Raw genomic sequence first — 57,671 nt, 5'->3', positions numbered from 1 at the left:
ACCATTGGCCCCAACAAGCCTCAGGTTTTGAACGCCAAAGAATACCTGGCAACTGAAGATCTTGCGTACGCTAACATGGCGAAATTTGACCCCGCTGGCTGGGCTGCTGGTAAGTGGACTTATCTGGACCCAGTAGTTCGTCGGAAAGCATTTAGTGCGCAGCATCCAGGTGTTTTTGATGCTAACCTGAACCCATTGTACGATACCGATTGGTTCAAAGAATCGTCGCAGAATTCACTTTCGCAAAACCACCAGTTGGGCTTTAGCGGTGGTAACGAGCGTACACAATATTCGCTTTCGCTCAACTACCGGGATGATCAAGGTCTTATCAAAACGTCGTACATGAAACGCTATTCTGGCCGTTTCTCGATTGACGATCAGGTAAAAAGCTGGTTAAAAATTGGTGGTACGCTGAGCTATAACAACCAGAATGAGAACCTGGTTGATATCAATGACGCGGTAGCCCGGCAAATTGTGGAAGACTTCCCATTCCTGCCAGTACGTTACCCCGACACAGGTATCTTCGCTGAAAACCGCGATTATCCGTACGCAGAGGGAACGATGAGCTCGGTACACCGTTTAATGGACCGGAAATATATTCAGGTTACCCAGACGCTCATTGGTAGCTTATATACCAATATCAATTTTGGTAAAGGGCTGGAAATGCGGACTGTATTAGGTAGCAACGTTCAGACCCAGGAAATTAACCAGTCGCAAACCCGTACCCTGAACATTGGTGGTAATGGTAACGCTGATGTTGCCAACAACCGTACCTCATTCTGGTCGTTGGAAAACTACCTGACCTATAACAAGCAGTTTGGCCAGGATCATTCATTCACTGGTTTATTGGGTATTTCGTGGCAGGAAACCAATCAGTTCGGTATTGGTGGTGCTGTTAGTGGATTCGCTACCGACTACTTTGGCTACAACAACTTAGGTGCTGGTGCAACCAATCCTTCTGTTAGATCAAGTGCTTCGCGGTTTGCCTTTAACTCGTACTTCGGTCGGATTAACTACGGTTATAAAAACAAGTATTTGTTCACGGCAACAGGCCGGGCCGATGGTTCGTCTAAATTCGGGGAAAACAACAAATTCGCGTTCTTCCCATCGGCAGCTTTAGCATGGCGTATTTCGGAAGAAGACTTCCTGAAAGGTAATGCTGTCATCTCTAACCTGAAACTGCGTTCTAGCTATGGTTTGACAGGTAACTCGGAGATCCCACCTTACCAGTCGCTTTCAACGTTAAACTCGACCTACGCTGCTGTTTACGGCAATACGAAGGTTAGTGGAACGGGTATCAACCGCTTGGCTAACCCTGACCTGAAATGGGAAAAAACCGCACAAACTGACGTAGGTCTGGAAATTGGTCTGTTCAAAGGACGGATCAATGTCGAAATGGATTACTACTATCGTTTGACGACAGACATGCTCCTTGATGCTCCTGTACCACAATCGAGTGGTTACGCAACCATCCGTCGTAACGTCGGTTCGATGGAGAACAAAGGGTTTGAGTTTGGGATCAATACGGTGAACTTCAACAAAGGAAATTTCTCCTGGAATACGTCGTTCAACATTTCGCTTAACCGCAACAAAGTATTGTCGCTGGCTACCCCATCTGATATCTTCGGTGTAGGTGGACCTAACTTTACCAACCAAACCAACATCATTCGGATTGGTGAGCCAGTAGGAGCATTCTGGGGCTTAACTCGTGCCGGTGTATGGAGCGAAGCTGAACGCGATCAGGCAGCTCAATTTACCAGCTACCGGAATGGTCTGACCATGTTGCCTGGTGACATCAAGTACTTAGACGTAAACGGAGACAAAGCGATTACCGATGCTGACCGTAGTATTATTGGTAACGGTAGCCCAAAAGGCTGGGGAGCGCTGACCAACAACTTCAAGATAGGCAACTTCGATGCTACGCTTGAACTGCAGTACATGTATGGTAACGACGTTATGCTCATGAACCTGCACCCAAGCGAAGACCGCCAGGCGCTGGCTAACAGCTACAAATCGGTACTAAACGCCTGGACCCCAACCAATCAGGGTTCCGTGATTGCTCAAGTCCGGGATACACGTGCTGGTTATGTAACGAACGTAGATAGCCACTGGATCAAGGATGGTTCATTCCTACGCGGTAAAAACTTACTGGTAGGCTATACTTTCCCAGCCGCAATGACCAACAAGATGAAACTGAACCGGCTACGTGTGTATGCTTCGGCTCAAAACTTCTTCCTGTTAGTATCTGACCCAATCATCGGCGATCCTGAAGTAACGCCAACCAACCAGGGTACTACCAGCAGTGCGTTCTCGCAAGGCGAAATCTGGCACAACTACCCAAAACCAACTACGTACCTGTTAGGCCTTCAGATTGGCCTGTAAAATGTCAGTCGTTTGCTTCGCGTTGTTGCTAGTTGTTAACGACGCGAAGTAAATGACCTGAATACACTCATTTCAAATTCTTTGATTCCTCATTCAATTATGAGACATACCCTCGTAAAAAATATAACTAAAGCCTTACTGTGTGGCGCGGTATTGGTAGGCCCTGTGGGTTGTAAGGACTTCCTGAAAGAACAGGCGCCTTCAAACCTGACTCCCGACAATTTTTATACCATCCCTGACCACGCCGAAGCAGCTATTGCTGCAACCTATGCTGGTCTGCGATTTATGGGTGATGGGGCAGGTATTTTCTCCAGCAACTGGCAGTTACTGGAAGCTCTAACGGGTACTTCTACTACGGAAACCGCTCAAAACTCTGACTTAAACAATCTTTACGGGTTGGTTCATGACGGAAATACGGCTCACATCGTTAACTACTGGAATGGTCTGTATAAAGTAATTGCGCAGGCTAACCAAACCATCGATAAAGTTCCAGGCATTACGCCAATGGATGCTGCTCAGAAAGCCAGAATCCTTGGTGAAGCGCGTTTCCTACGGGCTTCGGCGTACTTTACTACGGTTCAACTATGGGGTGACATCCCTCTGATTACTAAACCACAAACAGCCGCTTCGGCCGACTTCCTGCCAGCACGCACCAAAGTAGAGGATGTGTATAAGCTGATTGTTGATGATTTAGTAGCAGCCGAAGCAGCAGGACTGCCCTGGATGGATGCAACCAACGGACGGGTTACTCAATCGGCGATCAAAACGCAATTGGCAAAAGTTTATCTGACTATGGCAGGCGCTCCATTAAATAAAGGTGCCTCTTACTATAAACTGGCTGCTGATAAAGCCTTTGAAGTGATTACGTATGCCAATGCAAACCCTACTACGATTAATCTGTTTACGAACTATAATGACGTACACAGTGAAGGGAAGAAGAATCAGACTGAACACCTCTTTATGATTCAGTACAATACCGTAGTAGCAGGTAACCCGATGGATAACTTCTATCCCAACTTTAAACCCGTAACCTACAATGGTCCTGGAGGAACGGGAAGTTCGGTACCAACACCTACCTTCTACAATTCGTACGAACCAGGTGATTTACGGGCAAAAGACCAGGATGGCTATTTCTATACCACCTACTATACCAACGGTAATGGTGCATCGTTCGCACTGGGTGCTCCTTATGTGTTTAAGCATTTCAACCGGACAGCTAACGGTACTTCTGGCATAGCAGGCACTCGTCAGAATAACCTGAACGTGCCTCAGATTCGTTATGCCGAAACCCTGTTGATTTATGCAGAAGCGCAAAATGAAGTGGGCGGACCTACACAGGCGGCTTATGATGCGATGAAGCGTATTCGCGACCGGGCTACGCTAACCACCCCTGATATGGGCACCTTTACACAGACTACCTTCCGGGAAGCTGTTTGGCGGGAGCGTTGGCACGAACTCTGCTATGAGCAAATTACCTGGTTTGATATGGTTCGGTTACGGAAGGTCTACAACGAAAAAACCAATGGTTTCGACAACTTCGTTGGTCACATCAACCTGAGTTCGAATCAGGCTTTACAGGAAAAACACCTGTTACTACCTCTTCCAAAACAGGAAATGTTGAACAACCCAAATTTGAGACCACAGAATCCAAATTATCCAGGCGTTTAAATGAAATAGGTCATAAAAAAACTCCCCGACTAGTGTTAGTTGGGGAGTTTTTTTATGACCTAGTGGGTACCCTTACCCAACCAACTCTTTCCGATAAGCACTCGGTGTTTGCCCAGTTACCGACCGGAAGGTCTTGTTGAAGTGCGATAGGTTATTGAAGCCAACGGCAAAACCTACATCGGCCACCGTACGAGCCGAATGCAATAGCCGTCGGGCCTGATTGACACGGTATTCGTTCACAAAATCGGTAAACGTCAGGTGGGTCATGCGTTTGAAATAGCGGCAAAATGCCGGAACAGTCAGGCTGGCCAGATCAGCCACAACCTGAATATCCACTGGTTCGGCGTAGTGCTGCTCTACATACTGGCAAACCCGATTGATGCGTTCCTGTTCTTTCGGATTCAAATCAAATCGAACCCCGTTAGCGTGCAATGGTTCCACATCAGCTGCATCGGCTAAGTGTTGCAATACCCGCAGTAAAGTCAGGAAACGCTCAAATGGTGCCTGATTAGGCAACTGTTCCAGCAATGGACTCACCTGTTGTTTGGTACCAGCTCCAAATGTCAGACCCATATGCCCACGCTCAAATAGCCGTTTAACTGTAGCTAGTTCGGGTTTTTGCAAAAACGGCTCGCCCATAAAATCGTCGCGCATCTGCACCACAATTTCCTCATACTGCCCTTCTATTCCATAACTAAAATTGAGGTGCGGCAAATTCGGGCCGATAAATACTAGTTCACCCGCTTCATAACGAGACACATTCGTCCCAACCCGTCGCTGTCCGGTTCCAAATGGAATGTACACAATTTCATACTCCGGGTGATAGTGCCAGTATACCCGACAGGTTTCAGCCTCCGTATTATGAATCACCCGGAATGAACTACCAGCTTCGGGCTCTATTTTTTCGAATTGAAGTTTCATACAAGGGAGGGTTTTGCCACGGAGATTCACAGAGGCTAAAAGAGATACACGAAGGAATAATAAAAAGTCTCTGTGTATCTCTTTTTACCTCTGTGAATCTCTGTGGCAAAACTTCTTTATCACGAATGTATCACATTACACAATCAGGAAACCGCCAATGAGTTTTAATCGTTTATATAGCAACAGAATCCAATCGCGAAACAGCATGAAACGAATTCATTTATACGCGCTTAGCCTCCTCTTACTAGCAGGCTGCGCGCAAGGTCAGTCAAAAGACTATACGCCCGCTAAACTCCCGACCCTTAAACCAGGCGAAGCCGTCGCTACATTTGCCGGAGGTTGCTTCTGGGCCATGGAAGAAGGCATGAACCAACTTAAGGGTGTTCGGGAAGTAATTTCGGGCTACGCAGGTGGCAACGTCAAAGATCCAACGTATGAACAGGTTGGGACCGACCAAACCGGCCATGCTGAGTCAGTACAAGTGTATTACAATCCTAAAGTAATCAGCTATGCACAATTGCTTGATGCTTTTTTCGCTGGTCATGATCCCACGACACTCAACCGCCAGGGCCCTGATGTTGGCCGCGATTATCGGTCAGTGGCGTTTTATCGAACACCAGAAGAAAAAGTCGAAATTCTGGAGGCCATAAAACGCACAAACGACTCGAAACACTATGCAAATCGGGTTGTGACAGAAGTAACGCCAATTACGGTTTTCTATCCAGCAGAAAACTACCATCAGAACTATTTTGCGCTGCATCCAAATCAGCCTTACATTCAGAGTGTGTCGTTACCAAAGGTTGAGAAACTACGTAAAGCAATGGTCGGACACCTCAAAAATAATACAGCGTTAACAATGCTTGACTAGTTGTTGGCCCCAAAAAGTCAATACAGCATTAATAACGGATAATAGATTGCAAAAATAGCCGGCTAGTGCCGGCTATTTTTGCACTATGAATACAACTGCACCTTTGAATAGCCCCTCGCGTAATCTCTTCGTACAGAACCTGCTAACGTTTTTCTTAAATCGGCAGGCACTGGCCGTTGGATTAGTATTTGCATGTGATAGCATCTTGTTTGGGAGCTGGGTCGCTCACATTCCTCACGTTAAAGAAAAACTGCACCTGTCCGATGCCGAATTAGGGCTGACACTTTTTGCCATGCCCGTCGGTCTGCTCATTATGAATCCACTAACAGGGTGGATCATCGCCAAGCTTGGTGAAGCACGCGCCTGTTTATGGTCGGCAGTGGGCATATCGCTGGCCGTTTGCATTCCCATCAACGCGCCAAATACAGTTGTGATGGCCTTGGGCTTATTTTTGTTAGGTCTGTCCAGCGCACTGATCAATGTGGCCATGAATACCTGCGCTACGAATGTAGAGCGAACACAAGGCATTATCATCATGTCGTCCTGTCATGGAATGTGGAGCCTGGGCGGTTTGCTCGGTTCGGGTATTGCCGGTGCCGTCATTGCGCTGCATATATCGCCCCAACTCCACATGGGTATTATTTCGGGCCTGGTATTGCTGGCTACGTTTCTTCTCCAACCTTCATTGATAGCCATTCCCTCAAGCAGCCGAACTGAATCGGGAGAAAAGGCGGGCTCGTCCTTTGTTCGGCCTAACCTGGATTTATTGCTAATGATTCTGATTGGTCTGGCAGTGGCCATGGGCGAAGGGGTAGCCCTCGACTGGAGCGCGGTGTATCTGCGCGAAACCATTGGTGCCAGCAGCCAGATTGCAGCCCTGGGTTTTGGCGCTTTTTCACTGACGATGACCAGTTTTCGTTTCTTCGGTGATGCTGTTATTCCCAAAATTGGTGCGAAACGCTGGCTTCAACTTGGCGGTTTGTTAGCTGCATCGGGGCTGTTCTTTGCCATTGCTCTACCCTACCCGGCAACAGCATTAATTGGCTTTGCTTTACTAGGTGCTGGTTGCTCACTAGGCGCGCCCATTCTGTATAGTGCCTCTATGCGTGTGCCAGGTATTCCACCAGCGGCTGGTCTGGCTACGTTTGCTACATTTAGTTTCATCGGTTTCCTGGCTGGCCCACCCGTCATTGGGTTCGTATCTGAAGCATTTGGCCTTTACTACGGTCTTGGATTCGTAGCAATTATCCTCCTCATTTCGGCAGGATTGTCGCGGATCGTAAAGTTATTCTGATTCATTTCTGTCATTCAAAGCAGCGTAATCAGAAACAGGTGAGTCTATCAATCAGGCGATAGATTCACCTGTTTCTGCATTTAGCCAAAATTGTCTTTTACCCGGCAAAATGCGTAGTATTGTCATTCAAACGTAATCAACGAAAGTCATGTCAGTAGCTGTTGCAACAGCACCGAATAAGCGGAGAAAATCAGGTGTACCATCGTATCTGATTTACGAAACGCTTAACGGACGCGCTCTGTATTACCGTGGTTACCGCGACGTAACAACAGGTAAAAAGACCCCCGCCGAAATTATGGGAAGTAGTTCATTACAAGCCATGTTAGTATCACTGATCCATGGCTTTCTATTCACACATATTGATAGAAAGCGGTACCTATTGGCCACCAATGAATCGGGCATTCACCTTGACAAAGGCAATAATCTGTCCAACGACATTGCTATTTTCGATAAGTCTATCGGCCTGACATTGACCGATAAGTATTTCAATGTGCCTCCAAAAATCGCTATTGAAGTGGACGTTCGCATTGAGCCCGAAGAGTTCTCTGGTAAGGAATCAGGCTACATGTACGAGAAAACCGAACGGCTTCTTGAATTCGGCGTTGAAACGGTTATCTGGATTATGACCCAGCCCAAAAAGATATTTGTTGCTACCCGCACCGCTCCCTGGCTAACGCAAAACTGGGATGCTACTGTACTGGTCATGGACGATGTTGTCCTGAATTTAGCTGCCTTACTGACCGAAGAAGGCATTGAGTTTTAACCTTCCTTCCACACAAGTCATAAAATTAGGGTACAATCGTTATCGCTTATACTGGTCGATAAATCTGGATTGGGCCAAACAATCGTAGATACTTGTGCCACGAATTCATTAAAAAACCACTAATAGATCAATATAAAATTATACTTGTGATCTTTACCTTTAGTAAACTCATAGTCTACTACTTTGGAAGGTTTTACGACAACTGGTTATCGGGATTTAGCTCCTCAAGAGCTATGGCAACGCTTTAAGGCCGGTGATGAACGGGCGCTGGGCGAGTTAGCGCGCAAGCACTATCCGAGCCTGTATAACTATGGTCTTCGCTTAACTACTGATTCTGAATTAGTTTGGGACACAATTCAGGATCTGTTTCTGGAGTTGTGGGATCGTCGGGAATCAGTGAGTGACGCCGTTTTCGTAAAAACATACCTCTTAAAAGCACTCCGCTACAAATTACTGAAAGTCCGGGGTCAGCATCCATCCATTCATCTTGATGAGTCTGAGCCTGTCAATATGCCATTTACCGGATCAATAGAAGAAGAAATTATTGATAATGAGTTGCATAGCGAACAGGCCCGTTTGTTACATCAGCTAATGGCGACCCTTACTAAGCGGCAGCAGGAAGTCTTATATCTACGCTTCTACCAGAACTTAGACAATAACGAAATTGCCCAGATTATGGGCATGGAACGCCAGAGCGTAGCTAATCTATTATACCGAACGTTTAAAGAACTTCGGAGCCAATGGTCACCTGATTTGCTTCTTTGTCTTCTGATGTTCGCCCTGTCGAAACGATAATTAATGAAAATTGCACTCTAGGCGAAAATATTTTTCCTTTTTTTTGAGTATTCATGAGCGGAGAATAGCACTATAGGACTAAAGGTAACAGTCTGCTATTTGCTCCAACATGAACTACAGGACTTACAACGCCGAAGATTTCCTATTCGACGAGTCATTTCGCCAGTGGACAAGTGGAACGTCTCCCCAGGCAACTACTTTCTGGGAGCAATGGCTAACACAAAATCCCGACCGAGCAGATATAGTCCGACAAGCCCAGGAGCTTGTTCGCGCTTTAAATGAGCACTATAGAGACGACGCAACCGATGCCCGGTTTACCAGTGAACTCAACCGACTCATGCAACTGGCCGCCGAACGTCGGGATGCAGAAGTAGAACCTCCAGTCATACCGCTGCAACAACCATCCTGGTGGCGCTGGGTGGCGGCAGCTTCCATTAGTATCGTGGTTGGTCTGGGAATCTGGTTCTATAGCAGCACACTTTTTCCAAAGGCAATCCCAGACTCATACGCTCATCTTACGAAGACAGCCCCAATTCCGCTTCAGGAAAAGGTCAATACGAGCAATCATACTATGAATGTTCTGCTCGGTGACGGTAGCCTTATTACGCTACGACCAAAGAGTCGCTTGAGTTACCCGAAACAGTTCTCCAAGACTAGTCGAACCGTTTACCTGAATGGAGAAGCATTTTTCGATGTGGTCAGAAATCCAGCCAAACCGTTCCTGATCTATGCCAATCAGACGGTAACTAAAGTTCTGGGGACCAGCTTTCTTGTTCGGGCTTTTGAAGAAGAAAAGGCGGTAACCGTGACCGTACGTACCGGACGGGTATCGGTATATACGAAGCAGGATTTTGAAAAAGCACAGAAGTCAGGCCTACGGCGAATAGAGGGAATCATTCTGACTCCTAACCAACAAATGACCTATAACCTGAACGATGGGCGTTTACAGAAAGCGTTAGTTGAGAAACCCACCGCTTTGATACCCGAATCGGTCAGTCATGAACAGGTGTTTGAAGACACGCCTGTTGCTAAGGTATTTGCGACAGTTGAGCAAACGTATGGAGTAAAGCTTATTTACAATGAGGGTGATTTGTCGGCTTGTCTGGTCAATCTCACCTTTCTGAATGAAAACCTGCTTGAGCGACTTGATATAATCTGCGAGACTATTGGAGCTTCGTATGAGGTGCTTGATGGTCAGATTGTTATCAATAGCAAAGGCTGTAAGTAACGCATTACCTAATTCCTAAACCCACCCTTTTACAAATCGCCTATGAAGAAGTAAGCCACTTTTTTACAAAAAAAGTCAGTGATGATTCCGGCATCACTGACTTCACTCACACCCTTGTTCGATACCCTCATCTAGGATGAGGCAGGGGGTTTTTTGTCCATTTCTAAATCCAAACAGTCAAAAAACAAGTAAAAGTATGAAAGAACTTCGACAACCGCTTAGCCTGTTGCGCAGCCTTATGAAATTTACTGTCTATCAGTTACTACTGGCGGCTATAATAGCCGGGCTGGCAGCGGCCCGCCCGGTTGAAGCACAGAAAGTCATGGATCAGCGCGTTACGCTCCGTGCTGATAACCTGACTTTAAAAACTGTGTTGAATCAGTTGGGACGTCAGGCCGATGTACGCTTTGCGTACCGGTCAACGCTTGTCCAATTGAACGACCGTGTATCGCTCAGCGCGACGAATCAACCCTTAGTCGACGTCCTCGATAATTTATTGAGGGCTCACCAACTCACCTATCAGGTAAAAGGGCGGCAGATCATTCTGAATCAGGAGCCTCCACCACCAATCATTGAAATACCTTACAATAACGATGCAGCCTCCACCGATCGGAATCTGTCAGGAACTGTTTCCGACGAAGCCAGCAACCCGCTCCCCGGTGTAAGTATTGTGGTTAAAGGCACCAATCGAGGTACGACAACCGATGCGAATGGCCAGTTTCGAATGACTTTGCTTACTGGCGACGACGTATTGGTTTTCAGCTTTGTGGGTTATCAATCTAAAGAAGTTACGGTAGGCAATCAAACATCCGTGAATGTCAGTTTAGCTGTCGACACCAAGAACCTTAACGAAGTAGTTGTTGTCGGTTATGGCACCCAAAAACGATCGGATCTGACAGGATCTATTTCCTCGGTAAAAGCCGAAGAGGTAAAGAGTTTGCCCGTTCGAAGTATCAACGAAGCGCTACAGGGCCGTGCAGCAGGTGTTCAGGTGACGCGTAATGACGGCTCACCCGGCGCAAGTTCTGATATTGTTATTCGGGGAGTTGGGTCCATTGGCGGTATGGCTCCGCTATACATTGTTGACGGTATCCGGATGGCATCGGGCAATAACTTCAACCTGCAGGATGTCGAATCCATCGAAATTCTGAAAGATGCCAGTGCTGCGGCAATTTATGGCGCTCAAGCCGCTGGTGGGGTCGTTCTGGTAACGACCAAACGAGGGGCTACTATGGACAAAATAAGCATCAATTTTAATGCATACTATGGCGTCAGGGAGCCCCTCCATCTGTATAAACTCCTGAATACGGCCGACTATTATACTGCTAAAACCGCCTTTGGTGTGGCAACGAACAGCTGGGGTGATCCAACTAAATTGCCTGACAATGATTGGGTGAACGATTTATTTACCCAGGGTATAGAGCAGAGTTATTCGCTCTCCTTATCGGGTGCTTCGGCCAAAAGTAATTATTACCTCTCGGCCAATTATCAGAAGGAAGGCGGTACACTTATCGACAACTATTTTGAGCGCTACGGACTTCGTTCCAACGCTGATTTTAAGGTAAACAAAAAGATCAAAGTAGGCGAAACGCTCTACGCCTGGATGACCAGCACCAATCCGACGGTAAGTACTACGTTCCCGTTCCGGTCAGCTCCGGTGGTTCCAGTGTATGACCCAACAAATATCTACGGCGGCTGGGCTAAAACAGGCAACTACTTTGGTGGACCGAACCTGGTAGGCCAGGAATACATGAATCACCAGTTGAACCAAACCTACGCGTTGGAGGGGAATGTTTATGCCGATTGGGAAATCATTCCGGGACTGAATTTCCGATCAACCGTTGGAGCGTCAATCTATGGCACGAAGAATTACAAATTCAATGAAGGCTATGATTATGGCATCGTTACCAATCACGTTGCAGCCCTGACCCGGGAAATTGATAATCAGGTCAACCTAACGGCCAACTTTGTATTGACTTACGCGAAAACAGTTGGCCAGCATGAATTTAAAGCATTAGCCGGGTACGAAGCCTACAAATCGAACCTAAGTTCGCTAATCGGATCAGCGCAGGGGTTTCCGTATGTAACGTATAATCTGGGCTTATCGACCAACCCAAGCAGCTACGTGACGAGTGGTGGTGAGTTGCCACAAACCCGGATTCTTTCTCAATTTGGACGGATCAACTACACCTACGCAGGCAAGTACCTGCTGACGGGTACGATTCGTCGGGATGGATCTGACCGCTTTGGTCCGACGAACAAATTTGGGGTGTTCCCATCGGCCTCAGTGGGCTGGAAACTGAATGAAGAAGCCTTTATTCGAGATAATCTCTCTTACGTAACGAACCTGAAGCTCCGTGCCAGCTACGGAAAATTGGGTAGCACCAGTAACATTCCTCAGTATACCTATCTGCCTTCATACGGTGGCAATAACGGTACAAATAGCCAGGGACTCGCCGATGGTAGTCGTGCCAAAGGGTATGCGCTTACGGCTCAGTTGGCCAACCAGAATATTAAGTGGGAATCTGTCCTTCAAACAGATATAGGATTGGATATTGGTTTGTTGAAAAACGCGCTGAACATCACTGTTGACTGGTACAACCGGCAGACTCAGGGTATGATTTATCAGGTTCCCGTAGCCTTATCGGCTGGTTTTGGTCCTTCATTCGTCTACACCAATATTGGCCAGATGAGTAACAAAGGGATTGAACTGGCAGTAGATTACCGCGGCAAAAAAGGCGCATTCACCTACGGTATTACAGCCAATACATCGTTCAACCGAAATTTGGTTAAACAGCTGGATGGTACGAACAATAATCCAATTACCGATGGATCTGCCGCTCTTGATCTTGACGGAAACGCGGCACGTACTGAAGTTGGACACCCACTGAGCCAGTTTTATGGCTATAAAGTAGACGGGATCTTCCAATCGGCTGCCGAAGTAGCTGCTTTAAATGAGAAAGCCCAACAAGCGGCTGGCTCAACCAGTGTTTATTATCAGAATGCAGGCACAGCTGCCGGTGATTTGCGCTTTCATGATACCAATGGAGATGGTCGAATTACGCTAGCTGATAAAACGTTTATTGGCAATCCCTGGCCCAAAATGACGTATGGATTTACACTAAATCTGGGCTGGAAAGGTCTTGAGTTAACTGCTCTGTTTCAGGGAGTTCAGGGAGTCGATGTGTATAACGGGACTAAATACTACAGAGAGTATTTTTATGGCGATTATAACACGACGAAGGATATTTTCAACTCTTCATTCTTCAACGGCAATGGGCTCACGAATCAGCCTCGGGTGGGTGCCACAAGTTCAACGGGTGTTTTTTCGCGTGACCCGAATGCCAACTATGGTCGTATTTCGGACTATTTCGTAGAGGATGGTTCATACCTGAAGCTGAGGAATTTACAGATTGGCTATACCATTCCCAATACACTCACGAAGTCCCTGAAAATCTCGAATCTGAAAGTGTATGTTCAGGCACAGAACCTGCTTACATTCACTAAATACAGTGGGCTAGATCCGGAAGTGTTGGGCGTAAACGGGACAACTGCCCGGGGAATTGACACCATCAATTCCTATCCACGCACCCGGCTTCTTTCGATGGGCATCAACATGAGTTTTTAACTTCCAACGCTATTCCGATCATGAACATATTCTTCAAATTATCGCTGTTTGCCTTACTGGTAGGCCTGGCCTCCTGCAAAGACAGTTTCGTCAATGTTGATAATCCAACGGCTATTTCGACGGCCAATTATCCTGCCACTGTAGCTGATCTTGAGCAGCTCCTTACGGGCGTATATGGTACGCAACATGCAACCGGTATTTTCGGCCGGGCAATGGGGCCTTATAGTACGTATTTATGGGATCACACGACCGATTTGAGCTGGCAGGGATCGCCCAACTGGATTCAGATGGGTCAGAACAATGCCTTACCCAGCGACGCTTTTTTATTACAAATCTGGCCGGATTTATGGCGGGGGGTTCAACGTAGTAATACCTTACTGGCTGGCGTTGATCGGGTTAGCAAAAATGCTTCGGCTACGGATTTAGTCGCCATTAACCTCATTAAAGGGCAGGCGCTTTACCTTCGGGCCTGGTATTATTATTACCTGACTACGTTTTGGGGGGAAAGCTTTATCGTAGGTGGTGCCGGTGGCGATAAGATGGGCGTACCCATTGTGACAACCGTTGCCGACAACCTGGCTGCTACTCAGATAGCTCGCTCCACCGTAAAGCAGAACTGGGATTTTATTATTAGCGATTTAAAAGCAGCCGAAACATTACTGGGAACCCAAACCTGGACGGCAGCTACCGATAAACACAAAGTTACAGGCTGGGGTGTGAAAGGATTCTTGGGGAAAGTTTACGTTTTCACCGAGGATTGGACGAATGCAAAAACGTATCTAAGCAGCGTAATTACCGGCAGTGGCAAGTCGCTGGTTTCGTTCGACATTTACAAAACCATGTTCAATGGACAGAACGAGTTCAACTCAGAATCAGTAGTCGAACTTAATCTGAATGTCGATTTGACCTATGGTGGCGTCGATTTATCGATGGGATCTATGATGGGCACTTTGCTTGCTCCTTCCTACGTCGGCGACACAGGCACACCCATTGCGTCAGCATGGTCGAACGTGTTTCCTCACGCCAAAAACATTGCTCGATTTGGCTTCAATCTGGGACATTACTTCCCTACGGGTACAACAAGCGCCAATATTGCGAATGTTGACAAGTCGTATATCACCAAATCGGTTGCGGCACGGGCCAATAAAACGGTTGACCCCCGGCTATGGGTAGCCTGTTTTCAGCCGTATGTCGATTCGATGGTTGTGGCGGGTGTGAAAAAGCCAATTTCTCATTACTTAGACGTCACTGAGATTGATATGGAAGCCTGGAGTTTCCGAAAATACATCAATCTGGCGGGTACGGAATTAGAGGTAAACCGGGCCAACGGCTCGAATATACTCTGGCTACGATTGGCCGATATATACCTGCTTTATGCCGAAACCCTGACCCATACGGGCGATAATGCAACGGCACTTGAATACATTAACAAAGTGCATCGACGTGCCTATGGGCTTCCCGTTGATTCCCCCTCGGCAGTTGACTATAAAAGCCTAACCGATGCGACTAAAGCGCCGGATGATGGCTTGAAAAGTAACCCACTCAGGTATGAGCGATGGGCGGAGTTTTTCGGAGAATTTAACTGGTGGGCCGACGTTTGCCGATGGAAAATTGGCCCTGCAGAAGCCGCTTACTATCAAAAAATCCGGGGCGGTACTATCCAGTTTGACCCGGCAACCGATTATGCCCAGCCCATTCCGATCAATGAGATCACGGCGAATGCCAATATGAAGCAAAATCCGGGATATTGATGCGATTGACCCCTCACCCCCGGCCCCTCTCCCAAAACAGGAGAGGGGTGAGGACCTGGCAATAGTTGCTCCCCTCTCCTGTTTTGGGAGAGGGGCCGGGGGTGAGGGGAAATCAGTAAAACAACTCCCACTCATGAAGCAGACACTCGTTATTCTCGGCGTACTATTTAGCCTAACCAGCGCCGTTGTTTTGGCACCGTTCCCGCAGGCGGATATCTCAAACGGGATCATTCAGGCGAAACTGTACTTGCCCGATCCGACACAGGGTTATTATCAGGGAGTACGTTTCGATTGGTCGGGTGTTTTCGCTAGCCTTGATTATAAAGGACATAGCTATTTCGGGCAGTGGTTCGAGAAATACGATCCGAAACTACACGATGCCATTAGCGGCCCGGTCGAAGAGTTTACACCTATTGGCTATGAAACCGCTAAACCGGGCGAAGATTTCCTGAAGATTGGAGTGGGCTCACTCCGAAAATCGGCTGATGAACCCTACCGTTTTAGTACGCCCTATGAAACGGTTAAGCTGGGGAAATGGAGCGTCAAAAAGGGGAAAGACGCTATTGAGTTTACCCACGAGTTAATCGATGCTGCGGGTTATTCCTACCGATACCGAAAAACGGTTCGGCTATTACCCAGAAAACCGACGCTGGTACTGGAGCATTCGTTGACGAATACGGGGGCCAAACCCATCGAAACGACGGTTTATGATCACAATTTTTATGTAATTGACAAGCAGCCAACTGGTCCCGATTTTTCGGTAACGTTTCCGTTTGCTTTACAAACCAAAGGAACACTCCGAGGCATGGGAACGCTGTTTGAGATACGTACGAATCAACTCACCTATCTCAAGGAACTTAGCAAAGGTGAAACCACGCATTGCTACCTGACCGGCTTCGGCGACACCGCCAAAGACTACGACATACGAATTGAAAACAAAAAAACAGGCGCTGGTGTGCGCATCACCTGCGATCAACCCATTGTGCAACTCGCTTATTGGTCAATGCCGGTCGCGGTTTGCCCGGAACCTTACATCCAGATAAAAGCCGAACCCGGCAAGGAATTCACCTGGAAAATCCAGTACGACTATTACGCTAAATAGGAAGGAATGATCAGGTTTTGTCAAGAGTACTAAAAATTGGGCAAGGATTGACAAGCTCTGACCATAAACCAAGTGTTTTTGTCATCCCGACAAAGGAGGGATCTCAAGCGTCAGGCAACTAGAGATCCCTCCTTTGTCGGGATGACAAATCTCCTCAAATAGAACCACTTACATGTCATTTCTTGTTTCATGAAAAATATTATTTATCTCGGATCAATTGGCTCATTGTGGTTATTGCTGGCTGCCATGTATCCGAATCAATCCGACATACATACCGACCCTACGGGAAATACAGACTGGGTTCATTACGGTGGGAATAAAGCCGGGAATCGGTATTCTCCTCTTACGCAAATCAACCTCGGCAACGTTAAAAATCTTCAGGTAGCTTGGACGTACAACGCAGCGAAGGTCGATGGGGAAACGGGGCGTCAACCCGAAATTCAATGCCAACCCATTGTTGTCAACGGCATTTTGTACGGCACGACACCTAAGTTGAAGCTGTTTGCGGTAAAGGCCAATACAGGCGAACAACTCTGGGTATTCGACCCTTATAAAGACAAAACCGCTCGTTTTAATCCAAATCGGGGCGTCATGTATTGGGAAGAAGACAATGGCGGATCGGACAAACGGATTCTGTTTACGGCTGGCCCAACCCTCTTCGCCATCAATGCGCTGACGGGTGAGCCGGTCACGCAATTTGGTAAAAATGGCGAAGTAGACTTACGGGAAGGTCTATTAAATGACCCGAACTATGATATCAAAAAGGTATCTGTTACCGTAACCAGTCCGGGCGTTATCCATAAAGATTTGCTGGTCATGGGCTGTACGGTCTCCGAATATGGGGATGCAGCACCGGGCCATGTCCGCGCCTTCGATGTGCGTACCGGCAAGATGCGCTGGATATTCCACACCATTCCACAACCTGGTGAGGCAGGCTACGAAACCTGGCCCAAAGATGCCTACCAGAAAATAGGTGGAGCCAACAACTGGGCAGGTATGGTGCTTGATGAAAAACGAGGTATGGTCTACTTGGGTACCGGTTCGCCAGCGGTTGATTTCTATGGCGGAAGTCGGGCTGGTCAAAATCTATATTCCGATTGTATTCTCGCCCTGAATGCCGAAACGGGCAAACTGAAATGGTATTATCAAACCGTCCATCACGATCTCTGGGACCGTGACCTACCCTGTCAACCCAATCTGGTTACCGTGAAGCACAACGGCAAACTAGTCGATGCGGTGGCGCAGTCCACGAAAGATGGCCTGGTGTATGTGCTTGACCGCGATACAGGGACTTCTCTCTTCCCGGTCGAAGAGCGGGCCGTTCCAACAACGGGTCTTCCGGGCGAACAGCCCTGGCCTAAACAGCGGGTTCCGTTAAAACCTGATCCCTTTGCCCGTCAGGTATTCACCGAAGCAGACATCACTGATCGCACACCCGAAGCGCACGCCTTTGTGAAAGAGCGATTCTTGAAAACACGCGCTGGTAATAAGTTTATGCCGCCAAGTCTGGAAGGGACACTATTTTTTGGAATCGGCGGTGGTGCAGAATGGGGTGGTAACGCAGCCGATCCAGACGGCATTCTATATCAGAATTCAAACGAAATGGTCTGGGATGTAAAGATGTTAAATATGGCAGAACGAACGGCGGAACTGGCCTCCAAAGGGAAATCACTCTATCAGACAAATTGTGCCGCCTGCCACGGTGCCGACCGAAAAGGGAGTGGTCAGACCTATCCCAGTCTGGTCGATATTGGGAAACGACTAACCGGTCAGGATATACAAGCCGTTCTAAAAACCGGGCGGGGACGGATGCCTTCATTCGAACATATTTCTGATCAGGATCGCAGCACCCTTATTCGGTTTTTGCTCAATACCGAAACCAAGGCTACTGAAACAGACGATCATCATAATGCTTCGGCTCCCGAAGCGGTGGCAGAGAAGCCCGTTTTTCCATATATACCTCCTTATATCAACAACGGCTATACAAAACTTCTGGACCCAGATGGTTATCCGGCCGTAAAACCGCCCTGGGGTACGCTCAATGCCATTAACTTGAACACGGGCGAATACCTGTGGAAAGTTCCACTGGGAGAGTTTCCCGAATTGACAAAAAAAGGAATTCCGAAAACTGGTACCGAAAACTACGGCGGTCCCATTGTTACAGCAGGTGGACTAGTCTTCATAGCGGCCACTTACGATGAACGAATCCGGGCTTTCGACCGAAAAACGGGCAAGGTTGTCTGGGAATATCAGCTCCCGGCGGGCGGTTTCGCGACACCGATTACCTACCAGGTTAATGGGAAACAATACATTGCCATTGCGGTCGGGGGCGTAAAAAATGGCCATAAGCCAGGCGGATCTTACTTCGCATTTGCGCTGCCCTGACCCATCCCTGTTTCCTGTTTGACGTCGCCTATTCCATGTTTAATAGGTTGGTAGATAGTAGTTCACATAACTAGGAGGCTTCAAACAGGAAACAGTGGCTAATCTAAATTTCTAATCCTTCAACGCTCAATTCATGAATACAAACCGTGAACCTCACGAAAAGCAACTCGATCATAACCGCCGTAGCACGCTAAAAATGTTAGGTATGGGCTCATCGGCCGGGCTTTTAAACCTGTTTGGTGGCCTGTCTACAGCCGAAGCTCGTGAACAACAGGGGAAGCCCAGCTATGCCGTCGGAACGGCACCCGTCAAGATCAAAAGCGTGAAAGCCATTGCTACGGCCCCCCAAGGTTCCAACCTTATTGTTGTCAAAGTTGAAACCACCGAGCCGGGTCTCTATGGCTTAGGCTGCGCTACGTTTACCCAACGGGCGGCCACTGTGATTGTAGCCATCAATACGTATCTGAATGAGTTTTGTGTCGGTAAGGACGTTGACAATATTGAAGATATGTGGCAGTCGACCTACGTTAGTTCGTACTGGCGCAATGGCCCTGTACTCAATAATGCGCTGAGCGGACTGGATCAGGCGTTGTGGGACATCAAAGGCAAACGGGCCAACATGCCGGTTTACCAGCTATTGGGCGGGAAAGCCCGTTTTGCCATTCCCTGCTACACACACGCAGGCGGCAACACCCCAGAAGCAGCCGCCGACAGCGTTAAGAAACTAATGGCCGATGGGTTCAAATACATTCGCATTCAGCAGGGCGGCTATGGAGCTGTGGGGGCTACTGCCGATAAACCCGACTTCAAAGTGGCCGGTTTTGGGGGCGAAACCGACAATTATATGAATGAGCGGCTATATTTGAAATCGGTCCCTAAAATGTTTGAAATCGTTCGGAAAGAGTGCGGGGAAGAAATTGAACTCTTGCATGATATTCACGAACGTGTGCAACCCATCGACGCGATCAACATGATCAAGCGGGTGGAAGAGTATCGGCCTTTCTTCATCGAAGATCCTTTCTCGCCCGAGAACATGAAGTGGTTCGCGCAACTCCGACAGGCTACGTCGGTACCTATCGCGATGGGTGAACTGTTCAACAACATTAATGAATTCAAGGAGCCAATGGTTAACCAATGGTTCGATTTTATTCGGATACACGTCTCGCAAATTGGCGGCATTACGCCAGCCATGAAAGTAGCCCGACTGGGCGAGTGGTTCAATATTCGCACGGCCTGGCACGGGCCAGGCGACGTATCACCCGTAGGTCACGCAGCGCATGCGCACATCGACCTGGCCGTGTGGAACTTCGGCATTCAGGAAGCGGTGCAGTTTTCAGACAAAACCAAAGAGGTGTTCAGTGGTTGCCCGACAATGAACAAAGGCTATATGTCGGTCAATGAAGTGCCGGGTTTGGGCGTTGATATTAACGAAAAAGAAGCGGCTAAATATCCCATTACGACCAAGTCTAACTGGCAGGTACGTAAAATGGACGGCACCATTATCAGACCATAAGAAAGCTAGCTTCATTACTTCAGCGGTTATTTATTTTATGAAAAAAACAGTAACGCCCCCTCCACCAATTGTCCAGCAAAAGCCCATTAGTAAAAAGCGCCTGCTGTTATTTAAAGGAATGGCGTTACTGTTTCCTTTTGTGCTACTGGCAGTTATAGAAGGTCTGCTCAGGCTATTCGGTTATGGCCACGATTTGCGCCTTTTTGTGGAAGACCCGAAACAAAAGGGCTTTCTGGTCATGAATCAGTACACGTCGGAGAAGTACTTTTCGGAAACCGAGAATGCTACGATTGGCAACTTCGAGCCATTTCAAAAACAAAAAGCCTATGGTACGTTCCGAATTTTTGTGCTGGGTGAATCAACAACGATTGGCTATCCGTACATGCACAATGGTTCCTTTCATCGCTGGTTGCAGTACCGGCTGATACACACTTTTCCGAATAAGGAATTTGAGATCATTAACCTGGCACTGACAGCCGTTAACACGTACACCGTCGCTGATTTTGCCAAACAACTAACTGATTACAAGCCTGATGCTGTATTGGTTTACACGGGCCATAATGAGTATTACGGAGCTTTGGGCATTGGTTCGACAAGTGGACTTGCTCATAATCCTACGCTGCTTCGATTATTAATCAAACTCCGGGAATATCGACTGGTACAGTTGCTCAGCAATACGATAAACGGGATTCGAAAAGTTGTTTCCGGTCAAAAAATCGATCTGCGCGAAAATCTCATGAAACGAATGGCGGCAGACCAACAGATTACGTATGGTTCAGCAACGTATCAGGCAGGCATCGATCAATTCAAGACGAATCTGAATGATCTTTGTCGGCAGTTGAGTGAGCAGCACATTCCGGTTTTCATTAGCAATCTGGTTAGTAATGAGAAAGATCTCAAGCCATTCATCAGTAGTCCGGGCAACGGAGCAACGTCAGCGCAGGCTCAGTATCAGCTAGCCAATCAGGCCTATGCGAAAGGCAATTTCAGCGACGCCAAAAAAGAATACGTGCGGGCTAAAGAGCTGGATATGTTGCGATTTCGGGCACCAGAAACGATGAACCAACTCATTCAGGAGGCAGCGACCAGCTACCCAGGTGTTACGTTGGTTGACACAAAACGTACCTTTGAAACTCATTCTCCTCACGGCATTTTGGGACAGGAAACCCTATTGGAACACGTCCATCCAAACCTGTTTGGCTACGCTCTCCTCTCCGATGCGTTTTATGAAGCCCTGAAAAAAAGTCGGCTCCTTCCTGATGATCGTGCGCATGAATTATCGTTCGCTGAGTTGCGACAACGTATGCCTATAACGGCTGTCGATTCACTCAAAGGTGTCTACGAAATGATGATTCTAAAGGAAGGTTGGCCATTCAATGTGCCCATGCCGCCCGAGGAAAAACGGCCTAAAACCGAAGAAGAACAATTGGCGGGGGCAATGGTCGTCAAGCAAATAGCATGGCCTGATGCCATGAATCGGTTGGTGAGTTATTATCTGACACAGAAGAATCTCGCCAAAGCGCTACAGGTAACCGAAGCCCAATTGCTGGAATATCCGTATAACACGGCTTTGTACGACCAGGCCGCTAAACTTAGTTTAACACTAAATGAAAGCGAGAATGCGATCACGTACCTGAAAAAGGCGTTCCGATTGGAGAATAGTTTCGAAAGGGCTCAGCCGTTATTCATTACGTTACTTAAACTGGACAGGCCCGAAGAAGCTCAGATTTATCTTCAATACGCGTCTGCTCACAACACAACTCAATTTAGCCTGAACGAACTACAATCATTTGTTGGTCAGTTAGTTGCCATCAAAAGTCAATATAATAAGGATACCACCAACGTAAATTTGAGTAATCAGTTGGCTGCGGGTTATCTCAAATTTGCGAATGCCGCTGCGGCCAATAAATACGTAGAAAAAAGCCTGCGAATCGATAGTCATAATGCGATGGCCCTACAATTGAAGAAACAGATTCAGGCTATTCAGCACTAATCGATTCGCCATCAGTAATTATCAGCGACTTGCTGAGGAATCCTCAAACGCCTGACCAATCGTTCTGTTGATTAGTATCTGACGAATTTCGTCCAGAATCAAGGGATCATCAATGGTGGCGGGTACGGCATAGGTTTCTCCATCGGCAATTTGCCGAAGAATTTTTCGTAGGATTTTTCCAGAACGGGTTTTCGGTAAGCGCTTCACTAACAGTGCATTTTTGAAATAAGCGACTGCGCCAATACGATTTCGGATCAGGGCAACCAGCTCAGTTTCGAGGGTGGCTTCGTCGGTTAGAACGCCATCTTTCAGCACGACAAATCCGACTGGCCGCTGACCGCGCAAAGGGCAGGCAATACCAACGACGGCGCATTCAGCTACAGCAGGGTGGCTACTTACCAGCTCTTCCATTTCGCCAGTCGAAAGTCGATGACCCGCTACGTTAATTACATCGTCGACACGTCCCATAATGAATACATAGCCATCCTCATCGACATAACCGCCATCGCCAGAAAGGTAGTAGCCGGGGAAGCGACTTAGATACGACGCCCGGAACCGTTCGTCATCGTTCCAGAGCGAGGGCAGGCAACCCGGCGGCAAGGGAAGTTTCAGGCAAACCAGACCCATTTCGTTAGGACCAAGCCGCTGGCCATCTTCGTCCAGAATCTGCAAATCGTATCCACAAACAGGTTTGGTGGCCGATCCAGGTTTAATGGGAAGCGGTTCAATACCCATCGAATTGGCTACCATTGGCCAGCCCGATTCGGTTTGCCACCAGTGGTCGATGACAGGTACTTTCACAATTTCCTGCAACCAGTTGAGCGTTGGTGGATCGCATCGCTCGCCTGCCACGAACACAGCCTGTAAAGTCGACAAATCGTATTGTCGACTGAATTGAGCATTGGGATCTTCTTTTTTGATGGCCCGAAATGAGGTGGGTGCCGTAAACAATACGTTAACCCGATACGTCTGTACTATCCGCCAGAATGTCCCAGCGTTGGGCGTGCGAACGGGTTTTCCCTCCAGAATAATCGACGTACAGCCGCGCAACAGGGGGCCATAAACGGAATAGCTATGCCCAACCGCCCAACCAAAATCAGATGCAGTGAACATGACCTGTCCCGGTTGCAAATTATAAATCGTACGCATGCTGTAATGGAGTGCTACAGCATGTCCGCCGTTATCCCGCACGATCCCCTTCGGCTTACCTGTTGTACCGGACGTATAGAGAATATAGAGCGGATCGGTGGCATCAACTTCAACACAATCAACGGATTGTGCTTCACTAACCAAATCTTGCCAGTCATGATCGCGACCTGACTTTAGGTCAGCATGGCACTGCGGTCGCTGGTAGATCAGGCAATGATCAGGCTGATGCGTTGCTTGTTGCAGGGCGTCGTCCAGCAGGGGTTTGTAAGGAATAACCGTAGTAAATTCAATACCGCAGGAAGCCGACAACACTATTTTCGGTTGGGTATCATCGATGCGGATGGCCAATTCGCGAGGAGCAAACCCGCCAAATACAACCGAATGAACCGCCCCTAATCGGGCGCAGGCCAGCATTGCGAATGCCGTTTCAGGAATCATCGGCATGTAAATTACCACGGTATCTCCCTTGCCAACGCCCAATGTCTGCAAAGCACCGGCCAGTTGCGCCACCTCATCACGTAGTTCGCGATACGTGAACTGACGAATTGTTTGGGTGACTGGCGAGTCGTAGATAAGTGCCGGCTGATCGGCCCGACCCGTTTCGACCTGGTAGTCAAGGGCGGCATAGCAGGTATTTAATCGCCCACCAGCAAACCAGCGGGTCAACCCGGCGGCATCGGTCGACAGAATCTGCTCTGGTGCGTTGAACCAGGGAATCTGGCGAGCCTGCTCAGCCCAGAATTCCTCAGGATGCGTCAGGCTATAATGGTAAATTTCATCGTAAGTCAAGGGCAGGTTCATGGCTGAAGTTCGTTTTAGCCTGTGAAATTATTTCTATTTGATTGAAAAAAAATACCATATCTATTGACTTTTCCATTCCTGTACTTATATCTTTGTACATCCTAACTTAGTGCGTTAAGTAGCATGAACAAAACTCTCCGCTGGCTGATTGTTTTCCTTCTCTTTATTGCCACAGGCCTAAGTTTTCTAGATCGGCAGGTACTATCGATTGCTATTATCAAGATTCAGCAGGAGTTCCATATCACTGATGTGCAATATGGTATGATCAACACCAGCTTCCTGATTAGCTATGCCCTGATGTTCACCCTTGGGGGATGGCTGATTGACCGGGTAGGCGGTAAACTTGGTCTAGCCATTTCGGTGGGGCTCTGGTCAATTGCCAACAGCCTGCATGCGGTAATGACTACCTTTTCGCAATTGCTGACCTTTCGGTTCTTCCTGGGTATGGGCGAAGGCGGCTGTTTTCCGGGAGCAGCCTGGACGGTTTACCGGTGGTTTGATAAGGAAGAACGAGCACTGGCAAATGGAATTGCGATTGGTGGCTCGGCCATTGGGGCAGTGGTTGCCCCTCCTCTAACCATTTGGTTATCTAGCAATTACGGCTGGCGTGGTGGCTTCCTGATCCCTGGCCTCATTGGTATTGCCTGGGTAATTGTCTGGTCACTAACGCCCTGGAAGAAAGAAAACATGGCGACTGTTGTTCAACCACAATCTGACGCTACTGAAACGGTTTCATTTCTGGAATTGCTCAAAAAACGGCCAACCTGGGTATTTATCATCATTCGCTTTCTGCTCGATCCGGTGTTCTACTTCATGATGTTCTGGATTCCAAAATACCTCAGTTCGGTACGTAATGTGTCCTTTGAAGAAATTGGCAAGTTGTTCTGGATACCCTTTCTCGCACTTGGAATCGCCAATATATTGGGTGGCTGGTTTTCGGGGCAGTTGATTGCCCATCAGTATTCGGTCAATAAAGCGCGGAAAACAGTGATGGGTATTGCGGCCTTGCTGACACTCTCGGCCCCTGCTATTTCCTGGGTGTCGACGGTAGACGTTGCCGTTGCACTAATGGCCGTCTTCATGTTTGCACATGGCTTCTGGATCACCAACTACATCACATCCATCTCGGATATGTTTGGACAAAAGGCAACCTCAACCATCGTTGGGCTATCTGGAACAGCCGGGGCTATTTCAAGCTTATTGCTCAATCCGCTTATGGGTGTGGTCATTCAGCGGTATTCGTACACACCGCTCTGGATTGCCTCTGGCTTACTTTATCCATTGGCCTTCATCTTACTTATCACATTGATTCCCAAGATAAAAGCATTGTCTTTGGGAGCGAAACAGGATTCTATAGATGCCATGGATTCTGTCATTTTGTAATGCACCTGGCTAATTGATTTGACGTAAATAAGGGCCTACTCGAAACCTATCAGCCCACTGCTTTAGCTGTGGGTTCCCATTCAACGGTTAATGGGATGGAGCCAATTCTGTATCAGCCCACCGCTAAAGCGGTGGGCTGATACAGGGTAATTCGGCGGTTTATTAGGTCAAATCAATTAACTAGGCGAGAAAACAGAGTGCCAACATTTGCTTATTTTTAACTTAGTGCACTAACCAAATCAATCAAAGACACCAACTCTAATTTATATGCAGAACCTATCACATAATGGAGTAGCAGAGGCCAGTCAGGCTGGATTCGTAAAACGAAAACCGACACGTGCCAGAATCGGGGTCTTTGGGGTAGGCTATTTCAAATACTGGGGACAATTCGATGGCTTACTAGACGATTTACTGCAAAAACAAGCCGTTTTCATCGAGAAAATCGAATCGCAACACGCCGTAGAGATCGTTGATTTTGGCCTCGTCGACGATGTAACGAAAGCCTATGAGCTTGTCCCGAAACTCAACGCGGCTAACCTGGATCTGATTTTCTGCGACATGCTCACCTATGCTACATCAAGTACGTTCGGTGTCATTATCAAAAGCATCGACATACCCATTGTCCTCGTGGCGCTTCAACCTGATAAGGCCATGAATTATAGTCAGGCATCAACTTATCTGCAATTGTACAACGATGACATCTGTGCCTTGCCGGAGTTTGCCGGGGTAGCCGTTCGGATGGGTAAAAAAGTGCCCCAGATGATCATCGGTACGTTGTACGACGATCCAGCTGCCGATGCAGAAATCAGCGAATATTGCCGGATTGCCGCCGTTCTGCATGATCTGAAGACGGCTAAAATTGGGCATATCGGTCACCCAATCGAGGCCATGCTCGATATGCATTCAGACTCTACAATGCTAACCGCTCATTTCGGTGCGCACATCGTTCAGTGTGAAGCGCACGAAATCGTTACTCAATATCATCAGGCAACCGAGGCCGAAATCGATGCTGTCAAAGAGCGCATTCTGGCATTTTTCGATACGCCCGACCCAGTCTCCGACCCCATCTCCGAAAAGCTACGCGACTCCGATCTGCACATTGCAGCTCAGGCGGCTGTAGCACTGGAAAATTTCATCAAAGCGAAAAAACTGGACGGTCTGGCCTATTACTACGACGGTCCAGAAGGCAGCGACACGCGGGTCGTTATGTCGAACCTGATTGTGGGCAATTCGCTGCTTCAGGGTGCCGGTTTTCCTATGTGTGGCGAGTCAGATTTGAAAACCTGTATTGCCATGCTCATCATGGAACGCCTGGGCATTGGGGGTAGTTTCGCCGAGTTTCACCCGGTCGATTTCAAGGAAGATTTTGTCCTGGTTGGACACGACGGCCCGCACAACATTGCGATTGCTGAAGGTCAGCCCGTATTGCGCAGCCTGAAAAAATACCACGGCAAACCGGGTTTTGGAGCAGGTGTCGAGTTCAAAATCAAGGAAGGCCCCATTACCATGCTGAGCATCAGTTCGACCTACGAAGGCAAAATGAAATTCATCATTGCCGAAGGTGAGTCGATTGCGGGGCCCATTCCTCCGACGGGCAATACGAACACACGCGGCTTTTTCAAACCCGATGTCCGAACGTTCCTGAAACGCTGGATCAAAGAAGGCCCAACTCACCATTTTGCTCTGGGCGTTGGCCACCATGCCGAAACGATCCAGAAGATTGCAGACTACCTAAAGATCGAATCCGTCATCATTAACGGGTAAACGCCACCATTTGGGGATTAGCCCCTCTCCCGTTCTGGGAGAGGGGGGAGACCTATAACACATAACTACTTAAACCTTAAATAATTAACCATGAATCATTTTTTATTCCATCGCTTGCGGCTCCTTGTCATTGGGAGTATGCTGAGCGTGTTGACAGTCGTTCATGTCGTATCCGCTCAATCGACTAAGGTGTTGGTAAGTGGTAAAATCACAGCTGAAGAAGACGAAGAAGCGCTGGTAGGTGCCACCGTTACGGAGAAAGGAACTACGAATGGCACCACGACGGATGTGAACGGAAGCTTCAAACTGAACGTAGCGCCTACTGCAACGCTGGTAGTTAGTTTTATTGGGTACGCTCCCCAGGAACTGTCCGTCAACAAACGATCTATCCTAAACGTCTCGCTAAAAACCGACCAGCAGCAATTGCAGGATGTGGTAGTTATTGGTTACGGTACCCAGCGCAAAAAAGATCTGACGGGTTCGATTGTCAACCTGACCAGCAAAGATCTGGTACCCGTTCCCTCAGCTACTAGTGTCGACCAGATGATGCAGGGTAAAGTAGCGGGTGTGCAGATTACCCAGACCTCAGGTGCACCGGGCGGCAACGTCAATGTTATTGTTCGGGGGATTAGCTCTATTACGGGCGGTAACTCGCCTTTGTACGTAGTCGATGGATACGCTATTGGTACGGGCGGTGGCGGCTCCGACCTGAGTACGTTTGCCTCCAATTCTTACTCGGCCAGTGGCATTGCCAGCAGTAGTTCGACGAACCGGATCAATCCATTGAGTATCATCAATCCCGCTGATATTGAGTCGATTCAGGTACTGAAAGATGCGTCGGCAACGGCCATTTATGGGTCGCGGGGATCGAATGGGGTTATTATTATTACTACTAAACGCGGTAAGTTGGGTAAGCCAACCATCAGTTTCGAACACTCTAGTGGTATGCAGGAGTTAGCTAGAAAAATGAAGCTCCTGACACCCCGTCAGTATGCCGAATTTGTGGCCGAAGGGCGCGATAATGCCTGGGTGTTTGCGGGTGGCAATGCCTCTGATCCCAATAGCGTTCGTAGTACGGCGACTCAGGTTAAACCTGAATTTCGCAACCCATCTCAATTTGCCGACCAAGGGTACGGTACCGATTGGCAGGATGTCATCTTCCGAAAGGGCATGGTGCACAATTATCAACTATCGGCCAGCGGGACTAGTAAAGATGTAAGCTACTACGTATCAGGTGGGTATTTCAACCAGACGGGCATCATCATTGGGTCAGACTTCAACAAATTTACGCTTCGTACCAACATCGATGCACAGCTTACCCCTAAGCTGAAAATTGGGGCCTCGTTTTCTGGTGCACATTCCTACGGTAATTTCGCTCGTGCCGAAGGGCACCTGCAATACCGGGGTTTAATCTCGGCCGCACTCGCCAGCGATCCAACGATTCCGGTGACTAATCCCGATGGCACACCTTATTCCGAATTCTCCAGTCCAACGGGTATTCCGGTCGAAAATCCATTAGTGATTGCCGCTGAATTTTCGGATAAACGTAACAATACCAACGTATTCACCAACAACTACCTGCAATTTGAACTGGCTCCGGGCCTGATTTTAAAGACTTCTGTTGGCGTGAATTATTCCAACAACGTAACACGCTTGTGGAAATCATCGAAGGTTGGTTTGGCGACCAGCCGGACTGGAGCAGCAACGGCGGGCTCGACTGAGATAAAAAGCCTGAACTGGCTGAATGAAAACACGATCAATTACCGGCATAAGTTTGGCGGTAAGCACGACCTCGATGCCTTGGCAGGTTATACTATCCAGAAGAATTCGGACGAAGTTTTGCAGGCAGGGGCGACCGGTTTCTCGACTGATTACGTGCCTTTTCTGGCCGCAGGTACGGTTTCGACCGGCACGAATTACATCAGCGAATGGGCAATCATGTCCTGGCTGGCACGGGTAAATTACACCTATGCAGGTAAATATCTTCTGACCGCTACCATTCGGCAGGATGGCAGTTCGCGCTTCGGGGCAAAGAATCGCTGGGGTACGTTTCCATCGCTGTCAGCCGCTTATCGTTTATCGGATGAGCCGTTCATGAAATCGGCTAGTTTTATCAGCGACCTGAAAATCAGAGCCAGTTTTGGTGTTTCAGGGAATAACCTGATTCCAAACTATGCTACGCAGGGTTTATTGGGTGTCGCTCGTACCGTATCGAACGGACAGATTGTATCGGGTATCGTACCGACCAGTTTAGCCAACGATCAACTAACCTGGGAACAGTCGGTACAGAGCAATGTGGGTATGGATTTATCTCTGTTCCAGAATCGGTTGTCGTTTACGGTCGATGCCTATCAGGCCTATAAGAAAAACCTGTTGCTGAACGTAACGCTACCGTCGGCTTCCGGCTTTGGTAGCTCGGTTCAGAATATTGGCGAGGTTGAAAATAAAGGGCTTGAACTGACAATTAACTCACAAAACATCGGCAAAGGCCCTTTCCAATGGAATACTGATTTTAACATCAGCTGGAACCGGAATAAGGTATTGTCACTCAACTCTGATGCGGCCCGAATTGTCACGTCCGATTATCAGGTAGCTCAAGTAGGCTCGCCAATTTCCAGCTTCCGATTGCTCAACATTCTGGGTATTTTCCAGACGCAGGAAGAAGTCAGTAAAAGCCCGCTACAAAATCCTCGAGTACAACCCGGCGACTATAAATATCAGGACGTAGATGGCAACGGCACAATCAATACGTCAGACAAAACCATCGTTGGCAGCCCCTGGCCAAAATTTACCTGGGGATTAGGCAATCGATTCAGCTACAAGAACTTCGCGTTGAGCGTCAGCCTGAATGGGACCTATGGGAATCAGATTTATTTCCAGGGTGGCGAAGTGAACCTAAACGATGCAGGTGTTCAGAACCAGTTAGCGTCGGTTGCCAATCGTTGGATATCGCCGGCTAGTCCGGGAGACGGACTGTATGGTCGGGCAATTCGGAACGACTATGCGTTTGGCTTCAGCGCCGGAACAACCAAGTATTTGTTCGACGGTTCGTTCACCCGCATTCGGGACGTCAATTTGTCCTACACCTTCCCAACCACCGTGGTTAGTAAACTGAAACTTCAGGCCCTTTCGCTCTACGCCGATGTAACGAACCTGTACACCTTCACCAAGTACCCTGGCTATGACCCAGAAGGCAGTACTGGGGGTGATAACCTGGCTAAAAGTGGCGTTGACTTTTTCTCGTACCCGAACCCACGGACCTATACGCTTGGGCTGCGTGTGACCTTTTAAGTAAATGCATTTTACCCCTCCCCAACCCCTCCCCTTGAAATAAGGGGAGGGGCTAACAAAGTCAGGGCGGCTTTTCTATCTCAAACTAAGAGTACTTGGAAATGGTCGAAACTGCTCCCCTCCCCTGAAACCAGGGGAGGGGCTGGGGGTGGGGTAAAAATCAACTCATTGATTAACTCCCCTTTAACTCTCATGAAAAAGAAATTATTAGCCATACTTTTCTTAACGGCCACTTTAACTTCCTGTCAGGATTTCCTGAACCTGAAACCCGCTTACCAAATCAGCGATCAGAGTTTTTATCAGAATCAGAATGATTTTGAAACGGCTTTGGTTGGCGTATACAGCACATTTCGGGGGCTATATAGTAGCAGCAATCTGATCTATCTGGCCGAGCTGACCACTGATAATACCGAAATTCAGTGGTCGTCGCCCTCTGCCGATGAAATGCAGCTGGATCAGAATGGGGTCACAGCTACGAACGCCTTTACAAGAGCGGTCTGGAGCACCTGTTTGTATACCATCTCGCAGTCCAGCAATATTCTGAACCGGATTGATGCAGTCAATTTTGATCAGACAGCCAAGAATCGAATTAAGGGTGAAGCGCAGTTTTTACGGGCGTCTAGTTATTTCTATCTGGTACGTCTGTTTGGCAATGTGCCCATCGCAACTCAGACGTTCACGAGCCCGGCTCAGGTAGCAGCAGCGGATTTAACGCTGAAGCCTAAGGAAGAGGTTTACAAGCAAATCCTGGCCGATTTGACTAGTGCCGAAACACTCTTACCCGCCACGCTTACGAGCGACAAAACCCGAGCTTCGCAGATGACAGTGAAAGCCTTATTGGGCAAGGTTTATCTGACTCAACTGAACTACGATCTGGCAGCCACGAAACTAAAAGAAGTGATCGACTCCAGGCAGTATTCGTTAGTAGCCGATTATAAAACGCTGTCAACCAACGGCAATACAAATCTGGCCGAGACGATTCTGGAAGTCGATTACCTGTCGGGGCAAACGCTGGGCAACAATTACTCGTCGTTGTTCACACCTGCCATCACCAGCATGGCCATCTTCCCCAACAATTCGCAGGGAGCCGGCCGCATTGTGCCAACACTGGATTTAACCAAAGCCTATGAAACCGGCGACGCCCGAAAAACGATCTCGGTTAGTGATTCGGTTTTGCTGATTGGTGGCAAGAAATCATATAGCCGTTACGGGCTGAAGTTCGTCGATTTTAAAGCCGTTGACCCCGGCGATGGCAGTGTTTCGTTCACCATTCTGCGCTTCGCCGACGTATTACTCATGTATGCTGAAGTGTTGAATGAACAAGGTAAAACCACGGATGCGCTGCCTTACATCAATCAGATACGTCAACGAGCTAAACTATCCGCTTTGTCTGCCCTCTCACAAGCCGACTTGCGACTGGCCCTTGAACGCGAACGGCGGGTAGAACTTCTATACGAAGGTCATCGTTGGTTCGATTTAATCCGAACCGGGCGGGCGCAAACGGTATTGAATGCCCACTATGCCAGTCAGAAACTTAATTTTTCAGTGCAGGATTTCGAACTGATATTCCCAATTCCGCAGGCCGAAATTGACCTAAACCCGGCTCTGAAGCAGAATCCGGGGTATTGATTATTGTATAGTTCACCTCACCCCAACCCCTCTCCTTGAAATAAGGAGAGGGGCAAATTGCCGGTAGTCACCCCTCTCCTGTTTTAGGAGAGGGGCTGGGGGTGAGGTAAACTCCCGACAAAACCTAACTTCCCCAAACCCATGCGTACTCAAATCCTAACTTCCCTCTGCTTATTAAGTATCGTCATTCTGGGCTTCACGACTACGGTTGACACCCCTAATCTGGACAACTCGACGCTGCGGGGTAAGTCGTTCAATAACATCACACTGGAGGCATCACTAAAGCCGTTCAAGAAAAACGACAAGGCGTACATCCAGCAGGTGGCTACGGAGTTATTTACTCAATGGTCGTCCCTGTTGCGACATACCGATACGGTCTCGGTGATGCTCTGGACATCGGATGGGTCGGAGATTCTGGATTACAAAGGCAAGCTGGATCAACCGCTGGAATGGGCACGCTACATCGGCAATCCAAACACAGAACACGAAGTGGGTTCGGGACCAAAAGAATTGTCGCTTCACGAACGGGCGTACCTGTACATGGAAAATCCGCCGGCCTTTAGCTACGGCGATCTGAAATTCATCATTCAAACCCTGAAAGAAACCGGAAAGCGCATTACGGGCAAACCGGTTATGATTGGCGCTACGTTTGATCCAGGGCCCGAGTTTGCCAAATCGGACTTCAAGTACAAAAAACATCCTGAAATTCTCGGTGGTAATGCCATGGGGCACAAGACTATGGTCAGTTGCTATTCGACCCTGAATGCGGATACGGACGCCTATGCTGGCTTTCCAAAAGGTATTCCAGCTGATACACCCTTTGGTACGTTTCTGGGACGGCAGAGCCAGCATTTCCTGAGCGATTTAGGTTACGATTTCATCTGGCTCAGCAATGGATTTGGCTTCGGAGTCGAAGGCTGGTCGTCGACTGGGGCTATCTTCAACGGCAAGGCATTTGCGCCCGAAAAGTTAGCCAATACAAAGGCCCTGATCGCCGGATTCTGGAATCTGTTTCGCAAAGAATGTCCCAATTTTCAGATTCAAACGCGGGGTACAAACCTATCAACGGGGGCCGATTTAGCCAGAGATGGCGTTGATTTAAAGCAGATTTATAGCGGCCATTACAACATGCTTCCTCCCCCCAATTCGCCCTGGGCGGCTCTGGATGGTGATTTTGGACTGGAAATGGTGGGCTATATGTCACGTATGGCGGAGTTACCCGACGAACGCTACCTGTTTCGCTATTACACGCACGATCCGTGGTGGGTCAACAGTCCGTGGCTGGACCGGTACGGGCAGGAACCACACGACATTTACCTACCAATGTCGGTGGCACGTATCAACGCGAAGGGTGAAATCAAACTACCAACGCACCTGAATTTTCTGACGGCCGACAACTCCTATGGCGAAATGCCAGCGCAGGTACCCGATGAAGTGACACCTCATATTCTGAAAGCCCGCTACGATGCGCCAACTGCGCCGGGGCCGCTCGTCTGGGTATATCCCTTTGATGAATACCACAGCTGGGCTTACAAGCAATCGGGTCGATTACCCGAAATCTATTACGGTGACTGGCTTATCCGTCAGGCTATTAACAACGGCTTTCCTTTGAACACGATCACATCGACCGGTTCGCTCCAGAAAGTTTTAGCCTCGAAACCGGCTTACTTCAATGAGTCGATTCTGGTGTCTATCGTGCCGGAAGCGGGGTCGTCGCTCGAAAAAACGCTGATTGATTTTGTCCAGAACGGTGGCAAACTCCTCATCTACGGCCCCGCCGATCATGCCGGAACGGACTTCCTGAATCTGCTAAACCTTCAGAATACGAAGGCAATTGACGGCGAGTTCCAGGTAAATTCAAGCATAACGCTTGATGAACTGACGAAAAAATACCCGGACAAGATTATCCACAATGCACTCTTTTCAGGTGGTGGTATTGCGACGCAAGTACAGAGCAAGACTGATGCTGGAACGAAAGTACTGGCGAGAATGAGTCAGGGGCAGAACGAGCGAGACGTGGTTTGGGTGCGTGAAAAACCAGAGTGGAAAGGTGGCAAAGTAGCGTATGTACGCGGCACGAATTCGAGCAAGTTTACCGGAGGCAAACTCTTGACGCCCGATGACCCAGAACAACTATTTACCGGGCCACTTTTGATGCGTTATGTACTCAATCAGTTTGGTCTGGATTACCGAATTGATAAACGAAACCCGTCTGTGAAGAATCCTGTCCTGACCATTTCGCGAGGCAGCAATGGCTTTTTCTTTTCCGGTTATTGTCCCAACACAACCATTACGCACCGGTTCAAATTACCTCAGGGAGCGCCCATTCTGACGGGCTACGAAACGGAATTGGCGAACGGTTACTCCGTTTATTCCATGCCGAAAGCCTGGCACCGGGAAAGCCGGATTTTTATTGATCAAGCCGACGGTATTATCTCTTGTCAGGAAATGACATCGGGCGTAAAACACATGAAGCGATGTATTCGGTTAATGGGATTAAAAAACGCCACCGTTCGCATTTATCCTGATGATGATGTTACGGAGCAGGGACTTAATGTTTATTCGAACACGAGTTATCCGTGGAAAAAGCCCCAAACGGCGTTCAAACCCGGCGACAAAAAGTACGGCAAACATTACGTAGTGGAAAACGTAACGGGTGATTTAGTAGCGTTTTGGTAATGTTTTTTTAAACGTAAAGGGCGCAAAGGGTTTCGCAAAGACCGCAGAGTTTTTGCACCGTGCTGTCGGTTACTAATAACTGACAACACGAATACTAACAAACTTTATTCAGATGAAGCTCGTACTTATCCTCTTATTCTTAGGAGCAACCTTTAGCACAAATGCCCAACAGGCTGATTCAACGACCTATTTATCGAATCTGAAACAGGAGCTCACAACGCAATGGCCGAAAAACCGAACCATCAATCTGGTCTTTCATGGGCACTCGGTACCAGCGGGCTACTGGCATGACCATGAGGTTCATACACTGGAATCGTATCCGAATCTGCTGCTGGCAAAGCTAAAAAGCCAATATCCTTACGCGGTTATCAACGTCATTGTGACGGCCATTGGCGGAGAAAATGCCATTAAAGGCCAAACCCGATTTGAACAGGAAGTGCTCGTTCATAAACCCGACGTACTGTTTATCGACTACGCCCTGAACGACCGTTTTTCAGATATTGGCAAGGTGAAAGAAGCCTGGTCGGCTATGATACAGGCAGCACTGGCGAAGAACATAAAAGTGATTCTCTTAACCCCCTCTCCCGACCAGCGGCTGGACATTCTGGATCCCAAAAACCCGCTGGAATCCCACGTTCAGCAGATCCATCAATTAGCCGAACAAAATCACATCGGGTTAGCTGACCCTTATTCGCAGTTTAAGCGGGTGGCCAAACGGGGCGAGTTGACGAACTTTATGTCGCACGTGAACCACCCGAACAAAGCCGGTCACGAACTGATTGTAGATGAGCTATTGAAGTGGTTTACGAAGTAATAGGACTGGGCGGGCGGTAATCGTATTCGGGGCTGGCAATAACGGCGAATTTATACTTATCGCCGTGGTAATAAGACTGCTCAATTTCAACGACCTTATCGCCCGTACAGATCACAGCACTGTCCAGTAAAAAGACGGGCGTTGGTTTATTGAGATCAAAATTAGTCGTGTTGGGCTCCAGAATTTTCACACCCAGCGTCTGCTGAACCTCATTGATTTTCAGGTGATACGTATTTTCATAGACTTTAAAATACGATACCTCGGTGGGTATTTTATTGATCTTCGGGCAGAGCGCCAGCGAAATGTACTTGACCTCATCTTTAATCAGCAGCTCATCGGCATAGCGGAGTTGGTGGAGCTTCAGTGCCGGGCCTTCGATAATAAAATGGCGACCGTTAATCTCCGACGAGATTCCATCCTGCAAAATAGTCTTCTCCAGAACGATATTTTTGGGCGTAAAGCCTTCGGCAATCAGGCTATCGTGAAAGCCGCGTCGGGTGGCGTATATGGAACCAAGGGTACGGAGCAAATGGTGATCTTCGGTGCGATTGAGCACATAGGTTCCTTTGCCCTTTATTCGGCGAGCCCAGCCTTTAGATTCAATTTCGAGGAGCGTTTTCCGAGCGGTTGTGTTACTGATTTGGAAGGTTTTAATCAGCTCGTTTTCAGAAGGAATCTGGTCGCCCGGCTTCAGTTCGCCTGTTTTAATTTTTTCAATGATGCTTTCACTAAGTGCGATAAATTTCGCCTTACCTGCGGCTAGCTGAGCAGTGGCTCCTTCCTTTTCCATCCAGTTCAATAGACCTATAAGCAGTTAACACTCGGTGTGATAGCCCATTATGTATGGCTAACAGTAATTTTAGCAATACGTGTACAAGGCTTGTAAATATACGGCTTCCTTTTCAGGATTAAATCGAATCAGTAGAGCAGAAGCCAGGGCATGTTTTGTAGCTTACAGTTAAAGCTGTGCCCCAGACATCTATTTTCCTAAACCATGAAGCGTTACCCCTCTCTATTTTTTCTTTTCAGTCTATTAATATCAACGTCCGGGTTCGGGCAGCAAACGGCGTTTCAGTGGCAGCAGATAGCCCCCGGCGTGTGGAAGTCGGTGGTTGGAAGTTCAGACGGGATTACTCCACTGGCCGTGGCGGAGATAAAACCCCGGCTGGACGGTCTTCAAAAATTAGGCGAGATGCCATTTCCTTCGCTGTTAAGCGAGAGTGTTCACGAAAAAGCAGATGGCAAGACGTTATTGCGGTTTCCGTTGCAGAAAGGTGAGCAGTTATTCGGATTAGGGCTCAATTTTAAAAGCGTTCAGCAGCGGGGCACAATAAAGACGCTGCACGTCGATCATTATAATGGCAAAGATAACGGGCGAACACACGCACCAGTTCCGTTTTACGTATCCAGTCTGGGTTATGGCGTTTTGGTCAACTCTGCCCGCTACATTACAGTCTACGCCGGTACGGGCGTGCTGGCAGAAGGCAGCAACACACCGCCCGAGATGAACCGAAACAGCCAGCGAAACTGGAACGCACAACCCTATTCAGATGCCGTAGACATGGTGATTCCGGCGGCTGGCACCGAAGTCTATGTATTTGCCGGACGCACACCCATGGAAGTTGTGCAACGGTACAATCTCTACTGTGGAGGAGGTACGTTACCGCCAAAATGGGGGCTTGGTTTCACACATCGAACCCCAACCCTGTTCACCGACAAACAGATTCTAAACGAAGTAGCCGAGTTTGAAGCCAAAGGGTATCCGCTAAGTTTTGTCGGGCTGGAACCCGGCTGGCAGTCTCACTCCTACCCAAATAGCTTTGTCTGGGATAGCACCCGATTTCCCCATCCCGACCAGTTTCTGAAGCAACTTGCGACTAAAAATATTCGGTCCAATTTATGGATCAATCCGTATGTCTCTTCGCACTCCCCCATTTTCAAGGACGTGCTCCCTTATACCGGCACGCACACGGTTTGGGTTGGCCGGGTTCCCGATTTCAATCTGGCACCAGCCCGAAAATTGTATAAGGATTTGTTCTCGAAACAGCACCTATCCATCGGCGTGTCGGGGTACAAAGTAGATGAAGTCGACGGTTATGATAACTGGTTATGGCCCGATGTAGCCAAATTCCCGTCGGGTATTGGCGCTGAGCAGATTCGGCAGATTTACGGGCTACAATTTCAGAAAATGACCGATGGCTGGTTTCGGGAGATGAACCAACGGACGTATGGTCTGGTACGGGGCTCCAATGCAGGTTCACCGTCCCTCCCCTACGTGATTTACAACGATTATTACGACCACCGCGATTTCATTACGGCACTCTGTACCAGCAGCTTTGCCGGTGTATTGTGGACACCCGAAGCACGTACATCCAAGACGTCGGAAGAATGGCTTCGTCGGATGCAGACGGTTTGCTTTTCGCCCATGGCGATGCTTAATGCCTGGGCCGATGGCACCAAACCCTGGTCTTTCTCTGACGTAGCGGAAGATGTGAAAGCGGTGATGCGCTTACGGATGCAGTTGTTACCCTACCTCTACACGACTTTCGCCCAGTACCATTTTGAAGGCAAACCCCCGATTCGGGCGATGAATCTGGTCGAGGGATTTTCGTTCGATGATAAAGCGACGACAGCGCAATTAAATTCGACGGATAACCCTTATGCGATGGCCGTAAAACAAGACATTAAGGATCAATTTATGGTGGGTGATTACTTGCTGGTAGCCCCCTTGTTTGCAGGTGAAACGAGCCGAAAAGTGGTGCTACCATCTGGCAACTGGTACGACTTTTACACGGGCAAATTAGCTGGCAAAGGCGAAGTGATCGAGATCAAGCCAGGGCTGGCAAACATTCCGGTATTTGTGAAAGAAGGGGGCATTATTCCCATGATACCCTTCCAGCTCCACACGCCGACCGGAACTGAAAAGTCGCCCTTGCAGATTCGCTATTATGGCACCACAGAAGCCAGCTGGAACCTCTATGATGATGATGGCACTACGTTCGACTACGAGCGTGGCAAATACACCTGGACCCGGCTGGACGTCAAAAAGGACAAAAAAGGACAGCTAACCGGCAGTTGGATTGCACCCAAAGACCCAGCGTTTCATTACACCAATGCGACCTGGGAATTCATGACGCGCTGATACGTGTACAATTAATTTGATTGTGTTCCATATAGTTGTTCGGAGTAGTTTCAAACTACGGTCAACGAAGACTCATTTGGGTGCTAACTGAATAACGACTCGTCTGCTTATTGTTTTCGCAGCATCATCAGCCAGTACGTTTTTATCGGGTCCTTCCCATTTGGTCTTAATCTGATCAGCCAGTACACCATGCTGCTTTAAATAGCTCTCCACGGTTTTAGCCCGGTACTCCGCTAAAACCATGTTTAGTTCACGCTTGCCCACATTGTCTGTGTAACCCGTTACGGTTGCCATTAGCGTTGGTTGGTTCACCAATTGCTGAGCTATTGACTCTAAGGTAGCTTTAACTCCTGGCCGTAGTTTGGGGCTACTTTGATCAAAATACAGGATATAAATACTTAACGGGAGTTCGGATGGATCAGGCAATGAATCTGCCCTGGCCATTGCTCTCAAATTCCTACTACTGAATCGAACATTAGGGGGAATATTAGCTGTATAGGTTGCCTGTCCTGGCGTATAGCTGAGAGTCATCGATTGCCAGGCTAAAAAACTTGGCAACAAGTTGATTAGTAAGGTCTTTTTCATACTACATGAAATTCAGCATAAAGGGTAACTGTTTTGTAGTTACCCTTTATGCGATCAAATCAATCCACCTTATCGACCCGCTTCAAATTATCATCCGGCACTCTATCTACCAGAAAGTTGATCGGGTCGATACCTGCTTCAAATGGTTCTTCTTTCACGATAAACGTGTATTTGCCTACCTTCTGCTTCATTCGCTCCCGACGAACGGCTAACAGTTTACCCTGCTTTTTACCCTCGGCAGGTTTGCCATACACACCCACGTCAATCAGGTCGTTCAACTTCGTGGGCGTTTCGCGACCCAGCGAGTCGGCGTAGAATTTCTCGGCCTGCACAGCTATCGTCACTTCATACTGCCCATCCGGGCGCTTTTTGAACGAAGCGGCTGTAGCTCGATTGTTGAAGATCGTGATGCGCTCAAACTGGTCATCAATAACCGATTGGAGTGAATCGGGAGTTTGCTGACGGAATAGATCAACCAGATTATAGGAGACCGGGTAGGGCGGTTGCCGGTAAGCGTACTGACTGACCATCGTTTGCAATGCCTTGTTCACCGCGCTTTCACCGATCAACTCTTTCAGATAATACATAACCGCACTGCCCTTGTTGTAATGAATATATCCCTGACTCTCTACGCGCTCGAGCGGCACTTCCTTCTGCGATTCCGTTCCGCGCGATGACAGATAACGATCCATTTCAAACTTCAGGAATCGCTTCATTCGGCCTTTGCCATATGCCTTCTCCATGACCATCAGGGCGGAATACTGGGCCTGTGTTTCAGAAAGAAGCGTCGCCCCCTGCATGTAGGCTCCAATTACCTGGTGCGCCCACCATTGGTGGCCCATCTCATGTGCAACGACATATTTGACCATGTCGATGTCCTCCTCAGGATCGATTCGGGAAATAAAACCGATACTCTCTGAATACGGCATCGTACCAGGAAAAGCCTGCGCAAAACTGGCATAGCGCGGAAACTCAATAATCCGGGCCTGTTTATGGCGGTATGGTCCGAAATGCTCAGTAAAGTAGGCCAATGACCCTTTGATCGACTCCAGCATATCGCGGACGTTATAAGGGTGCTTTTTATCGTAATACACCTCTACATCAATGCCGTTCCATTTCTCGCGTGCCACCTCATAACGTGCCGAAATAAACGAGTAGAAGTTAAGTGATGGATGATCGAGTTTGTAGTGAAAATAACGTCGAGACTGACCATCTGTACCCGTTTGTCGCCACTCCTTCAACAATGAACCCGGTGCCACAGCAATCTGATTGGGTGAGGTGCTGATCGTTGTTTCGACCATTACCCAATCGGAGTTATTACTGAGATACGTATTCATGCAGTCATCGGTGCAGTTTCGTTCCAGCTTTGGCATTCGGGCTTTTTCCGGCAGACCATATTTTTTGCGGTCGTTTTTGTCGCCAAGTTCGCCCTGCTCCTGATAGCCAATTTGTGGAGCAATATCGAAATTATCGAAAAACGACCCATTCTGGTTAATCTGCTTCGTGTACTGCACCTCGTTTTCGAAGCCGATTGTCTGTCTACGAGTCGTGAAACGCAGATGCAATGAATCACCGGGAGCCAGTGCAGGACTAAGTGTATAGATTCGGTAGCTGAGTAGCGAATCGTCCATCGCCAGTTTTGCCCGCTCCAGATTGATGTGGTAATCCAGTCGATTAGGCAGCACGATATGTACCGAGTCAATCGGCGTAGTGGCCCGATTCACCAGTACATAATCTCCATTTACGACTAAGCCACGTTGTTCGGGATAAACGTCGATGGTGTATTTTACATCGGCGATACGTGGTTGCGATCGGTGTTCATATCGTTTGTATTTCTGCTCATAGGCCACCTGTTGTTTTTCCCGTCCTTTTATTGTCTCGTAGCGATTCAGAATATTGGTATTATAAAAAACAAAGCCTCCTACCAGCAATAGCGCTACGGCCAATCCTGTAAAAATCAGTCGATTATAGCCGTTCATAGCCTGCCTCGCTGCCCGAAGTCTACCATGCCACGACATATCTTTACCACGTACCCAAAATAAAATCGCCACCATTGCTAACACGGCTGTCCACAGTGACCAGTACACACGGAACCAGACAAACGACTGGATGTAAGGTCCCCAGCCGTTCATATCCGAATACTGATAATTGGGCGAGGCATTATACTGCACCAGATTGCTCTGTACGTCCAGCGGTATCCAGGCATAAGCGTTACCAATCAGCAGGGCGATGACGATGAAAAACGCGACGTATTTATTATTTACCAGCGTATGTGTCAACATCGACAGCATGATGATAGGTGCATAGCGAAGTAGGTCGATCAGCAGAAATTCGACTATGTACTGACCCAATTCCACGTTTGGGTAACTCATCAGTACTTGTGTGAGCACACCCGCAACAATGCACATAACCTGAATAATGACCATAATGCCCATCATGGCCAGAAACTTTCCGACAAATACCGACCAGTTGCGATGCGGCATAGCGTCGTAAATCTGATCGAGATCGGCGTCGCGCTCTTTCCAGATAATCGCGCCAGAATAGAAAATGATAATGGCGAACAGAAACAACGCCAGGGTGCTGCGAATAAGTTGTATGACCTGGTAGGTTACTGGATACGAACTTAGCCCGTAGAACTTTCCGGCATATTGCAGCGAGAAACCCATGTTGAGCAGCCCAGCGAATAAGATCACAATAAAAGCTGTGCCTTTCACAGTACCCCAGAAATCGGTTTTAAAGACCCGGATCATTTGTACCCATTGCGCCGACCAGCCATAATTCAGACTGACTTTTGGCAAGGATTGAAGGGGGCCAAAAACCGATTTTCCGGCCGCAGCGGCATCGTCGGTTAATAAATCGCGCCGTTTTTTGCGCACTTTCCTTACTTTTTCTTCAAACGAAAACCGAACATAGGTGATCGCCAGCAATACTACCCCAACTCCCATCCAGATAGACCGGTTAATGAGTTCTGGAACTTCAGTCAACCCCACCGAGCGGGTGTTTTTATCACTAACCGTCCAGTATTTTGTGATAAGCTGGAAAGGCCCGTATCCCAGCGCGTCGAAATACACGGCCAGGTGTTCGTGCTCGACATCGCCCAGGAATGTGCCTGCAATAAGCTGCGCCACCAATAATACAATAGCGCCAATGAAGGCGGTAATAGACGAGCGCGTCAGGGCCGCCAGCATGAAAATGAATGCTCCCGCCAGAAAAGTGTTCGGAATGGCGAAAATCAGAAAGCTGTCCAGGTGGGCCGACCAGACAATCGGCCCATACCGCTCGGCGTCGGTTGCGCCAGTTACCTCACCCACCCACGAGCCAAGGATGATACCAATGGAGATGCCCAGAAATGGAATGAGCGAGACCAGGAACGAACCAAAAAATCGCCCGGCGAGATAATCAAATTTGCGGATAGGCGACGAAAAAACGATTTGGCTGGTTTTATACGTGAAGTCGCGAATAGCGGCACTCTGTACAAAGGCCGTAGTCATGAGCAGGGCAAAAATACACCAGATACCGTACTGGTTTTGAACAACATAGGGCGCATTTTTGTAAATATTACCAAACGTTCCGCCAATGCTGATATCATCAGAAGCGCCCGCCCAGGTAAACATCAGGACGTTGACGAGGATGAAAACATACACGATTGGCTGACGCAGCCAGTAGCGTATTTCAAACGTAAATATGTGTAGAAACATGATGGCTTATAGAAATGAATCAGCGCGCAGGTAGTCTATCGCCCTGAATGGTTGAAAAGAAAACGTCTTCCAGATCAGGTTGCGCAGAAACGAAGCCATCCCCAGGCGAATCCATGCTGGGATCAACCTCACTAAAAATGTGAACAAGCGGTTTGCCCGCTACGAGCTTGCTGGAAATGACATTGTATCGTTGCTGGTACGCCAGCAAATCACTTTTGGAGATGGATTTCTCCCAGATTTTCCCTTTCAACTCAACTACCGATGCCATTGGCGAGCCACTGTACAAAACACGCCCCTGGTGAATAATAGCCATGTTATTACACAACTCCATGACATCCTGTACAATGTGCGTCGACAGAATCACGATCACATTCTCCCCAATTTCCGAGAGCAGGTTGTAAAACCGGTTACGTTCACCGGGGTCGAGACCCGCCGTTGGCTCGTCGACAATAATCAGCTTAGGGTTACCAATAAGTGCCTGGGCAATCCCAAAACGCTGCTTCATACCGCCAGAGTAGCTACTAACGGCCTTTTTACGGTGTTCATAGAGATTTACCCGATGGAGCAACGCTTCAACTAATTCCTTCCGCTCACGCCCATTGGTAATTCCTTTCAACACAATAAAGTGATCCAGCAAATCGGTGGCCGATACTTTGGGATACACCCCGAACTCCTGGGGCAAATAGCCGAGTACACGACGAACAGCTTCTTTCTGATTGAGGATATCGAGATCATCCAGCATAGCCGTGCCTGTATCGGCATCCTGTAAGGTAGCGAGCGTCCGCATTAACGTCGATTTACCGGCCCCGTTTTGCCCCAACAGGCCATACATGCCCATCGGAATGGTGAGTGATACATCGTCCAACGCTTTAACCCCGTTGGGATAGGTTTTGGATAAGTGCTGGATAATCAATTGCATAGAGGAGGGATTAAAGGAGTTTAACCAAATATAAGCATGGGTTTATAACCCGATACTTTTTTAGGTTAAATGGTTGTACCCCTTTGATAAAAGGCCAGCCACTTGTCATCTGCTATGCTTAAACGGACTATTCAGTATGCACTTTATCAACCCATCAGCCAATTGGCGTCTCGCAAATACTCGGCCACCAACAGACCACAATACGTACCAACAGCATTGCCCAAAGCACCAGCCAAAATACCCGGCAAATGCAAATCGGGTCGGTTCAGACTTTTGGTTAGAGCTAAACACGAAGCTGAACCACCCAGACACGCTTGAGAAGCGACACTAATAACGGCCCAATCCTGACGAAGCAACGCCCCTACGCCAAACTGAACGATGAAATGAACGGCTACCAGCACACTCACAAAAACAAGCATCGTCAAGGCTAACTGCCCATCTTTCAGAAGAGCCGCAATATCGCAGTAAGCACCAATAACAGCCAGAAACAAGTAAATGCAAAATATGCTCACCACCCGAACACCCCGCAGCTTTTGAATGGGCGACCACTGGGCCAGTATCAATGCGAAGGTAGTTAACGACAGAATTTTGGGAATAGCAGGCATAAAAACCGCCAGTTGCTGAGCGGCAAACAATCCGAATACGCCAAGCCCAATCAAGATCGCTAAATCAATTGGGCTAATTGTTTCAATTTCGCTAATCTGGGCGTTGGCTTCGGTCTCTAATTGTTCTTTTTCGGCGGATGTCAAGTTGTACTCTAATGTTCGGGGAAAATACCGATTGAGCAATGGTGGCAACAGCAGGGTAACGCCCATCCAGAGCGCCGTAACAATATTGTCGGTTGCAATGGCCGCAGCATACAAGTTTCCTGATTTGTTAACCCCGTAATGGAGGGCAATTGCATTGAGGTTACTACTGCCTCCTGTATACGTACCGGCAAACATTCCACCTAGTGCATAATATAACTGCCCAAACCCTTTAGGTCCAGCCACGGCCCACATTCCAGCCACAACGCCAAGTAAAGTACCCGTTGCACCAATAAAAAAATTCATCACCATTGGTGTACCAGCCCGCCGTAAACTGCGTAGGTTAACCGTTAGCAACAGATAGAAAATAGAAATGGGCGCCAGGTAGGTGAAAATGCCATCATAAAGTGGAGGTGCGTTGGTCGAGGTTGGAATCAGACCAAGGTTCGCCGTTATGGCCGTTAACAATATGACGGTAAGCGATGTACCCAGCTGGCGAAAAACTGGCAACCTGGTCAATAGCTCTGCTACAATAATATTGCCCATCAATACAGCTAAAATAGCCAGAGAGTCTTGAATCAGGGGCATAAAAAGGAGGTTGAAAAGGGAATATACGAAACTTTTGATGCAATAAACTTCATTGCTTAAGTTAGCCTGAATCGTACTAACAAAGTCCCCTCCATCATTCCTAGTCTGGCCGACCTGGAGCTTTAGCTATTAACTATCAAACTCGTTACCAGTATTGACACCGGCGCTATTTTCAATAACAGCTTAATGCTTCGTTTCCAGATAATGCTGCTTCAACAAATCAGCGCCAAAGTCATTGCCTTTCTCCCGCAGAATCGCGTGGATATGATTGCCATCATTCTGAAAACCAACGTTGTCGTATTCAATTAGGAAGTCGGGACCGTTGATAATGTAATAGTGTGGTTTGTTATTTTCCAGACTACCGACCCACGCAAAATACACCTTATCGATACCCGACTTTATGATTTTGTCGAATAATTGATGTGCCTTTTGGTGCTCAAAATTGTGGGTGTATTCCTGGATAAGCAGTTTCAGCATTGCTTTTTGGTCTTCATTAAACTTCCCGGCTGCAATACCATAGTAACTGGTAATTCTCTGACTGCTTTGCGGGCTGGTAATAATATCTTGCGGAACCTCCTGCTTCAGAATAGCCACTGCTTTTTGCATATCTGTCAGCGCATTGACAAGCATGAAGCCATAATCCTCTTCTTTGCTCAACACCCGCAAGCCCGAGTATTTACCTGATTTTACTTCTGCTGGATCGGTACCGACAAAATACGGCGACATGGATACATTCCGGCCGTCGGCGGTGAGGCTCAGAGCCATATGATGCCCGCCAAAGTTGAGTCCCCAGGCTTCGCTGGCTTGCGGTTTTCCCCAGATGGAGATGTAATAATTACCATGTGCCCACTTCAAATCCTGCATCATTTTGAGCATTTTCTGATCAATTTTACCGCTATCGAATGCCTGTTGGTAGAGCGTATTCAGGATATCATCCAGTTGCATAATGCTGGTTGTTTTCAGATATCCCTGCGAACTCAGCATGGCTGACAACACTCGATGAAACGCCATTCGGCTTTTGTCAGAGAGAGAACCATATTGAATGCCAGGGCGCGGTACCAAACCAACCGGCAGGTTCGTCCACTTATACCGAAGGCTATCTGTAAAGGCATAAGTCGTCTTTTTTAGCTCGTCGGTACTAAGCGTATTCAAAAACTGATTGGCCGATTCAGTAATCGTATTGGCTGATTGGGCAAAACTGGCAGAAGCGAAAAAGAGGCCCCAAAGGAGCAGGTTCAGGATTATTTTCATGAGCAAGGGGAGTCTTATTTCTTTATCGTCGCCTTAAATTGTCCGTCGGGTGTGGTGGCATTAAACGCAGTTGGTTTGTCGCCATTCATCTCAAACTGAAGAAAATAGCCGTTCCTGTTTTTGACTTTGAACTCGTTCGGTTTTGTCGGTTCAAGTTCATTATCAGGCTGCCCTGGAACGGATACGTTGAGCACATCCTTGCTAACAAATGTTTTGACAAGCATATCGCCAAGCTGGAATTCGCCTACATATTTCTTCAACTCATCGGCAGTTAGTTTTACTGGTTTGGTACCCAGTAAAGCATCAAGTTTCTGTCGGGATTCCGGGTTTTCTTTAAGGATCAGGGCTTTTTTGAACTGGGTAATGGCATTCAGCGTGTCTTTCTGCGCCATAAAATAATCGCCGTATGAGTCATACACATTATAGCTGTCTGGATAATGGGCCACATTGAGCTTAAACAATCGCTCTGCTTTTTTGACATTCTTATTCGCCAGCGCTCCATAGCCAAGGCTATTGATCAAGCCTTCAGACGGACTTACCTTATAGCCCAGTTGCTTTGATACATTGGCAAAATGGCGTTCATATTTATCGACTATAGCCGTGGTCGTATCGGTAAAGTCTTTTTGGGTCAGTTTTAAATTGTAGTAATTGAAAATAAAGTGAAGAGCGTCGTATTCTGTAATAAGCGGAACCGAGCCGTGGGTGTCATTCTCGTAGTATTTACTTTGATAGCGTAGACCGTTTTGTGCGTTTGCTTTCACATACCTATCTAAATCGAAAATAGAGCGAATGTGTCGTGTACTGGCGGTTGTATCTTTCGGCAATTTCAGCAGTGTCATTCCGTCATTCATGGTATTGGCAATACCCACGTATAAGGCAATCCCAGCGTACTTCTTATTCGTCAGTTCTTTCTTCGTTTCGGCTAAGAATTTTTGTTTGTCATACCACATACTGGGATCAATTGCGACGTAGGCATTAAACAAATTCGTATGCTTCGTTAGCGCCTGCATGACCGCCAAACCACCAAACGAGTGTCCAATGAGCATCTTATAGGACTGAGTTGGGTATAAAGAATCAATGCGAGGCATCAGTTCTTTTTCGATAAACGAAATAAACTTTTCACCACCGCCCGAATTTTTCGAGAAACCCTTATCCATAAACGGGGGGTCACTCTCCACACGAGTCGGTGTCAAATCCCGTGTTCGATCCGTATTTGGAATAGCCACCACAATCATTTCGGGACAAACCATATTCCCATTCACCGAACTAAGTTGTTCGATCATACCCACCACCGACGAAAAATGAGCGTCGCCATCTAACAAATAGACAACCGGATAGCGCTTTTTGGTATATATACCGGCGGGACCACTATCTGGTACGTGTATCCAGATCTTTCGTTTTTCATTCAGTATTTTCGACTGGACGCTGTCAATTGTTCCCATGACAATCCTATTGTCAGTTTGCGCATATACAGCGAATGAAAGGGCCGAAAAAACAAGAAGTAAGGCAAGGTTTTTCATTTGAATTTTACGAATTAAATTAAAAAGGAAGGGTAATAAGGCCAGTATAACAAACTCATAGTCAGAACTTATTGATGCTATAAAAGTAAATAAATTCGCTACAGTTATAAGCCGGTCCCAACACAAAAAATGCCTGACGAATAGCCAGGCATTTTTACTCCGTTTCCGTTATCGGTTGACTATTACTGAAACCCAATGTTCGTCACCAGATAGTCGTAATTTTTTGTAGAAATCAGAGCAGCATTGAATACATTAAATGTTTTCTCTTCAGTTATGTAGCCATCTGCGTTGAGCGTATATGAATAATAATAGGACAACGGCGCCTGATTTCCGTAGAAGTTTTTCTCCGTAATAAGCTTCGCGAGGTGTTTACTGGATTTGCCAAAAATTCGCAGGTAGGGATCTGGCAGAAAAGTGCGCTCGGAATTAAGCAGGTTTCTGTCCGTCAGAATTGGGTCACCCGTGGGTTGATCGTAGGCAAATGTGATGTCTTTATACGGGTTACCATCAATTCCAGTCGAGCTTGCCTTCGTCAAATCACCATCGGCATTGAAGGTATACGTGGTTTTCTCGCCATTGTTTTGACTCGTCCGTGTTTTCAGCTGACCCAATGCATTGTATTGATAAACCCAGGGTTGCACAAGTTCAACCGTACCAAAACTGTAAAAGACGAAGGTCTTCTCTTTTGATTCAGTGCATCTACCCGTCGCATCCAGTTGGTAAGTCTCTTCCAATACCACCGTACGGCCCGAATAAGCTGTTGTTTTGATTGACTGAATACCATAAGCATAGGTAACGGACGTGTAAGGGTAGGAAATTGGACCTGGTCCGTAGGTTGCTTTTTGCAGTCGACCGTCAGCCATATACGTCAGGGTAACCTGACCGTGTTTAATCAAGGTGTATTTCTTGGGAACCCCAACCGGGATTAAGTCATTTACGGCTCCAGCTGAAGCAACGTCCGATTTATCGGGTGCGACCAGGCCATTTTCTTTACAGGAGGCTAAAGAGACAACCAAAACAACGGCGACCATTAGCTTTTTATATAGTGTGTTCATTAATACTTGTTGTTATAAGTTGATTAACGCTGCAAAGTTGGTAGCAAGGCAGGCGATACTCAAAGCCTAACTGACAGCAGGATACTTTGAGCACACAACAAGCAGAACTTCACCGACAACGAGTGAAATAGACCAACGAAATTTGATCTTCCACGAAACAACAAGCAGGTATAAATACGCCCATACGCGCTGGAAAGGCGTATTTATACTTGTTTGATTCGTTACCGTTAGATCAATGGGAGTTAAACGCATTTGGAAGTTTTGCCTCGAAAGGAGTCATTTGTTCCAGTACTATCCTGGCAGGTTATGCCAGATAAATCATTGTCTTTACAGCCTGCTTATCGTTTGCAAATACTATGAACCGACTAACCTTCCTAACACTGGCACTATTGATCACTCATTGTGTCATAGGCCAGATTTCACCACTTACACCAGATAAAGTAGTGGCCAATTTATACCAGCAACATGCAAAAAAAAGCCCCTTTTTCCAGACCAAAAACCGAGCTTTGCTGGACACCTATTTCACCAAAAAATTGGCGGATCTGATCTGGAAAGATGCTATTGGCTCACAGAAAGAAGTTGGGGCCATTGATGGTGATCCGCTCTATAATGCTCAGGATATGGAGATCAAAAAGTTTGCGATTCATCCAGCCAGGATTCAGGGTAGTAAAGCAACCGTAGACGCTACCTTTGAGAATTTTGGCAAGAAACAAGTCGTCACGTTCTTACTAATCCAAGAGCCTAAAGGCTGGAAGATCGAGAACATCAAGTATGACGATGGCTATTCACTGATGAAAATGCTCCAAACGGGAGGTTAATTAAGAATTGTATTTTTAGGTATTGTGTGAACAGAGAAATACTCTGGCTAAGAGAGTTGTAAGGCTAAGCAACTCATATATTATCTGGTCTCCAATCGCCACTTATAAACATTTTCTATATTTCAGGTAACTTTACCGCATGGGTAAACAGGCCAGCCAATACGACAAAATATTTAAGGAGAACATAGAGGCCGTCATTCCGAATTTGATGCAGAATATTCTCGGCATTACCGCCGTTACGTCAGAGGAATTACCTGACGATATTCAGCACACCAAGGAGCGAAAACCCGATGTATTAAAGAAAATCAGTGATAATCAAGGAAATATTTTTATACTCCATCTGGAATTCCAGTTGATTGATGAACCAGAGATGGTATACCGAATGGCTGACTATTATATCATGCTGGTACGAAAATACAAAATGCCTGTTCGCCAGTTTGTACTATTTCTCGGCTCAAGTATACCAAAAATGGAAGTTAAGCATGAAAGTGAGACGATGCATTATAAATTTTCACTTATTGCTTTTGCTCAACTTGATTATCATACGTTTCTTCAATCTAACCAACCCGAAGAAGTACTTTTAGCGGTGCTGGCTAATTTTAAGGGTGAAAGCCCTAAAACCGTTTTACAGCAAATCATACTACGCGTTGAAGAAACGACTACCGGAGATTTAGCGTTAAAAAGATACTTCAGTCAATTGCGCGTATTAGCACAGTTGCGTAATTTAGGAGAAACCCTTAGAGACCTTGCCATGGATAGCATTGCCAAGTTTGTAAATATAGAACAAGACGCGGCCTACATGATAGGCCAAGAAAAGACAGAGGAGCGCATTGTACGAAATTTACTTGCTAAAATGTCTTTGACAGTTGAACAAATCGCCGACATTGCGGGCGTTTCGGTTAAATTCGTTCAAGAGGTACAACAAAAACTTTCTATCCGAGAATAATCCGCAGTCTACCCCATCAGTCAACTCTTCTTCTAAGAATCTTCCTTATTTCTTTTGCTGAGACAGGAATGTAATGAGTGAGGCAAATTCTTCGTAAGACAATGCATTCGCCAGCCCATCGGGCATCATCGACGTTTCCATTTCCTTACGCGTCAGAATGTCGCTGGCTTTGATCGTGAATACTTCTCCCGTAATCGTACGCAAAACGACCTTACTGGCCGACTCTTCGGTGATGAAGCCCGTGTAACTCTTATTGCCTTTGGCTGTGATGAGTACAGTGGCAAAACCCTGCGAGATAGAGGCATTGGGTTTGAGAATCGACTCGGCAATCTGCTCCCGATTCATAATTGACCCAATCTGCCCCATAAACGGCCCTTTCATTGTTTCGCCTTTCGTGATACTGTGGCAGGCAATGCACCCCTGCTGGGTAAAGAGAGCTTTCCCTTTTATAGGGTCGCCGGGAAGTTTGGCCATCGCCAGCATAATATCTTCGATTGACGATTTACCAATTTGCCCTTTCTGGTTTCTGATTTTTTCCAGATCTACTTTGGGCTCTTCTTTAGTTGCAACAACTTCCTCAACGCCAAATTCAGGGATATCCATCCGATGGCGACTATTCAGATCAATGAAGAACTGTTTGCCGTTGGCATCGGCCTTGGCCCATTCCGACTTCAATAGTTTTTCGATGGCTGGCGACGATTCCCAAACGATACCTTTATAGTACGGACCATGTGTATCGGGACGAGTGCCCCACCACCACGAACCATCGTAGCTGGCCTCTTTTTTATACAAACGTGCCAGCGTAACCAGAATCTGCTTTTTCAACGCTTCGTCGTTAGTACGCTGATAGGCAGCAAGTAGTCCATCCACCGCTTTCGGATCGTGCATATAGCGTAACGCCCAGAGCGCGAGGGTAGAATTACTAGTCCCGATGGCACTCACGCAGGCATCTACAGCATTTAGACTTACTAACGTCCGAACAGCTATATGTGCCGGAACAAGGGCAGCATTGGGCGTTGCATGTGGGCCTTCTGTACCTTTGGCAGGTGCGACAAAAGAGGCAGGAACGGCAACCTGCAACAACGCAGGAGCCGCTTCTATCTTGCCCAATCGTCCCAAACCAATCATGGCAGCAAGCCGGACCCGTTCAGAAGGGTCTTTAAGCCCCTGCATAAACGGATCGATGGGGACATTACTCAGACGTGATTTTCGATCGCTTAGAGCTCGTAAGGCATATTCTCTGAATTCAGGCTCTGCTGTCAGCTTAACTAAATTAGGCGTTCCCGCTTCGCCCGCTGCTTGTGTATACGTATACATCGCAGCGATTCGGGCGTAGAGTGGTAGGCTTTTGTCAGCAACTAATTTCCATGCGGCTTTGGTCACTTTTTCGACAGGACGGGTAAGCAATTCCTGCTGAGCATACAACCGGGCTACAGCACTACCCGATTGCAGATACTTGCCGAGCTCTTTTATAGAGGCTTTTTTGAGGGAAGGAAACGCTTTATAGGTCCAGTCAGTAGGAACAGCCCGCATCACGAACCCTTTAGCTGGACTACCCGAATAGCCTGCACCATCCCATGCCGCCAGATACATCCGGCCCGATGCATCTACATCCACGTCCGTGATTTGTGGAAGCTTAATAAATTCCTCTTCTTTTTGAGTATAGCTGGGTCCATCCGGCGTAACGCGGTGAATATACAATTGGCTCCGTCCCCAGTCGGCCATCATGGGCACGTGGTTGTATTTATCTGGCCAGGTAGGGTCATCCATAAACAACGAACCCGTACCCGAGCCTCCACCCACATCGACCAGAGCGGGGATAATTTCATCCGTAAACTGCTTAAATAAAACTGGATACCCATATTCACCCGACTGAATCTGGTGGCTGAAACGGATATTCCACCCGCCCCCATCGTTGGTATTGTCCCGCGTGAAAATATTCATGTACGGATCAATGGCGACATCGTAGATATTGCGCATGCCGTGCGAGTAAATCTCCATTTCAGTACCATCGGGCCGCACCCGAACGATTCCACCGCCCAGCATTGTCAATTTTTTCCCACTACGGTCAGTGGCATCATGGAAACCAAAATCACCAACGGCAATGTAGATCCAGCCGTCGATGCCCATTCGAATTCCGTTGGTTGCATGATCGGTTCCCCGGCTCTGTAGAAAGTTCGGATTGCTTAGATTCTGAATGAGTGGTTTCGATGGACCATCGGCAACACCATCCTGATTAGCATCGTCAAATACAACCAGGTCCATGTTACTGGCTTTCCCAGTTTCTGCCGAGAAGGTCGTATGCAGAACAAAGACCTGATCCCGAAGGGCAATAATGCCGCGTGGATTGTCGACCATGGCAAATTTGGTATGCTGATCGACTTTGCCATCATTATCCTGGTCAACAAGTTTGATGATGTATCCTTTACCAGGAGTTTTGCCCAGCGATCCAATCATATCGACACCTACAAAGACTTCGCCAGTTGGGGCAACAGCCAGACAGGCAGGGCTTGGCGTCAGGTCGGGGCCTGCAAAAGTAGTTAGTCGAATATCAGCAGGTCCGTCTACCGGTAAACTGAGCTGCCTGACACGCTGCGGTTCCGTATTTCCTAATTTTTCAACAAAACCAATCAGTGCCAGCAAGACATAAACCAAACCCAATGAAATTCGAAGCATTAGTACTATTCGTTAGATGTTTTCCTGAGATTTTGCGCTGATAGACGGCTCGCCGGGTGATACTGATGTACCCACGCAATCTCATTTTGCAAGAAAGCAGCTTTTATTAATAATTTAATCATTTATTTCAGGTATGATCTGGTCATCAGTACGAAGTTACTGAACGCTAAACCTACCGAAACAGGAAATAAGCGATCACTAAAGTAATGACTACGTTGAACGTCTGCGCGATCAGGAAGGCGTACATAGGCCGACGATTATCAGCGTTGAACAGGTCGGAGAAGCGAGTTTCAAGGCCAATACTTGTAAACGCCAACGCGAACCACAGGCCCTGCAAACTTTTTAAACTGCCCTTTACGGTATCGACTGTAGCTGGACTTACCACAAACGAGAATAGCAAGGAAGCAGCCAAAAAGCCCAGAACAAACTTTGGAAAGCGCTCCCAAATAACGCCCAGAGTTGGTTTGCTGGTCTGAGCAACTTCTGTCTGATTTTTGGTATACGTCCAATAGATGCTGATTGCAAAAGCGGCTACCCCCAGCAAGACATTCTGCGAAAACTTAACGATCGTACTGATTTTCAGCGCTTCTTCACCAGCCAGTGTTCCGGCTGCCACAACGGCCCCACTGGTATCAATCGTACCACCCAGCCAGGCACCGGTTACAGCGGGTGAGAGCCCCATGGCATGGGCTGCATAAGGCATCACCAACATCATCGGAATAGCCGTAATGAGTACCAGCGAAATAACGTAAGAAAGCTTTTTGCTGTCGCCCTGAATAGCACCCGATGTCGCAATAGCCGCCGATACCCCACAAATAGATACCGCCGATGCCAGCATCATAGTTAGTTCATCGTCTACTTTCAGGCGCTTGCTGACCCAGAAAGCAAAGTACCAAACCGAAATGACCACAGCCAGTGCCTGAATCAATCCCAATGATCCAGCTTTAAGAATATCCCCAAAAATGACGGATGTCCCCAGCAGGATCAGCCCGATTTTGACAAATAATTCCGTAGATAGAGAAGACCGTAACCAATCGGGAAGCCGAAAGAGATTCCCCACCGCCAGCCCAATACCGAGGCTAAAAATCACGGCTTCGAGGTTAAGATCTTTGAGCGTTTTATTTCCCGCCAGGATCAGCGCCAGCAAGGTCAGTCCGAAAACAACTGGAAAGCCCAACAAGGTTGCCCGAACCGATTTCCCCGCAATTAAGCCTGTACCAATCAGCGCGATTACGTAAGTAAATGCAAACTGTCCGGCAATAAGTAATCCGTTCTTTGCAGTAAAGACGTTGGAAAACAGACTACTTGCGTCGGTCCAGCCGAAGACAGGCGCAGGAATAATCAAGCCATTTAAGGAGAGGACAATGCTGAGCAAACCGAGCACGACAACTGTCCAGTCTTCGGTAAGTGAAAATTTAGTTTTGGGATTGGCTAAGGCAACCGTTGACATACTACTATTGAGTTGAGGTAAGTAATTAAGCAAATTTAGACGTTGTAAGCCCTTTCTGAATAAAGTATTCACACGTAGAGTACTGATTCTATAAAATCTATTGGGCTTAATTCTACTTCATTGCCTAAGTAGTTTTGATCAGGACTTTCGCAAAAAGCCGTGCCACGGTTTATTTCAGCATCCTGATAAGAACCGTGGCACGGCTTTTTGCGAAAGTCCTTTTATTAAAGTTTATCCGTTAGCGAGTTCGATAGGCACGGGTTTTCCAAAGCCTTCCCGCAAGGCAACACGAGCCGCGTGATAACCACACATCCCATGAACGCCACCACCTGGCGGTGTTGCTGATGAACAAATAAAAATCCCTGGCTCCGATGTTTGATAGGGTGTTAATCCAATTGTCGGCCTCGTGTATAACTGCCTGATGTCGATGATACCGCCGTTGATATCGCCCCCCACATAATTTGGATTCCAGGCTTCTACTTGCGCCGTATTCATCGTATGACGGGCAAGAATCCGATCCCGGAAACCCGGAGCAAAGCGTTCAACCTGCTTTTCAATCGCATCGGTACGATCAAGTGTCGAGCCATTTGGCACGTGACAATAAGCCCAGGCCGTATGCTTGCCCGCCGGGGCACGGCTGGAATCGAACAGGCTCTGTTGAGCTAGCAAGACAAACGGTCTGTCGGGGTGTTGGCCGTTGCAGGTTCGCTGTTCGGCGTCGACAATTTCCTCGAGTGTACCACCAAGGTGAACGGTTCCAGCGCGGTGACACTCAGGAGCTGTAAAGGGAATAGGGCCATCCAGTGCCCAGTCGATCTTGAAAATACCCGGCCCGTACCGATAATGCTCCAGTTGTTTCCGGTAAATCTGATTCGCCAGCCCATTTGAAAATCGATCGCCAACAATGGACAGGAGTTGCTTTGGTGTAAGATCAAACAATACCACCCGCGATTTGGGTAGATCGCTGAGAGAATGAACTGTTCGATCAACCTCAATTTCGCCACCCAACGAGTTAAAATAAGAAGCTAGCGCATTAGCAATTGACTGCGACCCACCTTTGGGCATAGGCCAGCCACGCAGGTGACTCGCCGTCATGAGCACCAGGGCAATAGCGGCAGTAGTCAGATTTGTGAGTGGTTGAATGGCATGAGCTGCCATACCCGCCCATAATCCCCTTGCTTCGGTGGTTTGAAACCGATTCGCCACAACGGTTGCTGGAAGCAGCGCATCTAAGCCGAATTGGGCCATATCGAGCGGATGCTTAGGGAAGCGTAGCGGTCCTAGCACATCGGCAGCCATCGTGGGCCAATGTCGAACAACAGAATCGAAAAGTTTGTGGTAAGCTTGTTCATCGACGCCCAATGTCCGGGCTGTTTCGTCTACTGAGCCAACCAGAGTGGCTACCCGGCCACCATCGAAAGGGTGAGCGGCAGAGATGGGCGGATAAATAAACTCCAGTCCATGTTCCGCTAAAGGCAAACGTTGAAACAAAGGCGATCCAGCCGCTAGTGGATGAATTGCCGATCCGATATCGTGCACGAAACCAGGGAGCGTCAGTTCAGCCGAGCGCGTTCCACCGCCAATGGTGTGTTGGGCTTCCAGCACTACCACCGACAAACCAGCCCGTACCAGTACAATGGCTGCGCTCAGGCCATTCGGTCCGGAACCCACAACAACGGCATCGTATTCAAGCTTACTCATTGATTTATACCTTGTAAGCGATGTATTCTGGTGCGAATTAATCCGGCGTTCTGGTTTACTAGTGACAGAATACCCCACCAGAACTACTGCTTCCAGTACCAAAGATACCGAAATCGGCATCAATAGAGTCTAAATTACCGGGTCAGCCTGCACGCTTACCATCCCCCGAACTGAACGCAGCCGGTCGTGTATGGTCGTAAACCATTGCTGTTGCCGAACGCGAATAATCAGCCACCCACGAGCTTGCACACCATCTGCTTCAAAATCCAGTCGTGCAATCTGACAGGCATCATCCTGTGGGATGGCATTCGTAATGTCATTAACAAAGTTCAACCGGTCAAACCCAGCGACTCGATAGCTTATTTGGTGCCAATTAATGTTGACCGTGTTACTGGTGATATTCATAAGGTTTCGGTAATTAGCTAGTTTAAGGAAGAAGTGAAATCAGCAAATAAAGTGTGGGTTAAACCTAAATACATTAATCCTACATATTAAGTAGAATATAAACTACAATGCCTACGTTGAGTGATTAAAAATTCAAGATTCGAATGTGTTTGAGTGATTCAGTTCCGTAGGTACAACCTAAGTCTGTTAGCAGCTTTCCTAGCTTTTTAATCCAATAATAGGAACCTTTTGACTTAATCCTGTAGATTGATGGGCAAAGTTGAATAGCTATTTTTCTTTTTCCAAGTATTTTTCCAAAAATCTGATAAACAGCTATTTATCTATTAGTCTATGGAGATATAGCGTTATTAATCTACTACTCCTACAGAAT

General features: G+C 47.6%; 36 protein-coding genes (1 of these 36 running past the window's edge). 22 read left to right on the top strand and 14 right to left on the bottom strand.

Features of this window, described 5'->3' with window-relative positions; translation table 11 throughout:
- Positions 1-2,382, top strand: the 3' portion of a protein-coding gene (locus GO755_RS18415; protein WP_157586692.1) for a SusC/RagA family TonB-linked outer membrane protein. Its footprint begins 849 nt before the window's first position; 2,382 of the gene's 3,231 nt are visible here — the last part of the coding sequence; the start codon falls outside the window, past its left edge; the stop codon is at positions 2,380-2,382.
- Between the two features lie 99 nt (positions 2,383-2,481).
- On the top strand, positions 2,482-4,050 hold the full coding sequence (locus GO755_RS18410; protein WP_157586690.1) for a RagB/SusD family nutrient uptake outer membrane protein: 1,569 nt from the start codon (positions 2,482-2,484) through the stop codon (positions 4,048-4,050).
- A 72-nt stretch (positions 4,051-4,122) separates the two neighbouring features.
- Here GO755_RS18410 and GO755_RS18405 read toward each other — a convergent pair whose 3' ends face one another.
- Positions 4,123-4,971 (bottom strand): AraC family transcriptional regulator, encoded by an 849-nt coding sequence (locus GO755_RS18405; protein ID WP_157586688.1) that lies wholly within the window; start codon positions 4,969-4,971, stop codon positions 4,123-4,125.
- Between the two features lie 205 nt (positions 4,972-5,176).
- On the opposite strand from GO755_RS18405, the gene msrA reads away from it, so the two are divergent.
- The 11 genes from msrA to GO755_RS18350 all read left to right on the top strand — a co-directional run bounded on the left by msrA (position 5,177) and on the right by GO755_RS18350 (position 22,291).
- Positions 5,177-5,839 carry a peptide-methionine (S)-S-oxide reductase MsrA gene (msrA, locus tag GO755_RS18400; RefSeq protein ID WP_157586686.1) on the top strand — a complete coding sequence of 221 codons (663 nt, stop codon included), beginning with the start codon at positions 5,177-5,179 and terminating at the stop codon, positions 5,837-5,839.
- An 85-nt stretch (positions 5,840-5,924) separates the two neighbouring features.
- Positions 5,925-7,133: an MFS transporter gene (locus GO755_RS18395; protein WP_157586684.1), complete on the top strand. Its 1,209-nt coding sequence runs from the start codon at positions 5,925-5,927 to the stop codon at positions 7,131-7,133.
- Between the two features lie 148 nt (positions 7,134-7,281).
- Positions 7,282-7,896 carry a Uma2 family endonuclease gene (locus tag GO755_RS18390; RefSeq protein ID WP_157586682.1) on the top strand — a complete coding sequence of 205 codons (615 nt, stop codon included), beginning with the start codon at positions 7,282-7,284 and terminating at the stop codon, positions 7,894-7,896.
- Between the two features lie 183 nt (positions 7,897-8,079).
- Positions 8,080-8,691, top strand: a complete 612-nt coding sequence (locus tag GO755_RS18385) for an RNA polymerase sigma factor (protein WP_157586680.1) — start codon at positions 8,080-8,082, stop codon at positions 8,689-8,691.
- A gap of 109 nt (positions 8,692-8,800) precedes the next feature.
- Positions 8,801-9,919 carry a FecR family protein gene (locus tag GO755_RS18380; RefSeq protein ID WP_157586678.1) on the top strand — a complete coding sequence of 373 codons (1,119 nt, stop codon included), beginning with the start codon at positions 8,801-8,803 and terminating at the stop codon, positions 9,917-9,919.
- 196 nt (positions 9,920-10,115) lie between these two features.
- Positions 10,116-13,547, top strand: coding sequence for a TonB-dependent receptor (locus GO755_RS18375; RefSeq protein ID WP_198174864.1), 3,432 nt, complete (start codon positions 10,116-10,118; stop codon positions 13,545-13,547).
- Between the two features lie 20 nt (positions 13,548-13,567).
- A complete protein-coding gene (locus GO755_RS18370) occupies positions 13,568-15,298 on the top strand; it encodes a RagB/SusD family nutrient uptake outer membrane protein (RefSeq protein ID WP_157586675.1) in 1,731 nt (576 codons plus the stop codon).
- Between the two features lie 133 nt (positions 15,299-15,431).
- On the top strand, positions 15,432-16,400 hold the full coding sequence (locus GO755_RS18365) for a hypothetical protein (protein ID WP_157586673.1): 969 nt from the start codon (positions 15,432-15,434) through the stop codon (positions 16,398-16,400).
- Positions 16,401-16,646: 246 nt separating this feature from the next.
- The gene (locus GO755_RS18360; protein WP_227687001.1) at positions 16,647-18,785 is read left to right on the top strand and encodes an outer membrane protein assembly factor BamB family protein; all 2,139 of its coding nucleotides are present in this window, start codon (positions 16,647-16,649) and stop codon (positions 18,783-18,785) included.
- Positions 18,786-18,981: 196 nt separating this feature from the next.
- Positions 18,982-20,298, top strand: coding sequence for an enolase C-terminal domain-like protein (locus GO755_RS18355; RefSeq protein WP_157586866.1), 1,317 nt, complete (start codon positions 18,982-18,984; stop codon positions 20,296-20,298).
- A gap of 37 nt (positions 20,299-20,335) precedes the next feature.
- On the top strand, positions 20,336-22,291 hold the full coding sequence (locus tag GO755_RS18350) for an SGNH/GDSL hydrolase family protein (protein WP_227686993.1): 1,956 nt from the start codon (positions 20,336-20,338) through the stop codon (positions 22,289-22,291).
- A gap of 21 nt (positions 22,292-22,312) precedes the next feature.
- Here GO755_RS18350 and GO755_RS18345 read toward each other — a convergent pair whose 3' ends face one another.
- Positions 22,313-24,241 carry a propionyl-CoA synthetase gene (locus tag GO755_RS18345; RefSeq protein WP_157586669.1) on the bottom strand — a complete coding sequence of 643 codons (1,929 nt, stop codon included), beginning with the start codon at positions 24,239-24,241 and terminating at the stop codon, positions 22,313-22,315.
- A 123-nt stretch (positions 24,242-24,364) separates the two neighbouring features.
- Between GO755_RS18345 and GO755_RS18340 the strand changes: the two genes are divergently transcribed.
- The 6 genes from GO755_RS18340 (at position 24,365) to GO755_RS18315 (ending at position 35,801) form a co-directional block, all read left to right on the top strand.
- Complete coding sequence (locus GO755_RS18340) at positions 24,365-25,624, top strand: MFS transporter (protein ID WP_157586668.1); 1,260 nt, start codon at positions 24,365-24,367, stop codon at positions 25,622-25,624.
- 267 nt (positions 25,625-25,891) lie between these two features.
- Entirely contained in the window at positions 25,892-27,388 is a 1,497-nt protein-coding gene (locus GO755_RS18335) for an L-fucose/L-arabinose isomerase family protein (protein WP_157586667.1), read from the top strand.
- Positions 27,389-27,478: 90 nt separating this feature from the next.
- Positions 27,479-30,679 carry a SusC/RagA family TonB-linked outer membrane protein gene (locus tag GO755_RS18330; protein WP_157586666.1) on the top strand — a complete coding sequence of 1,067 codons (3,201 nt, stop codon included), beginning with the start codon at positions 27,479-27,481 and terminating at the stop codon, positions 30,677-30,679.
- 192 nt (positions 30,680-30,871) lie between these two features.
- The gene (locus tag GO755_RS18325; RefSeq protein WP_157586665.1) at positions 30,872-32,308 is read left to right on the top strand and encodes a RagB/SusD family nutrient uptake outer membrane protein; all 1,437 of its coding nucleotides are present in this window, start codon (positions 30,872-30,874) and stop codon (positions 32,306-32,308) included.
- Positions 32,309-32,449: 141 nt separating this feature from the next.
- Positions 32,450-34,987, top strand: a complete 2,538-nt coding sequence (locus tag GO755_RS18320; RefSeq protein ID WP_157586664.1) for a hypothetical protein — start codon at positions 32,450-32,452, stop codon at positions 34,985-34,987.
- A gap of 112 nt (positions 34,988-35,099) precedes the next feature.
- Positions 35,100-35,801: an SGNH/GDSL hydrolase family protein gene (locus tag GO755_RS18315; protein WP_157586663.1), complete on the top strand. Its 702-nt coding sequence runs from the start codon at positions 35,100-35,102 to the stop codon at positions 35,799-35,801.
- On the opposite strand, the gene GO755_RS18310 is transcribed toward GO755_RS18315, so the two are convergent.
- Complete coding sequence (locus GO755_RS18310; protein WP_157586661.1) at positions 35,791-36,591, bottom strand: GntR family transcriptional regulator; 801 nt, start codon at positions 36,589-36,591, stop codon at positions 35,791-35,793. The genes GO755_RS18315 and GO755_RS18310 overlap by 11 nt on opposite strands.
- Positions 36,592-36,795: 204 nt before the next feature.
- Here GO755_RS18310 and GO755_RS18305 point away from each other — a divergent pair, with 204 nt between their 5' ends.
- Positions 36,796-38,943, top strand: a complete 2,148-nt coding sequence (locus GO755_RS18305) for a TIM-barrel domain-containing protein (protein WP_157586660.1) — start codon at positions 36,796-36,798, stop codon at positions 38,941-38,943.
- 72 nt (positions 38,944-39,015) lie between these two features.
- On the opposite strand, the gene GO755_RS18300 is transcribed toward GO755_RS18305, so the two are convergent.
- From GO755_RS18300 to GO755_RS18270, 7 genes are all read right to left on the bottom strand, one after another.
- Complete coding sequence (locus GO755_RS18300) at positions 39,016-39,528, bottom strand: OmpA family protein (RefSeq protein ID WP_157586658.1); 513 nt, start codon at positions 39,526-39,528, stop codon at positions 39,016-39,018.
- Between the two features lie 59 nt (positions 39,529-39,587).
- Positions 39,588-43,226 (bottom strand): ABC transporter permease/M1 family aminopeptidase, encoded by a 3,639-nt coding sequence (locus GO755_RS18295; RefSeq protein ID WP_157586656.1) that lies wholly within the window; start codon positions 43,224-43,226, stop codon positions 39,588-39,590.
- 19 nt (positions 43,227-43,245) lie between these two features.
- On the bottom strand, positions 43,246-44,145 hold the full coding sequence (locus tag GO755_RS18290) for an ABC transporter ATP-binding protein (protein ID WP_157586654.1): 900 nt from the start codon (positions 44,143-44,145) through the stop codon (positions 43,246-43,248).
- A 146-nt stretch (positions 44,146-44,291) separates the two neighbouring features.
- Positions 44,292-45,479 (bottom strand): DUF819 family protein, encoded by a 1,188-nt coding sequence (locus GO755_RS18285; RefSeq protein ID WP_157586652.1) that lies wholly within the window; start codon positions 45,477-45,479, stop codon positions 44,292-44,294.
- A 183-nt stretch (positions 45,480-45,662) separates the two neighbouring features.
- Positions 45,663-46,730 carry a DUF3500 domain-containing protein gene (locus GO755_RS18280; RefSeq protein WP_157586651.1) on the bottom strand — a complete coding sequence of 356 codons (1,068 nt, stop codon included), beginning with the start codon at positions 46,728-46,730 and terminating at the stop codon, positions 45,663-45,665.
- 14 nt (positions 46,731-46,744) lie between these two features.
- Complete coding sequence (locus GO755_RS18275; protein ID WP_157586650.1) at positions 46,745-48,250, bottom strand: alpha/beta hydrolase-fold protein; 1,506 nt, start codon at positions 48,248-48,250, stop codon at positions 46,745-46,747.
- Positions 48,251-48,432: 182 nt separating this feature from the next.
- A complete protein-coding gene (locus tag GO755_RS18270; RefSeq protein ID WP_157586648.1) occupies positions 48,433-49,305 on the bottom strand; it encodes a DUF4595 domain-containing protein in 873 nt (290 codons plus the stop codon).
- Between the two features lie 356 nt (positions 49,306-49,661).
- Between GO755_RS18270 and GO755_RS18265 the strand changes: the two genes are divergently transcribed.
- Both GO755_RS18265 and GO755_RS18260 read left to right on the top strand, forming a co-directional pair.
- Complete coding sequence (locus GO755_RS18265) at positions 49,662-50,123, top strand: DUF3828 domain-containing protein (protein WP_157586646.1); 462 nt, start codon at positions 49,662-49,664, stop codon at positions 50,121-50,123.
- A gap of 139 nt (positions 50,124-50,262) precedes the next feature.
- Entirely contained in the window at positions 50,263-51,069 is an 807-nt protein-coding gene (locus tag GO755_RS18260) for an RpnC/YadD family protein (RefSeq protein ID WP_157586644.1), read from the top strand.
- Positions 51,070-51,114: 45 nt separating this feature from the next.
- Here GO755_RS18260 and GO755_RS18255 read toward each other — a convergent pair whose 3' ends face one another.
- From GO755_RS18255 to GO755_RS18240, 4 genes are all read right to left on the bottom strand, one after another.
- Positions 51,115-53,745, bottom strand: a complete 2,631-nt coding sequence (locus tag GO755_RS18255) for a DUF7133 domain-containing protein (protein WP_157586643.1) — start codon at positions 53,743-53,745, stop codon at positions 51,115-51,117.
- Between the two features lie 172 nt (positions 53,746-53,917).
- Positions 53,918-55,195: a YeiH family protein gene (locus GO755_RS18250; RefSeq protein ID WP_157586641.1), complete on the bottom strand. Its 1,278-nt coding sequence runs from the start codon at positions 55,193-55,195 to the stop codon at positions 53,918-53,920.
- Between the two features lie 231 nt (positions 55,196-55,426).
- Complete coding sequence (locus GO755_RS18245) at positions 55,427-56,896, bottom strand: phytoene desaturase family protein (RefSeq protein ID WP_157586639.1); 1,470 nt, start codon at positions 56,894-56,896, stop codon at positions 55,427-55,429.
- Between the two features lie 129 nt (positions 56,897-57,025).
- Positions 57,026-57,301 (bottom strand): hypothetical protein, encoded by a 276-nt coding sequence (locus GO755_RS18240; RefSeq protein WP_157586637.1) that lies wholly within the window; start codon positions 57,299-57,301, stop codon positions 57,026-57,028.
- Between the last annotated feature and the right edge of the window lie 370 nt (positions 57,302-57,671).

Origin of the sequence: Spirosoma arboris (assembly GCF_009754945.1) — a bacterium.
Taxonomy (GTDB): Bacteria; Bacteroidota; Bacteroidia; order Cytophagales; family Spirosomataceae; genus Spirosoma; species Spirosoma arboris.
Note: the sequence above shows the minus strand (reverse complement) of the source record. Positions and strands in the feature narration are given on the sequence as shown.

Coding starts and splice junctions, on each gene's coding strand:
- GO755_RS18410 (WP_157586690.1), top strand. CDS start 2,482: ATGAGACATACCCTCGTAAAAAATATAACTAAAGCCTTACTGTGTGGC.
- GO755_RS18405 (WP_157586688.1), bottom strand. CDS start 4,971: ATGAAACTTCAATTCGAAAAAATAGAGCCCGAAGCTGGTAGTTCATTC.
- msrA (WP_157586686.1), top strand. CDS start 5,177: ATGAAACGAATTCATTTATACGCGCTTAGCCTCCTCTTACTAGCAGGC.
- GO755_RS18395 (WP_157586684.1), top strand. CDS start 5,925: ATGAATACAACTGCACCTTTGAATAGCCCCTCGCGTAATCTCTTCGTA.
- GO755_RS18390 (WP_157586682.1), top strand. CDS start 7,282: ATGTCAGTAGCTGTTGCAACAGCACCGAATAAGCGGAGAAAATCAGGT.
- GO755_RS18380 (WP_157586678.1), top strand. CDS start 8,801: ATGAACTACAGGACTTACAACGCCGAAGATTTCCTATTCGACGAGTCA.
- GO755_RS18375 (WP_198174864.1), top strand. CDS start 10,116: ATGAAAGAACTTCGACAACCGCTTAGCCTGTTGCGCAGCCTTATGAAA.
- GO755_RS18370 (WP_157586675.1), top strand. CDS start 13,568: ATGAACATATTCTTCAAATTATCGCTGTTTGCCTTACTGGTAGGCCTG.
- GO755_RS18365 (WP_157586673.1), top strand. CDS start 15,432: ATGAAGCAGACACTCGTTATTCTCGGCGTACTATTTAGCCTAACCAGC.
- GO755_RS18360 (WP_227687001.1), top strand. CDS start 16,647: ATGTATCCGAATCAATCCGACATACATACCGACCCTACGGGAAATACA.
- GO755_RS18355 (WP_157586866.1), top strand. CDS start 18,982: ATGTTAGGTATGGGCTCATCGGCCGGGCTTTTAAACCTGTTTGGTGGC.
- GO755_RS18350 (WP_227686993.1), top strand. CDS start 20,336: ATGAAAAAAACAGTAACGCCCCCTCCACCAATTGTCCAGCAAAAGCCC.
- GO755_RS18345 (WP_157586669.1), bottom strand. CDS start 24,241: ATGAACCTGCCCTTGACTTACGATGAAATTTACCATTATAGCCTGACG.
- GO755_RS18340 (WP_157586668.1), top strand. CDS start 24,365: ATGAACAAAACTCTCCGCTGGCTGATTGTTTTCCTTCTCTTTATTGCC.
- GO755_RS18335 (WP_157586667.1), top strand. CDS start 25,892: ATGCAGAACCTATCACATAATGGAGTAGCAGAGGCCAGTCAGGCTGGA.
- GO755_RS18330 (WP_157586666.1), top strand. CDS start 27,479: ATGAATCATTTTTTATTCCATCGCTTGCGGCTCCTTGTCATTGGGAGT.
- GO755_RS18325 (WP_157586665.1), top strand. CDS start 30,872: ATGAAAAAGAAATTATTAGCCATACTTTTCTTAACGGCCACTTTAACT.
- GO755_RS18320 (WP_157586664.1), top strand. CDS start 32,450: ATGCGTACTCAAATCCTAACTTCCCTCTGCTTATTAAGTATCGTCATT.
- GO755_RS18315 (WP_157586663.1), top strand. CDS start 35,100: ATGAAGCTCGTACTTATCCTCTTATTCTTAGGAGCAACCTTTAGCACA.
- GO755_RS18310 (WP_157586661.1), bottom strand. CDS start 36,591: ATGGAAAAGGAAGGAGCCACTGCTCAGCTAGCCGCAGGTAAGGCGAAA.
- GO755_RS18305 (WP_157586660.1), top strand. CDS start 36,796: ATGAAGCGTTACCCCTCTCTATTTTTTCTTTTCAGTCTATTAATATCA.
- GO755_RS18300 (WP_157586658.1), bottom strand. CDS start 39,528: ATGAAAAAGACCTTACTAATCAACTTGTTGCCAAGTTTTTTAGCCTGG.
- GO755_RS18295 (WP_157586656.1), bottom strand. CDS start 43,226: ATGTTTCTACACATATTTACGTTTGAAATACGCTACTGGCTGCGTCAG.
- GO755_RS18290 (WP_157586654.1), bottom strand. CDS start 44,145: ATGCAATTGATTATCCAGCACTTATCCAAAACCTATCCCAACGGGGTT.
- GO755_RS18285 (WP_157586652.1), bottom strand. CDS start 45,479: ATGCCCCTGATTCAAGACTCTCTGGCTATTTTAGCTGTATTGATGGGC.
- GO755_RS18280 (WP_157586651.1), bottom strand. CDS start 46,730: ATGAAAATAATCCTGAACCTGCTCCTTTGGGGCCTCTTTTTCGCTTCT.
- GO755_RS18275 (WP_157586650.1), bottom strand. CDS start 48,250: ATGAAAAACCTTGCCTTACTTCTTGTTTTTTCGGCCCTTTCATTCGCT.
- GO755_RS18270 (WP_157586648.1), bottom strand. CDS start 49,305: ATGAACACACTATATAAAAAGCTAATGGTCGCCGTTGTTTTGGTTGTC.
- GO755_RS18265 (WP_157586646.1), top strand. CDS start 49,662: ATGAACCGACTAACCTTCCTAACACTGGCACTATTGATCACTCATTGT.
- GO755_RS18260 (WP_157586644.1), top strand. CDS start 50,263: ATGGGTAAACAGGCCAGCCAATACGACAAAATATTTAAGGAGAACATA.
- GO755_RS18255 (WP_157586643.1), bottom strand. CDS start 53,745: ATGCTTCGAATTTCATTGGGTTTGGTTTATGTCTTGCTGGCACTGATT.
- GO755_RS18250 (WP_157586641.1), bottom strand. CDS start 55,195: ATGTCAACGGTTGCCTTAGCCAATCCCAAAACTAAATTTTCACTTACC.
- GO755_RS18245 (WP_157586639.1), bottom strand. CDS start 56,896: ATGAGTAAGCTTGAATACGATGCCGTTGTTGTGGGTTCCGGACCGAAT.
- GO755_RS18240 (WP_157586637.1), bottom strand. CDS start 57,301: ATGAATATCACCAGTAACACGGTCAACATTAATTGGCACCAAATAAGC.